Source organism: Mycobacterium sherrisii (assembly GCF_002102355.1).
Lineage (GTDB): Bacteria > Actinomycetota > Actinomycetes > Mycobacteriales > Mycobacteriaceae > Mycobacterium > Mycobacterium sherrisii.
The window spans coordinates 56,529-113,625 of sequence record NZ_LQPT01000076.1 but is presented as its reverse complement, the minus strand read 5'-3'; the positions used below and the strand labels follow the sequence as shown (position 1 = coordinate 113,625).

General features: G+C 66.3%; 51 protein-coding genes and 1 pseudogene (2 of these 52 only partly in view). 21 read left to right on the top strand and 31 right to left on the bottom strand.

Translation table 11 applies throughout. The features are described 5' to 3' along the window. Nucleotides 1-864: the 3' portion of an NAD(P)-dependent alcohol dehydrogenase gene (locus tag AWC25_RS13810; RefSeq protein WP_069399752.1), read on the top strand. It extends 177 nt beyond the left edge of the window; only the last 864 of its 1,041 coding nucleotides appear in the window; its start codon lies off the left edge, out of view; its stop codon occupies nucleotides 862-864. Here AWC25_RS13810 and AWC25_RS13805 read toward each other — a convergent pair. The 4 genes from AWC25_RS13805 to AWC25_RS13790 all read right to left on the bottom strand — a co-directional run bounded on the left by AWC25_RS13805 (nucleotide 853) and on the right by AWC25_RS13790 (nucleotide 4,387). Further along, a complete protein-coding gene (locus AWC25_RS13805) occupies nucleotides 853-1,278 on the bottom strand; it encodes a DUF3349 domain-containing protein (protein WP_069399751.1) in 426 nt (141 codons plus the stop codon). The two genes, AWC25_RS13810 and AWC25_RS13805, sit on opposite strands and share 12 nt — an antisense overlap. A gap of 340 nt (nucleotides 1,279-1,618) precedes the next feature. After that, a complete protein-coding gene (locus AWC25_RS13800) occupies nucleotides 1,619-2,107 on the bottom strand; it encodes a hypothetical protein (protein WP_142278830.1) in 489 nt (162 codons plus the stop codon). A gap of 116 nt (nucleotides 2,108-2,223) precedes the next feature. Further along, nucleotides 2,224-3,198, bottom strand: a complete 975-nt coding sequence (gene nrdF, locus AWC25_RS13795; RefSeq protein ID WP_198166620.1) for a class 1b ribonucleoside-diphosphate reductase subunit beta — start codon at nucleotides 3,196-3,198, stop codon at nucleotides 2,224-2,226. 166 nt (nucleotides 3,199-3,364) lie between these two features. Further along, the gene (locus AWC25_RS13790; RefSeq protein WP_069399780.1) at nucleotides 3,365-4,387 is read right to left on the bottom strand and encodes a YeiH family protein; all 1,023 of its coding nucleotides are present in this window, start codon (nucleotides 4,385-4,387) and stop codon (nucleotides 3,365-3,367) included. A gap of 132 nt (nucleotides 4,388-4,519) precedes the next feature. Between AWC25_RS13790 and AWC25_RS13785 the strand changes: the two genes are divergently transcribed. After that, a complete protein-coding gene (locus tag AWC25_RS13785) occupies nucleotides 4,520-5,419 on the top strand; it encodes a LysR substrate-binding domain-containing protein (RefSeq protein WP_069399749.1) in 900 nt (299 codons plus the stop codon). A gap of 8 nt (nucleotides 5,420-5,427) precedes the next feature. Here the strand turns inward: AWC25_RS13785 and AWC25_RS13780 are convergent, their stop codons facing one another. The 4 genes from AWC25_RS13780 to AWC25_RS13765 are packed head-to-tail and all read right to left on the bottom strand — an operon-like array spanning nucleotide 5,428 to nucleotide 10,010. Then, nucleotides 5,428-6,342 carry a succinate--CoA ligase subunit alpha gene (locus AWC25_RS13780; protein WP_084229245.1) on the bottom strand — a complete coding sequence of 305 codons (915 nt, stop codon included), beginning with the start codon at nucleotides 6,340-6,342 and terminating at the stop codon, nucleotides 5,428-5,430. Between the two features lie 2 nt (nucleotides 6,343-6,344). Further along, complete coding sequence (locus AWC25_RS13775; RefSeq protein WP_069399748.1) at nucleotides 6,345-7,499, bottom strand: succinate--CoA ligase subunit beta; 1,155 nt, start codon at nucleotides 7,497-7,499, stop codon at nucleotides 6,345-6,347. 2 nt (nucleotides 7,500-7,501) lie between these two features. Next, nucleotides 7,502-8,923 (bottom strand): acylating sulfoacetaldehyde dehydrogenase, encoded by a 1,422-nt coding sequence (gene sauS, locus AWC25_RS13770; protein ID WP_069399747.1) that lies wholly within the window; start codon nucleotides 8,921-8,923, stop codon nucleotides 7,502-7,504. Between the two features lie 16 nt (nucleotides 8,924-8,939). After that, a complete protein-coding gene (locus AWC25_RS13765; protein ID WP_084229244.1) occupies nucleotides 8,940-10,010 on the bottom strand; it encodes a phosphotransacetylase in 1,071 nt (356 codons plus the stop codon). A 334-nt stretch (nucleotides 10,011-10,344) separates the two neighbouring features. Between AWC25_RS13765 and AWC25_RS13760 the strand changes: the two genes are divergently transcribed. Next, nucleotides 10,345-11,673, top strand: a complete 1,329-nt coding sequence (locus AWC25_RS13760; RefSeq protein WP_084229243.1) for an MFS transporter — start codon at nucleotides 10,345-10,347, stop codon at nucleotides 11,671-11,673. 331 nt (nucleotides 11,674-12,004) lie between these two features. Here AWC25_RS13760 and AWC25_RS13750 read toward each other — a convergent pair whose 3' ends face one another. The 3 genes from AWC25_RS13750 to AWC25_RS13740 are packed head-to-tail and all read right to left on the bottom strand — an operon-like array spanning nucleotide 12,005 to nucleotide 17,524. Beyond that, nucleotides 12,005-13,129: an Mrp/NBP35 family ATP-binding protein gene (locus tag AWC25_RS13750; RefSeq protein WP_069399745.1), complete on the bottom strand. Its 1,125-nt coding sequence runs from the start codon at nucleotides 13,127-13,129 to the stop codon at nucleotides 12,005-12,007. Between the two features lie 7 nt (nucleotides 13,130-13,136). Next, nucleotides 13,137-15,965, bottom strand: a complete 2,829-nt coding sequence (locus tag AWC25_RS13745) for a molybdopterin-dependent oxidoreductase (RefSeq protein WP_069399744.1) — start codon at nucleotides 15,963-15,965, stop codon at nucleotides 13,137-13,139. Between the two features lie 14 nt (nucleotides 15,966-15,979). Further along, entirely contained in the window at nucleotides 15,980-17,524 is a 1,545-nt protein-coding gene (locus tag AWC25_RS13740) for a 4Fe-4S dicluster domain-containing protein (protein ID WP_085166947.1), read from the bottom strand. 116 nt (nucleotides 17,525-17,640) lie between these two features. Between AWC25_RS13740 and AWC25_RS13735 the strand changes: the two genes are divergently transcribed. The 5 genes from AWC25_RS13735 (at nucleotide 17,641) to AWC25_RS13715 (ending at nucleotide 23,096) form a co-directional block, all read left to right on the top strand. Then, the gene (locus tag AWC25_RS13735) at nucleotides 17,641-18,567 is read left to right on the top strand and encodes a LysR family transcriptional regulator (protein WP_069399742.1); all 927 of its coding nucleotides are present in this window, start codon (nucleotides 17,641-17,643) and stop codon (nucleotides 18,565-18,567) included. Between the two features lie 30 nt (nucleotides 18,568-18,597). After that, entirely contained in the window at nucleotides 18,598-19,407 is an 810-nt protein-coding gene (locus AWC25_RS13730) for an IclR family transcriptional regulator (RefSeq protein ID WP_084229242.1), read from the top strand. Further along, nucleotides 19,408-20,241, top strand: a complete 834-nt coding sequence (locus AWC25_RS13725) for an IclR family transcriptional regulator (RefSeq protein ID WP_084229241.1) — start codon at nucleotides 19,408-19,410, stop codon at nucleotides 20,239-20,241. It abuts the gene before it with no gap. 186 nt (nucleotides 20,242-20,427) lie between these two features. After that, complete coding sequence (locus AWC25_RS13720) at nucleotides 20,428-21,735, top strand: hydroxyacid-oxoacid transhydrogenase (RefSeq protein ID WP_232326950.1); 1,308 nt, start codon at nucleotides 20,428-20,430, stop codon at nucleotides 21,733-21,735. Continuing rightward, the gene (locus AWC25_RS13715; RefSeq protein WP_069399740.1) at nucleotides 21,732-23,096 is read left to right on the top strand and encodes an MFS transporter; all 1,365 of its coding nucleotides are present in this window, start codon (nucleotides 21,732-21,734) and stop codon (nucleotides 23,094-23,096) included. Before AWC25_RS13720 ends, AWC25_RS13715 begins: the two co-directional genes overlap by 4 nt. A gap of 27 nt (nucleotides 23,097-23,123) precedes the next feature. Here the strand turns inward: AWC25_RS13715 and AWC25_RS13710 are convergent, their stop codons facing one another. The 4 genes from AWC25_RS13710 to AWC25_RS13695 are packed head-to-tail and all read right to left on the bottom strand — an operon-like array spanning nucleotide 23,124 to nucleotide 27,260. After that, a complete protein-coding gene (locus tag AWC25_RS13710) occupies nucleotides 23,124-23,798 on the bottom strand; it encodes a phosphonatase-like hydrolase (protein ID WP_264033760.1) in 675 nt (224 codons plus the stop codon). 17 nt (nucleotides 23,799-23,815) lie between these two features. Next, complete coding sequence (locus AWC25_RS13705) at nucleotides 23,816-25,492, bottom strand: cobaltochelatase CobT-related protein (RefSeq protein ID WP_069399738.1); 1,677 nt, start codon at nucleotides 25,490-25,492, stop codon at nucleotides 23,816-23,818. Next, a complete protein-coding gene (locus tag AWC25_RS13700; protein ID WP_069399737.1) occupies nucleotides 25,489-26,424 on the bottom strand; it encodes an AAA family ATPase in 936 nt (311 codons plus the stop codon). The genes AWC25_RS13705 and AWC25_RS13700 overlap by 4 nt, the downstream gene beginning before the upstream one ends. Next, nucleotides 26,421-27,260, bottom strand: coding sequence for an IclR family transcriptional regulator (locus AWC25_RS13695; RefSeq protein WP_244899513.1), 840 nt, complete (start codon nucleotides 27,258-27,260; stop codon nucleotides 26,421-26,423). Before AWC25_RS13695 ends, AWC25_RS13700 begins: the two co-directional genes overlap by 4 nt. Before the next feature lie 203 nt (nucleotides 27,261-27,463). Here AWC25_RS13695 and xsc point away from each other — a divergent pair, with 203 nt between their 5' ends. The 5 genes from xsc (at nucleotide 27,464) to AWC25_RS13670 (ending at nucleotide 31,007) form a co-directional block, all read left to right on the top strand. Next, entirely contained in the window at nucleotides 27,464-29,218 is a 1,755-nt protein-coding gene (gene xsc / locus AWC25_RS13690; protein WP_232326948.1) for a sulfoacetaldehyde acetyltransferase, read from the top strand. A 74-nt stretch (nucleotides 29,219-29,292) separates the two neighbouring features. After that, the gene (locus AWC25_RS13685) at nucleotides 29,293-29,664 is read left to right on the top strand and encodes a YidH family protein (protein ID WP_069399734.1); all 372 of its coding nucleotides are present in this window, start codon (nucleotides 29,293-29,295) and stop codon (nucleotides 29,662-29,664) included. Then, nucleotides 29,661-29,993, top strand: a complete 333-nt coding sequence (locus tag AWC25_RS13680; protein ID WP_085166945.1) for a DUF202 domain-containing protein — start codon at nucleotides 29,661-29,663, stop codon at nucleotides 29,991-29,993. The genes AWC25_RS13685 and AWC25_RS13680 overlap by 4 nt, the downstream gene beginning before the upstream one ends. Before the next feature lie 44 nt (nucleotides 29,994-30,037). Continuing rightward, nucleotides 30,038-30,484: an SRPBCC family protein gene (locus AWC25_RS13675; protein ID WP_069399732.1), complete on the top strand. Its 447-nt coding sequence runs from the start codon at nucleotides 30,038-30,040 to the stop codon at nucleotides 30,482-30,484. Further along, entirely contained in the window at nucleotides 30,468-31,007 is a 540-nt protein-coding gene (locus tag AWC25_RS13670; RefSeq protein ID WP_069399731.1) for a TetR/AcrR family transcriptional regulator, read from the top strand. The genes AWC25_RS13675 and AWC25_RS13670 overlap by 17 nt, the downstream gene beginning before the upstream one ends. A gap of 1 nt (nucleotide 31,008) precedes the next feature. Here the strand turns inward: AWC25_RS13670 and AWC25_RS13665 are convergent, their stop codons facing one another. Then, nucleotides 31,009-31,581, bottom strand: coding sequence for a TetR/AcrR family transcriptional regulator (locus AWC25_RS13665; RefSeq protein WP_069399730.1), 573 nt, complete (start codon nucleotides 31,579-31,581; stop codon nucleotides 31,009-31,011). 102 nt (nucleotides 31,582-31,683) lie between these two features. Between AWC25_RS13665 and AWC25_RS13660 the strand changes: the two genes are divergently transcribed. Next, complete coding sequence (locus AWC25_RS13660; RefSeq protein ID WP_085166944.1) at nucleotides 31,684-32,604, top strand: SDR family NAD(P)-dependent oxidoreductase; 921 nt, start codon at nucleotides 31,684-31,686, stop codon at nucleotides 32,602-32,604. Between the two features lie 10 nt (nucleotides 32,605-32,614). Here AWC25_RS13660 and AWC25_RS13655 read toward each other — a convergent pair whose 3' ends face one another. The 7 genes from AWC25_RS13655 to AWC25_RS13625 all read right to left on the bottom strand — a co-directional run bounded on the left by AWC25_RS13655 (nucleotide 32,615) and on the right by AWC25_RS13625 (nucleotide 39,884). Beyond that, entirely contained in the window at nucleotides 32,615-33,073 is a 459-nt protein-coding gene (locus AWC25_RS13655; RefSeq protein WP_069399728.1) for a universal stress protein, read from the bottom strand. An 85-nt stretch (nucleotides 33,074-33,158) separates the two neighbouring features. Beyond that, on the bottom strand, nucleotides 33,159-34,712 hold the full coding sequence (locus AWC25_RS13650) for a flavin-containing monooxygenase (RefSeq protein WP_232326954.1): 1,554 nt from the start codon (nucleotides 34,710-34,712) through the stop codon (nucleotides 33,159-33,161). A gap of 150 nt (nucleotides 34,713-34,862) precedes the next feature. Next, on the bottom strand, nucleotides 34,863-35,603 hold the full coding sequence (locus AWC25_RS13645) for a TetR/AcrR family transcriptional regulator (protein ID WP_069399726.1): 741 nt from the start codon (nucleotides 35,601-35,603) through the stop codon (nucleotides 34,863-34,865). A gap of 184 nt (nucleotides 35,604-35,787) precedes the next feature. Continuing rightward, on the bottom strand, nucleotides 35,788-37,953 hold the full coding sequence (gene nrdE / locus AWC25_RS13640) for a class 1b ribonucleoside-diphosphate reductase subunit alpha (RefSeq protein ID WP_084229240.1): 2,166 nt from the start codon (nucleotides 37,951-37,953) through the stop codon (nucleotides 35,788-35,790). Then, on the bottom strand, nucleotides 37,923-38,405 hold the full coding sequence (gene nrdI, locus AWC25_RS13635) for a class Ib ribonucleoside-diphosphate reductase assembly flavoprotein NrdI (protein WP_069399774.1): 483 nt from the start codon (nucleotides 38,403-38,405) through the stop codon (nucleotides 37,923-37,925). The genes nrdE and nrdI overlap by 31 nt, the downstream gene beginning before the upstream one ends. 117 nt (nucleotides 38,406-38,522) lie before the next feature. Continuing rightward, nucleotides 38,523-38,762 (bottom strand): redoxin NrdH, encoded by a 240-nt coding sequence (locus AWC25_RS13630; protein ID WP_044510476.1) that lies wholly within the window; start codon nucleotides 38,760-38,762, stop codon nucleotides 38,523-38,525. A 534-nt stretch (nucleotides 38,763-39,296) separates the two neighbouring features. After that, nucleotides 39,297-39,884: an NAD(P)H-dependent oxidoreductase gene (locus AWC25_RS13625; RefSeq protein ID WP_372513405.1), complete on the bottom strand. Its 588-nt coding sequence runs from the start codon at nucleotides 39,882-39,884 to the stop codon at nucleotides 39,297-39,299. Between the two features lie 61 nt (nucleotides 39,885-39,945). On the opposite strand from AWC25_RS13625, the gene AWC25_RS13620 reads away from it, so the two are divergent. Together AWC25_RS13620 and AWC25_RS13615 are read left to right on the top strand one after the other, a co-directional pair. Beyond that, nucleotides 39,946-40,557, top strand: coding sequence for a TetR/AcrR family transcriptional regulator (locus tag AWC25_RS13620; protein ID WP_069399725.1), 612 nt, complete (start codon nucleotides 39,946-39,948; stop codon nucleotides 40,555-40,557). 9 nt (nucleotides 40,558-40,566) lie between these two features. Further along, nucleotides 40,567-41,619, top strand: coding sequence for a DNA polymerase IV (locus tag AWC25_RS13615; RefSeq protein WP_069399724.1), 1,053 nt, complete (start codon nucleotides 40,567-40,569; stop codon nucleotides 41,617-41,619). On the opposite strand, the gene AWC25_RS13610 is transcribed toward AWC25_RS13615, so the two are convergent. Together AWC25_RS13610 and AWC25_RS13605 are read right to left on the bottom strand one after the other, a co-directional pair. Beyond that, nucleotides 41,581-42,486, bottom strand: a complete 906-nt coding sequence (locus AWC25_RS13610; RefSeq protein WP_069399723.1) for an SDR family oxidoreductase — start codon at nucleotides 42,484-42,486, stop codon at nucleotides 41,581-41,583. The genes AWC25_RS13615 and AWC25_RS13610 overlap by 39 nt on opposite strands. A gap of 27 nt (nucleotides 42,487-42,513) precedes the next feature. Next, nucleotides 42,514-43,155, bottom strand: a complete 642-nt coding sequence (locus tag AWC25_RS13605) for a TetR/AcrR family transcriptional regulator (RefSeq protein WP_069399722.1) — start codon at nucleotides 43,153-43,155, stop codon at nucleotides 42,514-42,516. Nucleotides 43,156-43,302: 147 nt separating this feature from the next. Here AWC25_RS13605 and AWC25_RS13600 point away from each other — a divergent pair, with 147 nt between their 5' ends. Then, nucleotides 43,303-44,784: a cytochrome P450 gene (locus AWC25_RS13600; RefSeq protein ID WP_069399721.1), complete on the top strand. Its 1,482-nt coding sequence runs from the start codon at nucleotides 43,303-43,305 to the stop codon at nucleotides 44,782-44,784. Between the two features lie 21 nt (nucleotides 44,785-44,805). On the opposite strand, the gene AWC25_RS13595 is transcribed toward AWC25_RS13600, so the two are convergent. Further along, nucleotides 44,806-45,228, bottom strand: a complete 423-nt coding sequence (locus AWC25_RS13595; RefSeq protein ID WP_232326953.1) for a 2-isopropylmalate synthase — start codon at nucleotides 45,226-45,228, stop codon at nucleotides 44,806-44,808. Between the two features lie 422 nt (nucleotides 45,229-45,650). Here AWC25_RS13595 and AWC25_RS26805 point away from each other — a divergent pair, with 422 nt between their 5' ends. Continuing rightward, complete coding sequence (locus AWC25_RS26805) at nucleotides 45,651-45,803, top strand: hypothetical protein (RefSeq protein WP_157118273.1); 153 nt, start codon at nucleotides 45,651-45,653, stop codon at nucleotides 45,801-45,803. A 707-nt stretch (nucleotides 45,804-46,510) separates the two neighbouring features. Here AWC25_RS26805 and AWC25_RS13590 read toward each other — a convergent pair. From AWC25_RS13590 to AWC25_RS13580, 3 genes are all read right to left on the bottom strand, one after another. Continuing rightward, nucleotides 46,511-47,500 (bottom strand): sensor histidine kinase, encoded by a 990-nt coding sequence (locus AWC25_RS13590; RefSeq protein ID WP_069399720.1) that lies wholly within the window; start codon nucleotides 47,498-47,500, stop codon nucleotides 46,511-46,513. A gap of 136 nt (nucleotides 47,501-47,636) precedes the next feature. Continuing rightward, nucleotides 47,637-49,091 carry a FadR/GntR family transcriptional regulator gene (locus AWC25_RS13585; protein WP_069399719.1) on the bottom strand — a complete coding sequence of 485 codons (1,455 nt, stop codon included), beginning with the start codon at nucleotides 49,089-49,091 and terminating at the stop codon, nucleotides 47,637-47,639. Nucleotides 49,092-49,124: 33 nt separating this feature from the next. Further along, entirely contained in the window at nucleotides 49,125-50,318 is a 1,194-nt protein-coding gene (locus tag AWC25_RS13580; RefSeq protein WP_069399770.1) for a thiolase family protein, read from the bottom strand. A 74-nt stretch (nucleotides 50,319-50,392) separates the two neighbouring features. Between AWC25_RS13580 and AWC25_RS13575 the strand changes: the two genes are divergently transcribed. Continuing rightward, nucleotides 50,393-50,740: a Zn-ribbon domain-containing OB-fold protein gene (locus AWC25_RS13575; protein WP_069399718.1), complete on the top strand. Its 348-nt coding sequence runs from the start codon at nucleotides 50,393-50,395 to the stop codon at nucleotides 50,738-50,740. On the opposite strand, the gene AWC25_RS13570 is transcribed toward AWC25_RS13575, so the two are convergent. Beyond that, on the bottom strand, nucleotides 50,733-52,898 hold the full coding sequence (locus AWC25_RS13570; protein ID WP_085166943.1) for an acyl-CoA dehydrogenase family protein: 2,166 nt from the start codon (nucleotides 52,896-52,898) through the stop codon (nucleotides 50,733-50,735). The genes AWC25_RS13575 and AWC25_RS13570 overlap by 8 nt on opposite strands. A 132-nt stretch (nucleotides 52,899-53,030) precedes the next feature. Beyond that, the gene (locus AWC25_RS13565; RefSeq protein WP_069399717.1) at nucleotides 53,031-53,798 is read right to left on the bottom strand and encodes an SDR family NAD(P)-dependent oxidoreductase; all 768 of its coding nucleotides are present in this window, start codon (nucleotides 53,796-53,798) and stop codon (nucleotides 53,031-53,033) included. Nucleotides 53,799-53,906: 108 nt separating this feature from the next. On the opposite strand from AWC25_RS13565, the pseudogene AWC25_RS13560 reads away from it, so the two are divergent. After that, nucleotides 53,907-55,437 (top strand): annotated as a pseudogene (locus AWC25_RS13560) (ATP-dependent DNA ligase). 42 nt (nucleotides 55,438-55,479) lie between these two features. After that, nucleotides 55,480-57,097 carry the 5' portion of a carbon starvation CstA family protein gene (locus tag AWC25_RS13555; protein WP_085166942.1) on the top strand. It continues 647 nt past the right edge of the window, so 1,618 of the gene's 2,265 nt are visible here — the first part of the coding sequence; the start codon lies at nucleotides 55,480-55,482; the stop codon falls past the right edge of the window.

Here is a 57,097-nt window from a genome sequence, read left to right as displayed (position 1 = left end):
GTGGTGGGCCACGAGATCGCCGGCGTGGTCAGCGAGGTGGGCGCCGACGTGACCAAGTACCAGGTGGGCGACCACGTCGGTGTGGGCTGCTTCGTCGATTCCTGCCGCGAGTGCCGCAGCTGCAAGACCGGCAACGACCAGTACTGCCAGCGTGGTGCCACCTTCACCTACAACTCCGTCGACAAATACGGCCAGCCGACGCACGGCGGGTACAGCGAGGCGATCGTCGTCGACGAAAACTACGTGCTACGCATCCCGGACTCGCTACCGCTGGACAAGGCCGCGCCGCTGCTGTGCGCCGGCGTCACCCTCTACTCCCCGCTGCGCCACTGGAAAGCCGGCAAGGACACCCGCCTGGCGATCATCGGGCTCGGCGGCCTGGGCCACATGGGCGTCAAGCTCGGTGCGGCGCTGGGTGCCGAGGTGACCGTTTTGTCGCAGTCGTTGAAGAAGATGGAGGACGGGCTACGGCTGGGCGCCAAGCACTACTACGCGACCGCGGACCGCGACACCTTCCGCACGCTGCGCGGCAGCTTCGACCTGATCCTCAACACCGTCTCGGCCAACCTGCCGCTCGACGAATACGTGAACCTGCTCGATGTTGACGGCACCCTTGTCGAATTGGGCATCCCCGAGCACCCCATGCAGGTCGGCGCGTTCCCGCTGGCCCTGATGCGGCGCAGCCTGTCGGGCTCGAACATCGGCAGCATCGCGGAGACCCAGGAGGTGCTCGACTTCTGCGCCGAGCACGACGTGACCCCCGAAATCGAGGTCGTCGCCGCGGATTACATCAACGAGGCCTACGAGCGGGTGCTCGCCAGCGACGTGCGATACCGCTTCGTCATCGACATCTCAACTCTGTGACGCGCCCTCGGGCAGGTGGTCGCGGCGGCAGGCGATCTCCTCGGCCGCCTCGCCATGTTCGTCCCCGGGGATCACTTCGCTGACGTCGATGCCGGCCAAAGGCCAGCCCGCGGCGGCCAGCGTGGCGGCGACGCGCTGAATGTTCTCCCGGCCGGGGTCGTGTCGGGTGACCTTGGTGATGAACTCGGCGATCTCGTCGCGGCTGACCACCCCGTCGGCCCCGGGCTGCGATTCGTTGACGGCGATCTTGTGGGCGATCTCTTCGAGTTGATCCTGAGTCAGCGGGGTGCTGCGGAGCAGGGCGAACAGGGCCACCTGGTCCGGGCCGGGCACACCCTGGGGGTAGCCGACGTCGAGCCAGCGAATTACCGACTGCAGAAATTTGGCGCGCTTGGGCGAGTGTTGTTCCGGCACTCCCCTAGTTTCACGGCAGGGACGCGGCCCGCGTGTCGTGGCAGAGTCACTATTCATATGCCGTTCACGACCTCAACATCTGGCTCCGGCAATCCGCCGGATGGCGCGGGCTGATTCGGCGGGCAGTCCCTGGGCTAAACCGGCCCCCTTTGCTGCTCACCGATTTACGATGAGCGGGCGAAAACGGCCCGGGCCTGCCCGAAGGACGGAGTGGTCATGTCTGGTCTCCTGAGCAAACTCATCGTCGCCCTGGTTCTGGCGTGCGCGACCGCCACGACCGCGGGTTGCACCATCGACTGCACACCCGGCGGGATCTGCAGCATCACCTGAGCCCAGCGGATCAGCTGTTTTCCTCCCGCAGCGCCTGCATCGCCAGGTTGTTGAGCAGCTTGCGGCCGGGGTCGGTGCGCAACTGGGGCAGCATCGCCGAGACGACACCGGCGGCGGTGAGGGCCAGTCGCACCAATCCGTCGGGTGCGCTCGCGGCATCGCGCAGTACCTCGTACTCGACGCCGGCATCTCCCGAATGCTGTGCCATCGCCATCCGGGCAACCAGCCGGTTGTCGCGATCCAGATACAGCTCGTCGGCGGTGGACGCCGAGATCAGCGTGTCGCCGATTTCGGCGATTTCGTATGGTTCGCATAGCTGCGCAACCAGCTGCCACAGGATCGATACCGTGGCGCGGATCAGCTGGGCGAGGCGATCGGCCGGAATCACCTCATCATGGACGATGACGCGCATGCCCGCTTCGTCGCCGCGCTCGCCATGCTGGATTAGCGCCAGCGCGCGACGAAAATCCGCTGCGCCGACCGGGTCCTCATTGCTCACCCCGCCCATCTTGCCCGCGGCACCGACCCACGTCGCGCCAACGAGAACCGGCGGTTCAGTAATCCGCCATCCATTTCCGGCTCACACTGCGTCCCCGCGCCGGAGCCGACCAGCGTTCAGAAGTCCCAGTCCTCGTCCTCGGTGTTGACGGCCTTGCCGATCACGTACGACGAGCCGGACCCGGAGAAGAAGTCGTGGTTCTCGTCGGCGTTGGGCGAGAGGGCGGACAGGATCGCGGGGTTGACGTCGGTCTCGTCGCGCGGGAACAGGGCCTCGTAGCCCAGGTTCATCAGCGCCTTGTTTGCGTTGTAGCGCAAGAACTTTTTGACGTCCTCGGTCAACCCGACCTCGTCGTAGAGGTCCTGGGTGTACTCCACCTCGTTGTCGTAGAGCTCGAAGAGCAACTCGTAGGTGTAGTCCTTGAGTTCGGTGCGCTTGGCCTCGTCGACCAGCGCCAGGCCGCGCTGGAATTTGTAGCCGATGTAGTAGCCGTGTACGGCCTCGTCGCGGATGATCAGCCGAATCATGTCGGCGGTGTTGGTCAGCTTGGCCCGGCTCGACCAGTACATCGGCAGGTAGAAGCCCGAGTAGAACAGGAAGCTTTCCAGCAACGTGGAGGCCACCTTGCGCTTGAGCGGCTCGTCACCCCGGTAGTACTCCATGACGATCTCGGCCTTGCGCTGCAGGTTGGGGTTCTCCTCCGACCAGCGGAACGCGTCGTCGATCTCGGCGGTCGAGCACAGCGTGGAGAAAATCGAGCTGTAGCTCTTGGCGTGCACCGACTCCATGAACGCGATGTTGGTGTAGACGGCCTGTTCGTGCGGGGTCAGCGCGTCGGGAATCAGGCTGACCGCCCCGACCGTGCCCTGGATGGTGTCCAGCAGCGTCAGCCCGGTGAACACGCGCATCGTGAGCTGCTTCTCGACCGCGGTCAGCGTCCCCCAGGACGGGATGTCGTTGGATACCGGCACCTTTTCCGGCAGCCAGAAGTTGCCGGTCAGCCGGTCCCAGACCTCGGCGTCCTTGTCGTCTTGCACTCGGTTCCAGTTGATCGCCGAAGCACGGTCGATCAGCTTCATGTTCTCGGTCACCAGAACCCCACTTCACCTGCCGATTTGCCTGCATTGGCGTCAGGCTCCAGACACTACCCCTGGTGTCCGACAACCCGACGCAACACAACAAGTTGTGTTTGCGTGTCGCGGGCCGGGGTCGGCGTCTTATGTCGATTGTCCCACCGTTTGCCCGTCCGGCGGCGGGTCAGCGGGACGCCAGCACCACCCCGGTCAGGGCGACGCTTGCGATCCACCCGGTGGACACGATCGCCAAGACGAACGGGCGGGGACCGACCTTCTTGAGGACCGACGCGTGCACGCCGGTGCCGAGCGCGAACATGGCCGCACTGAGCAGGGCGACCTGCACGACCTTGGCGTACTGCAGCGCGTGGGTGGGGACGACGCCGGCGGAACGCAGTGCGACGCAGACCATGAAGGCGACGACGAACAGCGGCACCAGCGGCGGACGTTTGATGTCCGTTCCGGTCCCGGCGATCCTGCGCTGTCGAACGCTGAGCACCGCCATCACCGGCGCGAGCATCAGCACCCGCGCCAACTTCACCACCACGGCCACCCCCAACGCGCCGCCTCCCATCGTGGCGGCGGCAGCAACCACCTGGGCGACCTCGTGAATCGACCCGCCCGCCCAGGCGCCGGCGGCGAGGTCCGACAGCCGCAGCGCATGCGCGAGTGCGGGAACCAGCGGGATCATCAGCGTCCCGCAGATCACCACCAGCGCAATCGCGGTGGGGACGTCTTCGTCGTCCTCGGCCTGGATCACCCCGTCGACGGCGGCGACGGCGGCGGCGCCGCAAATCGAGAAGCCGCACGCAATCAACAGGCGCTGTGTCCAACTCAGACCGAGCAACCTGCCCACGAACATGGTGCCGCCGATGCCCAGGCCCACGATGGCGACGACGACGATGATGACGCCGTAGCCCAGGCGCAGGATGTCGCCCAGGACCAGCTGCAGGCCCAGCATCGCGACCCCGATGCGCAGCAGTCGTTTCGCGGAGAACTGCAGTCCGGGTCGCAACCAGCGCGGCAAGGGTGCGACGTTGGCCGCCACCGCGCCAAGCACGATCGCGATCAACAGTGGACTCACCGTGGGCAACCAGTGATTGATTGCCAAGGTGCCGGCGGTCGCGATGGCGCAGAGGGCGACTCCGGGACCGACCGCGACCGGGTTGGGTGCCCGCCGCAACGGCCTGGCCGTCCCCTCGCGCATGTGCTCCTGGCCCAGTGAACTGATCATTCCTCAACGTTGGGCCACGACCAGGGACGCCGGTAGCCACCAAATGGGTATCTGGTCATATCAAGGATGCATACCCAACGGGCAGGCTGGTCATATAGTTCGGGTATGTCGCTGCGGCTACCGCCTTTTGAGGCGCTCAGACTGCTCGTCGGTGTCGACGATCACGGAAGTCTCAGTGCCGCTGCGCGTTCGGTCCAGATGTCGCAGCCGAACGCCAGCCGCGCGATCAGGGGACTGGAGCGACGCTTCGCCCTGCCGCTCGTCGAACGCAGTCCCAACGGTTCGACGCTGACGGCGCAAGGCACCGTCCTGGCGCATTGGGCGCGTCAGATTCTGGCCGACATCGACAAGCTATTGATCGTCGCGGAGGGACTCAAGGCCGAACGCGGCGCGCAGTTGACCGTCACGGCCAGCATCACCGTCGCGGAGCACCTGATGCCGGTGTGGCTGGCCAGGTTTCGCGCGCAGTATCCCGGCGTGACAATTTATCTTCAGGCCCGCAACTCGACCCAGGTGATCGAAGAGGTCCGCAGCGGCTCGTGCGACGTCGGGTTCATCGAGTCGCCGAATCCGGTTCGGGGCCTGCACAGCACCGAGGTCGCACGCGACGAACTGGTCGTCGTGGTCCATCCACAGCACCCTTGGGCGCGTCGCCGCGCACCGCTGACGGCGGCCGAGTTGGCCGCGACGCCGCTGCTCGTTCGCGAGGCCGGGTCCGGCACCCGAACCACCCTTGAATTGGCCCTGCGAGATTACGAAATCGCCGCCCCGCTGCTGGAACTCGGCAGCGCGTCGGCAATCCGCACGTCGGCGCTCAACGGCGTCGGACCGGCCGTGCTCAGCACACTCGCCATCGCCGAGGACGTCCGGACCGGTCACCTGAATGTCGTTGCCGTCCAAGATCTGCACATGCCAAGGTCGCTGCGGGCGGTCTGGCGCGGTGCACGACGGCTCGACGGCACCGCGGCCATGTTGTTGAAGCTGATCTTTTCGGAACCGGCCTAGCCTCGGCGTTATGCGGATCCGCTGCGCGCGGGCTCGGCCGGCGCCGCCGTGGCTTCGACGCCCGCGGCGCGCAGCGCTTCACCCACCGCGCTGGGCACGTCAACGACCACCGCACCGGCCTCGGTGAGCGCGCGCACCTTCGACTCGCCGCTACCGCGGCCGCCGGTCACGATGGCGCCGGCGTGGCCCATCCGCTGCCCCGGGGGCGCGGTGCGACCGGCGATGAAGGCGACGACGGGCTTGGTCATCGACGCGATGTACGCCGCAGCCTCCTCCTCCATCGCACCGCCGATTTCACCGACGACGACGACGGCCGACGTCCGCTCGTCGGCGTCGAGAAGGCGCACCGCGTCCAGCGTGGTCGTGCCCAAGATCGGGTCGCCACCGATCCCGATGAAGGCGCTCTGGCCGAAACCGGCAGTGATCAGTTCCATCGACACCAAGGTGCCCAGGCTGCCGCTGCGCGAGATGACCCCGATCGGGCCCGGTTGAAAGATGTTGCGCGCGAAGCCCGGCATGATGCCGACCGACGTTTCGCCCGGCACGACCAGGCCCGCGGTGTTTGGACCGAGCACCGTGGTTCCGGCCGCCGCGGCGCGGGCAAGAATCTCCATGACGTCCTGGGCGGGCACGTGTTCGGTGAGCAGCACCAGCTTGCGAACACCCGCCTCGATCGCATCGAGGGCGGCGGCCCTGGCGTGCATCGGTGGGACGAACAGCACGGAGGCGTCCAGCCGGTGTTGGGCCGCCGCCTGCACCACGCTGTCATAAACGGGAATGGAATTGACCGTCCGGCCCCCGCGCCCGGGACTCGCACCCGCCACGACTCGGGTGCCGCATTCGACCATGCGCTCGGTCCAATACGACCCTTGCCTACCGGTAATCCCTTGGACGACGACCGTTTCCCCGCTGCGAATCAACATCGTCACACCTCCACCGTGGTCGCCGCGGCCGCGACTGCGGCCTGGACGGCATCGTCCATGAGTTCGTACGGCGTCACCGAAAGCCGCTCTTGCACCAGGCGGATCGCCTCTTGTTCGCCGGTGCCGTGAATGGTGAAGAAGTACGGAATGTCCGGTCGCAGTTCTTCGATGGCGGCGACAACACCTTCGGCCATGACATCGGTGCGGGCGAAGGCACCACAGAAATTGATCAGCAGGCTGCGGACCCGCGGATTGTCCAAGACCAGCTTCAGAGCCGGGGTGGCCTTCGTGTAGGCGTCGCCGCCGATCTCCAAGAAATTGGCCGGTTTGCCGCCGTAGTGGTTGACCACGTCCAGGCTCGTCATGGTCAGTCCCGCGCCGTTGGCCAGAATTCCGATGTCGCCGTCGAGCTCGATGAATTGCAGGCCCAGTTCGCGACCGCGGCGTTCGAGATCCGTCCCTACCTCCAGCTGATCTGTGCGCAGCTCGGCGACGAACGACGAATGACGCGACAGCGCACCGGGATCCAGCGATACCTTGCTGTCCAGGGCCACAAGCTCGCCAGCGGCCGTGACGGCCAGCGGGTTGACCTCGACCAGGTCGGCGTCGGCCGCCCGGTAGGTCTGATAGAGCGCTGCCAGCGCATGGGCCACGGCACCCCGCGACTTCTCGGGCAGGTCGGTACCGGCCAGCATGTCACCGGCGAGGTCCTCGTCCAGGCCCCACAAGATGTCTACGGGCAACCGGTGCACGCGATGCGGCGATTCGGCGTTGATCTCTTCGATGTCCATACCGCCCGCGGTGGAAAACAGCAACAGCGGCCCCTTGGTCCGGGCGTCGTTGAGGATGGCGGCGTAAAGCTCCTGCTCGATGTCCACGCATTGCTCGAGCAGGACCTGCTGCACGCGATATCCACCCATCTCGGCGCCGAGCAGCTCGCGGGCCGCGGCGGCGGCCTGCTCCGGCGAGTCGGCGAACAAGACCCCGCCCGACTTGCCGCGTTTGCCCGCCGGCACCTGGGCCTTGAGCACCACCCGACCGCCGAGTACCGCGGCCGCCCGCGTCGCCTCCTCGGGCGAGTCGACGACCCGCCCCTCCGGAATGCGTACGCCGGCGTCGGCCAGCAGTCGCTTGCCTTGGTATTCAAGAAGTTTCATGCTCACCGTCCGTAAGTTTCGAAGTAGGAGCCCCACAGGTCCGCTTCGGTGGGTTCACAAGCCGGGATGACCCGCGCGAGCCGGGTGATGTTGAGGAAGTCCCGGTAGGACAGGTTGTGGGAGATGCTGTTGCCGGCCCAGGTGCCCGCACCCATCGTGAGGGTGAATCCGAGCCCGTTGTCGAATCCGCCTCCCGTGCCGAAGCAATGCGCCTGGTTGACCAGTACCCGAGCCACCTTCAGCCGCTCCGCGACGTGGCGGGCCCGATCGTCGTTTTTGGTGTGTATGCCGCACGAATGACCCGCGCCCTGGAAATCCAGGATCCCCTGGATCCGGTCGAGGGCCTCGTCAAGGTCGGTGAAGCGGTACACGGTGAGCACGACGGAGAGCTTCTCGCCGCTGAACGGGTGGTCGGGGCCGTAGCCGTCCTCCTCGACCAGGAAGAAGTCGGCGTCGTGTGCGCCCTGCTCGTTGAACCCGGCCAGCGCCGCGATCTTGCCCGGCGGCTGCGCGGTGATCTCGGCGCTGAGTTTGCCGTCCGGCCACATCACCTGCTGCAGGCGGCGCTTCTCCTGGGCGCTCACCAGATACGCGCCTTGACGCCGCAGCGCGTCGATCGCGGCGTCGTAGACGTCGGTGTGGATGTGCACCGAGTTCTCCGAGGAACAGCTGGTGGCGTAATCAAATGTCTTGCTGGCGTGAATCTTTGCCGCCGCATCGTCGAGATCCGCGTCGGCGTCGATGATGACCGGCGCGTTGCCCACACCGACGCCGATGGCGGGGGTTCCACTGCTGTACGCGGCGCGCACGTTCTTCTGCGACCCCGTCACGACGACGAAGTCGGCCTGCCGCATCAACTCGTAGGTAACCGCTTTGGACGGAACCGCGGTGTACTGCACCAGATCTCGCGGCACACCCAGCCGGTCGAACTGTTCGTGAATGTGCCGCACCAGAAGAGCGCAGGTGGATGCTCCCTTGGGAGACGGGGACAAAATGACCGCGTTGCCGCCCTTGAGCACCATCATTGCCTTGTTGGCGGGGGTGGCGGCGGGATTGGTGGAGGGACAGACTGCCGCGACGACGCCCATCGGCTTTGCATATTCTGTGATGCCGGTTTTGGGGTCGTCGCTGATGATGCCCACCGACTTTGCACCCGTCAAATCGCGCAGCGTGCCCATGGTCTTGCGTCGGTTCTTCAACGTCTTGTCCTCGACATTGCCCAGCCCGGTGTCGCGCACCGCCAGCTCGGCGAGCTCGAGCGCCCTGGTCGGCTCGGCGATCGCCCATGCGACCGCCGCGACAACATGATCGACGCGCTCCTGGGAATATCCCGCGAACTCGGCTTGGGCCGTGCGGGCACGTCGCACCATCTCGGCGACCACCTGTTCGGCGGTCTCGGCTGCGTGCGGGGGTGACGTCGTCATGATGGATTCTCTTCTCCTACTTGGGCAATGGTGCCGTCGCGGTGACGGCTTGGACGGCGCTTGCCAGCGCCACGAATTCGATGTCGTCGACGCTGCACCCGCGGGACAGGTCGTTGATGGGCTTGGCGAAGCCTTGCAGGATCGGGCCGAGTGCGGCCGCACCGCCGATCCTTTGGGTGATCTTGTATCCGATGTTGCCCGCGTCGAGGTTGGGAAAGATCATCACGTTGGCCTGGCCGGCAACGACGGACCCCGGTGCCTTCCTGGCGCCAATGTCGGCGACGAACGCGGCGTCGAACTGCAGCTCCCCCTCGATCGGCAGCCCGGGGCGGAGTCGACGGGCCATCTCGGCGGCCCGGCGGACCTTGTCGACCTCGGCGTGTGCCGCGCTGCCCATGGTGCTGAACGAGAGCATCGCGACCACGGGGGCCGCCCCGGTCAGCGAACGGTACGTCATCGCCGTCGCCACCGCGATCTCGGCGAGCTGTCGGTCGTCGGGCATCGGGACGACCGCACAGTCGCCGTAGGCGATCAACTGTCCAGATGGCAGCGCCATGACGAAGCAGCTCGACAGCGTGTGCGTGCCGGTAGCAGTCCCGATCACCCGAAGCCCGGCCCGCAGCACCTCCGCGGTCGGGCGAGACGCACCCCCCACGCAGGCTTCGACCGAGCCCATGCGCAGCAGGGCGGCCGCCGCGTACAACGGATCCGACTGCAGCTCAAGGATTTCTGCACACTCCAAGCGGGGCGACAGCGCGTCCCGCAACACCGCGGCCACGCGCTCGGCCTCGTCGGGGCAGGCGACGTCTACGATCGACACCCCCCGTAGCGGCCGGATTCCGTTGCGATCCGCGACCTCTTGGATCACCGTGCGCCGGCCGACGAGATGAGGCGCGACCGTCCCGGCTTCGCTCAGCCGCACCGATGCGGCGATCACGCGTGGGTCTTCGCCGTCGGCCAGAGCCACGCGGACCCTTCGGCCTGCCAGGACGCTGCGCCAGGACGCCCGCAGGGCGTGCAGACCGCCATGGCCGGCGCGCGGATCCACGGCGGCCATCGGGGCAGGGGCGATGTCGCTGACGGTCATCGATCCTCGCAGTCGGCGTCGGGCGTATTTCAACTTATGAAATCATTTCCCAACCTTCCATGGTGGCTGGCGGCTGTCAAGGCCGGACGGGGAACACCGGACACCGCCCGGCGGAATCGAGCACAGTCGCCAAACACGTGTATCACGTTGTCCTACAACGCCTTTTCCGGGACGACGGCCGCCTCCGGCGTAACTTGCCGCCCGCGCGTCATTGACATCACACCGCCTTGTGGCTAGCGTCACAACACACCAGATCTGGGATGCGCTTTCACATAATGGGATGAGCCCCGGTGCCGCGTTGCCGCCCGAGGCCATAGCTAGGTGGTGACCGTTGATGCTCAAACCTGCATTCCGTCTCGACGCCCCGCACGGGCAACCGACAGCAAAGGCCAGACCGTCGCTGCGCACCGCATTCGTGGGGCGGGTGCGTGGCAAGGTGCTGCTGCTGCTCTGCATGCTGTACTTCGTCACCTACGTGGATCGGGTGAACATCGCGACGGCCGCGCCGTTCATCAAAGGTGAACTCGGATTGACGAATACCCAACTGGGACTGACGCTTTCGGCTTTCGCACTGCCGTACGCGTTCTTCCAGATCTTCGGCGGGATGATCGGCGACCGCTTCGGGCCCCGGATCGTGCTCGGCATCGTCGGCGTCGTCTGGGCGGTGTCGACGGCGGCGACCGGGTTTGCTGTCGGATTGGTGTCGCTGTTCGCGGCCCGGCTGGCACTCGGCTTCGGCGAAGGAGCCTCCTTCCCGACCGCGACACACGCGATGGCGAAATGGATGCCACCAGACCAGCGCGGGCTGGCGCAAGGCGTGACGCATGCCGCCGCCCGGCTCGGGAACGCCATCACCCCGCTGGTGGCCGGGGCGCTGATCGCCCTGTACGGTTGGCGACTTTCGTTCTGGGTCTTCGCCGCGGTGAGCTTTCTGTGGGTCGTTGCGTGGGTGTGGTCGTTTACCGACTCCCCGGCCGATCACCCGAAAATGACGCCGGCGGAGCTCGCCGAGCTACCGCAAGATCAGCAAACCGAACAACACACCCCCACCCCGTGGGGCCCGCTGTTGCGACGCATTCTTCCGGTGACCCTGGTCGACTTCTGCTACGGCTGGACGCTGTGGGTGTTCCTCACCTGGCTGCCATCGTTCTTCAAGGGCAGCTACGGCTTGGATCTCAAGGACTTCGCAATGTTCAGCACATTGGTGCTGCTGGCCGGGGTCGTCGGCGACACGATGGGTGGAGTAATCTCCGACGCGCTGCTGCGGCGAACGGGCAATCCCAAGATCGCTCGGCGCGCCACGCTCGTGGTGGGCCTGATGGGATCGTTCCTCTTCGTAATTCCCACCCTGGTGACGCACCGGCTGTTACTCGACGCGACGTTTCTTGCGCTGTCGTTTTTCTTTTTGGAGTTGACCAATGCGGTGCTCTGGGCGATCCCCATGGACATCGCACCCCAGCATGCCGGCACCGCGGGCGGGCTGATGAACACCGGCTTCGGGGTCGCGGGCATCCTCTCCCCGCTGGTGTTCGGCATGCTGCTGGACGCGACCGGCAGCTGGCAGGTCCCCTTTGCCGTCTCCGCCGCACTCCTGTTCATCGGGGCCATCGCGGCGCTGCGCATCGATCCGCAGCCGCTGCCCGATGAGGCGGCCGTGCTATGAGTGCGGCATCCGAGCGCATGTATCACGAACTGAATGCGATTGCCGTCGAACTGAATTCGAACACGATCAACGGGCTCTGCGGCGAGAAGCGGTGGGGTCACCGCCGCGCAGTCCGACACGGCGTGCCGGTGGACGGTGGCACCGATGGTGATCGCTACTCGTCGCGGCGCACCGGCACCGGCGGTGCCGGTCAACCGGAGTCGAGTTCTTTTAATCCGCCCGGCGCACGCTGTCCGCGGTGCGGACGGTGATGGCCGCCACCGCGGCCAGGACGGCGCGGGCGGGCAAGCCATCTCGCGCTGCGCAGCCGTGGTCCTGAATTCGTGGCCGCTCAGGAGGTGACGGTCAGGGGCAGCGGAATCCCGGCCAACGGCCGACGGACGGTGAGCAACTGCGTGGCAAGGTCGGCGAAAGCGACGGCCGACGGCGCCAGCGGCTGCTGGATGAGCACCGGTATCCCCTCATCGCCGGCCGCGCGGAGTTCGACGTCCAGCGGCACGCTGCCCAGCAATTGGGTACCAAGTTCGTCGGCCAATCGGGTTCCGCCACCGGAGCCGAAGAGTGCGGTGCGCCCGCCGCAGCAGCCACACACCAGGGTGCTCATGTTCTCCACCACACCCGCGACCGGCATCCGCATGTCGGTGGCCATCCGGCCGACCCGGGAAGCCACCGTCTGCGCCGCGGGTTGTGGCGTGGTGACCGCCACCAGTGCGGCCTGCGGGACGAGCTCCAGCAGCGAAAGCGTCACGTCGCCGGTGCCCGGGGGAAGGTCGATGAGCAGGACGTCGACCTCACCCCAATGGACGTCGAACAGGAACTGTTGCAGCGCCTTGTGCAACATCGGGCCGCGCCACACGACGGGCTCGGCATCGTCGACGAAGAAGCCGACGGACATCAGCCGCACCCCGTGCGCCTCGACCGGCAGCATCAGGCCGTGCAGCGCCACCGGGTTTCGGCGGACCCCGAACAGCTGGGGAACCGAATAGCCCCACACGTCGGCATCCAGCACGGCAACCCTCTTGCCCGCGGCGGCCAGGGCCACCGCCACGTTGGCCGCCACGGTGGATTTGCCGACGCCGCCCTTTCCGCTGGCGACCGCGAACACCTGCGTCCGCCCGTCCAGCCCTTTCCCATCGGCGCGACGCAGCCGGCCGGCGAGGGCCACGCGCTCCCGCTCCGTCAACGCCGAGAAGGTCACCTCGACACCGACAACCCCGTCAACCGTCGCTGCCGCGGCGGCGACCTCGGCACGCAGCCGATCGCGCATCGGGCAGGTTGGGGTGGTGAGCGCAACCTCGATGTGGGCTACCCCGTCGCGTCCCGCCGCGACCTGCCTGACCATGCCCAATTCGCCTAGTGCACGGTGTATTTCAGGGTCTTCGACGGCTTCGGCGGCCCGGCGCAGCGCGTTCTCGTCGACCAGCGGCCGTCGCCGGGGCCGGGCCATCATCACCATGTCGCCGTCATCCTTCGACCCGGTAGCCGCGCCGCGTGGGCGCGAGCGGCCGCATCATGAACTCCGGACGGCGTTGACCGCCCGGTCCCAAGGTGGCCCTGGTGCGGGACAACCACTCTCGGTAGACGGCCGCGGATCGCCGCGTGTCGACATAGACATCGCCATACCGGTCTTCGGGATGGGCGGGCTCCATCCGGATCTTCTGCAACCAGCAATGCATGCCCGAGTGCGGGTCGGGATGGACGGCGAACGCGAGATTCTGATGCACGCCGGGGTCGTCCCACGAAATGCGGGACGAGTCGGGATCGCCGGAGGCGAACGGCGCAACCCCGCCCTTGTGGCGCAGGAACCATGTGTGTTCCCCACCGGGATGGGAGATTTCGACCATCCCGGACACCCAGCGACTGCCCTCACCCGGATGAAGTCGCCAGCGGCCCATGTGGTGGGACAGCGCACACACGCCCGGGCGGATGCCCTCGGTGACCCAGACTCGGGCGACGAAATAACCGATTTCGGTGCTGATGCGCACCAGGTCGTCGGTGTCCACCTGATGGCGTGCCGCATCGCGGGAGTTCAGCCACAGCGGGTGCGTGTTGGAGATCTCGTTGAGGTACTTGGCGTTTCCGGACCGGGTGTGAATCAGCGTGGGCAGCCGGAAGGTGGGCACCAGTACCAGCTCGCCGGCGTCCAAATCGATCTCGCCGGCCGCGACATGCGACCGGATGTATCCCGGTGTCGCATGCTCGGGCCAACCCCAGTCCCGCATTGCCGACGAGAACACCTCGAGCTTGCGTGACGGTGTCGGCCATCCGAAAGTCACCGTTCCGTCGTCGTGACGCACGCCCACCGCGCCGGCTTCGCCAACGATCGGTGCCACGGAGTCCAGCGTCACCGGTTTGCGCACCACTCCCAGCCCGTCGACGGTGGTATCAAAGAGCTCCGTGTCGTCGATGACGCGTTCGTCGCGGCGATACACCGCCTGTTCGACCTCGACCACGCCGTAGCGTCGCATGTATTGCATCGGTGTCATGTCTTGCGCCGCAGCCTTTTCCGGCAGACCGGGGACGCTGTGCTCGAACATCCACTGGTAATAGTCATCGACGGTGATCTTCTCGCCGGGACGGTATGGGGACTCGAAGTATTTTCTGATCCCCAGCGCCCCTTCGGGGTCGATGCGCCAGGACAGCTCAAACCAGAACTCGTTCTCCTCCCACACCTCGCCGGGGTTGGCGTCGCGGGTGTCGGTGACGTCGTGCCCGAGCTTCGACATCGCGACGCGGCGCACCGGTTGCCGGAAGCCGAGCCAGCGCCCGGCGTGCGTCTCATAGGAGTGCGTGTCGTGGCGTTCGCTCGAGTGGCCCATGGGCAGCACGTAGTCGGCGAATTCGGCCGTCTCCGACCAGGTCGGGGTCAGCGCCACGTGCAGGCCCACCTTGTCCGGATTCGACAGTTGCTCGATCCAGGTGAAGCCGTCCGGATTTGTCCACACTGGGTTGTAGACCCGGGAGAAGTACACCTCCAGCCTGCCGCGTCCCTCGGCCAAGAAGTGCGGCAACAGGATTGACATCTCGTTGGTACACAGCGGGAACTCACGCGGGAAGGTGAGTTCGTTCCACCGCTCGTGGTGGTTCGGCTTGTTGGGCGGCTCCGGGATGAACTTGTGCCAACCGTTGGGGCTGGTCCCACCGCGGGTTCCGATGCTGCCGGTCAGGGCGAGCACGAACCACAGTGATCGGGCGACCTGCCAACCGCCCAAGTTGCCGGCCGCAGCCGCGCGCCAAATGTGAGACGACAGCCGGTGGTCGCAGTCGGCGACGAGGTGCGCGATCTCCGCGACCTTCTCGGCAGGCACTTGGGCTTCACGCGCCGCGAATTCGAAGGTGTACTGGGCATAGTCGTCGGTGATGCGATCCAGGAATGTCTCGAAATCCTCGCGGGCATCGGGGTGTAGCTCCTGCAGATAGGTGCGCCAGTTGAGCCAGCGGCGCAGGAACGGCTCGTCGATGCGCCGGGTGCGTAGCAGATACGATGCCACCGCGAGCAGAATCGCGGCCTCACTGCCCGGCCACGGTGCCAGCCAGACATCGGCATGCGAGGCGGTGTTCGACATCCGGGGGTCGAGGACGATCAGTTTGGCACCGGATTGTTTGGCCTCCATGATCCGCTGCGCGTGCGGGTTGAAGTAGTGCCCGGTCTCGAGGTGGCTGGACAGCAGCAGCATGACTTTGGCGTTCGCGTAGTCCGCGGACGGACGGTCGAAGCCCGCCCACAGCGACATACCCAGCCGGGCGCCGGCTGAGCAGATGTTGGTATGGGTGTTGTGCCCGTCCACCCCCCAGGTGTTCAGCATCCGCTCGGTGAACCCGTCCTCCCCCGGTCTGCCGACGTGGTACATGATCTCGTCGTGCCGGCCTTCGGTCAGCGCCGTGCGGATCCGCTCCCCGATGTCGTCGAGCGCCTCGTCCCAGCTCACCCTCTCCCAGCTGCCGGCGCCCCGCTCGCCGGCACGGCGCAACGGATAGAGAATCCGTTCCGGATCGTTGAGCTGGTTGACCGTCGCGGGACCTTTCGCGCAATTGCGCCCGCGCGAACCCGGGTGCGCGGGATTGCCTTCCAGCTTCTTGACCGACAGGTCGTCTTTGTCCACGTACGCCAGCAGTCCGCAGGCACTTTCGCAGTTGAAGCACGTGGTCGGGATCAACATGTAGGAATGCGGCACCTTGCGCGGATGCGCCTTGGCGTCGTATTCGATGTGGTTGTCCCACTCCGAAACTGGCGGGAAGTTGTGCAGATGTTCGTGACAGCGCAAGCCGGGCAGGGGCGGTTCGACGGGCATGGATGCTCCTTTACTCACGACAGGGGGACGTCTTGGCCGGCCCGGACGAACACGCTCTCGTAGGCGATCAACGCCCCTTGGGCGACCAGGCCGCCGAGGGCCGCGAACGCCAAAGGTGCAGCAGCCCAGCTCATCCCGGAAAGAACAGCGGCCAGCACCGCCAGCGCCACGCCGCCTACCCAGAACTCGCGGGCGTAACGGCCCTTGACGACCATGTGCGCGGCCGCGGCCGCCTGACCACTCGGATGGCGCCCGAGGAATTCCAGCAGCACCATCACGACATGTCCGGCCGTGGCGACGGTCAGGGTGAACAGCAACAACTTCCAGCCGGCGGGCCCGGGATCGATGACCGTGGCGGCCACCGACAGTGCGCCGGCGCCGACCATGAACGCCTGCACGATGAGGTGCCAGAACAGCAGCGGCGATTGCCACAGGTCCCGGCCTTCGGCCTGCCCGAACAGGAAGCCGGTGTAGCCGGTGGTCATCGCCGCGGCGAGGATCGTCGGAACCGAGAGCACCGAGCGCACCAGGTTACTCGTGTCGGTGCTCAGAACGCTTGCGTGGTCGAGCAGTCCCAGCGCCAGCCACGCGGTGAACAGTGCACCGGCCGCCCCCAGGACCACCGCTCCCCAGAACAGCCACGAGCGGGGGTTGGGCTTGAGCAGGATGTAGAGGAACCGCTCGGGCCGCTTGAGATCCCACACGAGCAGCACTGCGGTGAGACCGACGCCGGCGACCGCGATGGCCGGGGCGGCGACCGAGCCCAGCACGCCGAGATCGATTCCCGCCACGTAGGCGAGCGCGGTGATCAGCATGGTGCCCGCGGCGACCGCCTTCGTCCACAGGTAGGCCGTCACCCGCCATCCCCACGGGCGCGCATGCGCCGTGTTCAGGGTGGTCCGCGCCTTGCTTACCGGGTCGGTGGGAAGGTCGGTGGACACCTGCCTGCGGTGTTCGTCGGGCCGTGCCCACAGGTAGGACTTACCGGTTGGCGCGGCCAACGGGTCGAGGACCGCCCGGTCTGCACCGAGATAGAACACGTTGGGGCCGGTGTTCTGCTCCGGAGCGCGGACCTGTACGGGGTTGCAGTTGACCAGGCGGGCGATGCCGCTGGCCGGATCTTCAAGGTCGCCAACCCAGATGGAATGCGTCGGGCAAACCACGACGCACGCCGGCTCCAGTCCTTCGTCGACCCGGTGGGCACAGAAGTTGCACTTGGCGGCGGTGTGGGTTTCCTCGTCGATATAGATGGCGTCGTACGGGCAGCCCTGCATGCACGCCTTGCATCCGATGCAGCGTTCGTTGTCGAAGTCCACGATGCCGTCGTCGCGCTTGAACAACGCTTGTGTCGGACAGATTTTGACGCAGGGCGCATCGGTGCAGTGGTTGCATCGCATCACCCCGAAGTCCCGTGTGGTCGCCGGGAACTCGCCCGACTCAACGTATTTCACCCACGTTCGGAATTGACCGAGGGGGACCTCGTGCTCGGTTTTGCAGGCGACGGTGCAAGCGTGGCAACCGATGCAGGTGCGCTGGTCGATGGCAAATCCGTACCGCATGGCACCTCCGATTCCGTTGTGCCAGCGACGTTAACGGCGTCGTCAAAGGACCGGTAGCGTTCTCAAACTTTAAAGCCCCCAAGGCGAACTTTGATCCCAAGCAGTACGGTTGACGAGTGCCGTTGTCGCCACGGGTGCCGGAAATCGGTTCGCTTGACTTGCTACTCAGCGTTGCCAGGCTGGGCAGCCTCGCGAAGGCGGCCCGGGAACATGGCGTGTCGCAGCCCGCCGCGGCGTCGCGCATCCGGAACATGGAGCGGCTGATCGGCGTGCCCCTGATCGTGCGGTCGACGGCCGGATCACGGCTGACCGATCATGGCGCGATGATCGCGAATTGGGCGCGTCGAGTGGTCGACGCCGCGAGCGATCTGGACGCCGGCATCACCGCGCTTCGTGGCCACCAGGCGAGCCGGATTCGTGTTGCCTGCAGCATGACCGTCGCGGAGTATCTTCTCCCCCGCTGGCTGTCCGAACTGCGCACGCGGGTACCCACCGCAACCATCGGCCTACAGGTGATCAATTCCGCGAAGGTCGCAGAGCTGGTGCTCGGCGGTGCCGCCGACGTCGGTTTCGTCGAAGGCGCGGCGGTCAGCGACGGATTGGATTCGGTTGTGGTCGCCCGTGACGAGCTGGTGCTGGTGGTCGGCCACGGCCATCCCTGGGCGCACCGCCGAGTCCCGGTGAATGCCGCGGAGCTCAGCCGCACCGCCTTGATCAGCCGGGAACCCGGGTCGGGCACTCGATATGTGCTCGAGCACGAGCTCCACCGTCTCGGCTGCCCGCTCACCGTTGATCCGATGATGGAGCTATCGTCGACGACCGCGATCAAGTCCGCGGTGGAAGCCGGGATCGGTGCCGCGGTGCTGAGTTCGCTGGCACTGGCCGAGGAGATCGCTCAGCACCGACTGATCATCGTGCCCACCGAGGGGCTGGATTTGCGGCGCAGCCTGCGGCTGGTGCTGCGTTCCGGCGAGCAGTTGCCGGCGGTGCTGCGCGACGTCGTCGGGGCGACCAGAGTGATCGCAAACTCCGACATCAGTTAACTCCCAGCTCGGTGTCGTTATCCTTGTCGCATGGCACGGGGATCAAATGTGGTCGGCGACCTGGCGGTGCAGGACGAACCGCTGATGGGCACCCAGACGATCAGCCGCGCCCTGAAGGTCCTCGGCATACTTCGGCAGTCCCCCAGCGACTTGGGCGTCACCGAGTTGGCCCGCACGCTGTCGCTGAACACCAGCACCACCCACCGGATCCTGCGCGCGCTCGTCGCGGCCGGGTACGTCGCACAAAGCAGCCGAACCGAGCGGTATCAACTGGGACGCGAGGCCTATTTGCTGGGTCGTGCGGCCGAGCGCAGCTTGGGGTTCGACAGCGTCTCCCCGGTGCTGGAGCGGCTCAGCGAGGAGTCGGGCGAGTCGTCCAATCTCGTTGTCCGGGACGCCGACCACGGCCTCGTCGTGGTGCGCGTGGAGTCGAAACATCCGCTGCGTTTCATCCAGCCCGTGGGCACCAGGATCCCGCTGCATTGCACCAGCAGTGGCAAGGTGTTTTTGGCGTTCGCACCCGATATCGCGGCCGAGGTGGCTCGGCTCGGGGAACTTCGCCAGCTAACCCCGACCACCATCACGTCGAACCGGGATCTGTTGCAGGATCTGCAGGAGACCCGGACCCGTGGGTACGCCGTCAACCGGGGCGAGCGACTCGAGGGCGTCCGGGGTGTGGCCGCTCCGGCCTTCGATGCGCAGGGCGCCGTGGTGGCGGCAGTTGCGGTGCAAGGTCCCGAGGTGCGGCTGCGCGACGAGCGGCTCGACGAACTGGGGCACCTGGTGGTCACTGCCGCCAACGAGATTGCCGCCCTGCTGCCGGGGGGCTATCAGATCTGAATGAGACAATCGGTGGCCCATCCCGACGTGCCGAAGACTCCGCTGGGTGCGGTGAGTGAGGTCCTGCCCGCGGGCACCCAATCGGTGGGCCGGGCACTCGCCGTACTGAAGTTGCTCGCCGGGTCGCCGAATGAGCTGAGCGGCAACGCAATCGCGAACTCGCTCCAGCTTTCCTCGGGTACCGCGAATCGATTGATCAGGGCGCTGATCGCGGAAGGTCTCGTCGCGCGCAATCCGGTATCGGACTGCTATTACCTGGGCAGCGCAGCGGTGCTGCTCGGTCAGGCCGCGCAACGCGGGTTCGGCATCGACAAGGCGCTGCCCATCCTCGAACGCCTTAACCGCGACACCGAAGAGGCGATCAACCTGTCGATCCGTCAGGGCCCGGAGTCGGTGGTGATGATGCGGGTGCCTTGCCGGCTTCCACTACGGTTCGAGCAACACACCGGGGCACGCTTTCCCTTGTACAGCACGGCTTCCGGCAAGGCCATCCTCGCCTTCTCGCCCGACGCCGGGCAGTATTTGGATTCGTTGCCGTCCAAGCTGCACAAGGTCACCCCGCACAGCCTCGGCACTCCCGCGGCTCTTGCCGATCAGCTCGCGGCCATCCGCCGGCGCGGTTACAGCATCGACGAACAGGAAAACATCGAGGGTCTACGCTGCGTCGGCGCTCCGGTGCTCGACCCCGAGGGAAATGCGCAAGCCGCCTTGGTGATCCAGGCCCCGACGGTGCGGATGTCGAGAAACCGCATGCGAACTTTGGGTAAACAAGTCGTCCAGGCCGCACGGGACGTGTCGCAATTCGTGCCGGTCAACCGTGCCATGTCGTTCTGAGTACTCCTCAATTTGCTTTTGCCGAAACGTCTTTGACGCCTCGGTTGCGTCCGCAAAGCGGTAGGTAGCCGGGCCGGCCCGCCTGCCTCACCCCGGGTTCCAGGGCTTAGCTGGAGCTCGCCGCCGGCTGTGATGCACTTCTCATCGCGGCCGCCGAGGCGTACCGTCTCACACAATGTGGGGACTATGCCTACATTGTGGCGGATCAAGGGAGCACCGAGAATGCTCGAGTTGGGGCAGAACGAAGCCGTATTTACCTGGGCAGCAACGCCATTGAAGTTTGGGCTGGGCGCCCTGGACGAGATAGGGCCGGAACTGTTGGCGTTGGGCATCGAATCATGCTTGGTGATTACCGACCCCGGCGTACGTGCCGCGGGCATCCCCGATCGAGTTTTGGACCAACTGATCGCCGCGGGAATCAAATCGGAAGTGTTCGACAAAGTCGTCGTCGAACCCACCGACGACAGCATCGACGAGGCCGTGTGCTACGGCAAACAGCAAGACTGGCAGTGCTTCGTCGCGGTGGGGGGTGGCTCGGCGATTGACACCGCCAAAGCAGTCAACCTGCTGACAACCCATCCCGGTGAACTGCTGGACTTTGTGACGGCGCCGATCGGCGCCGGCCGGGCACCGTGGCTGCCGCTGAAACCCCTGATCGCGGTGCCGACCACCGCGGGCACCGGTTCGGAGTCCACCACCATCTGCGTGGTCGATTTGCTGGGGCTGCGCCTGAAGGCCGGAATCAGCCATCCGAAGCTACGCCCGACGTTGGCCGTCGTCGACCCGCTCACGACCGTCTCGCTGCCGCCGCAGCCAACCGCGGCCGGCGGGATGGATGTCTTGTCGCACGCGCTGGAGAGCTATACCGCTGTCCGATTCGACGCAAAGGCTGCGCCCGCCGACCCGATGACGCGCCCCGCCTTCTGCGGGTCGAATCCGATCAGCGACTTGTGGTGTGAGCAAGCGCTGCAACTGGTGGGCAGGTATCTGCGGCGGGCGGTCATGAACGGTCATGACCTCGAAGCGCGCTACCAGATGGCGCTGGCCTCCACCTCGGCGGGTTCCGGCTTCGGCAACGCCGGCACCCATTTGCCGCACGCCAACGCCTATCCCGTCGCCGCAGCGGTGGAGAACTACCGGGCGCAGGGTTACCCACCGATGCCGATGGTTCCGCATGGGCAGGCCGTGGCCGCAACCGCCGCAGCGGTTTTCCGTTGGACCTACCCCAGCAACCCGGAGCGCCATCTGCACGCGGCGGAACTCCTGTCCGGGCAACGGTTCACCCCGACCGACGGAGCCGACGCACTACCTCACGTGCTGGGTGAGCTGATGTCCGACATCGACATGCCGGCGGGGTTGCGGGTCTTCGGCTACGGCGAACAGCATCTGCCCACCCTCGTCGCGGGCACGATGAAGCAGACCCGGCAACTGGCCGTCGTGCCGCGACCGGTGACGAGTGCCGCCCTGACCGACATCTTCCGGCAGTCGCTATGACCGACACGGTCGTCCCAGCGCCGACGCGGGCCGAGATTCGTACGGTCGTTGCGTCCAGCATTTTGGGAACGACCGTGGAGTGGTACGACTTCTTCCTCTACGGGATCGCGGCCGGGTTGGTGTTCCGCCGGTTGTTCTTTCCCAGTACCGATCCCCTCGTCGGCACGCTGCTCGCGTTCGCGACTTTCGCGATCGGATTTGTCGCTCGCCCGGTCGGCGGCCTGCTCTTCGGTCATATCGGCGACCGCGTCGGCCGAAAGAAAACATTGATCGCAACAATGCTCATCATGGGCCTGGCGACGTTTCTGATCGGCCTGATCCCCAGCTACGCCACGATCGGGATCAGTGCACCGATCCTGCTGGTATTGCTGCGCCTGGCGCAGGGCGCCGCGATCGGCGGCGAGTGGGGCGGCGCCGTGCTGATGGCCGTCGAGTACGCCCCGCGCGATAAGCGCGGCTACTACGGCAGCCTTCCCCAATTGGGTCTTGCGCTTGGATTGATGTTGGGCACAGGGGTTTTCGCGGCCCTCAACTCGGTGATGTCAAGCGAACAATTCCTGGCATTCGGTTGGCGAATCGCTTTCATGCTCAGTCTGGCGCTGGTTGCGGTGGGGACGTTCGTCCGGCTCAAGGTGATGGAAACCCCGGCCTTCCGCGCGCTCGAGAAGCTGGAAGCCAGAGCGTCCCTGCCGGCGCTGGAAATGGTCTCAGACGCGCGGATGAGACGAAACCTGTTGCTGGGTATGGGAAGCCGCTGGGCCGAGGGTGTCGCGTTCAACACCTGGGCGATGTTCGTCATCACCTACGGCGCCAATACCTTGGGAATAGGCCGGCAGACCATGCTGATGTCGGTGATGGCCGCGGCGGCCGCAATGGTCTTCTTTATCCCGAAGTACGGGAAGCTGGCGGACCGTTACGACAACAGAAAGCTTTTCGCGTTGGGCGTGGTGCTCAGCACCGCGGCAACCTATCCGGCGTTCCATCTGTTGGGCAACCGGCCCGCCGGCGCCGCGGTCGTCACGATCATCATCATGCTCGGGTTCCTCTACCCGATGATGTACGGACCTCAGCCGTCGCTCTACGCGGACCTGTTTCCCACCCGGGTTCGCTACAGCGGCGTCTCGGTGGTCTATCAACTCTCCGGAATCTTCGCCTCGGGTCTGACGCCGCTGCTTCTGACGTACCTCCTCAGCGCCGCCAACGGCAGGACGTCGCTGATCATGGTGTACATCTTCGTCGTCGGCGCGGTCAGCGCCGGGACAACCCTGGCGATTCGCCGCCGGGACACCTACCCCGGTTCGGATGAAACAGCCTTGGTCACAGTCGAATTCAGAAGCACCGGTTCGCGCTCGCCGGCCTGACACCCCGTCGGCTGCTGCCCGATCCATTCAGAATTGGGTGGCCACCTCGCGCAGTTTGAGCACCTCGGGAATGGTCGCGGCGCTGGCCAGGATGTGGGTGTGCGGGGCCGATCGGAGGCTGGCCGCGTCGTGAGCACCAGTGAGAACCCCGGCCACATATCGCGCACCGGCATTCGTTCCGGCGCGCAGATCGTTCGGGGTATCGCCGGCGACTAGGACCTCCGCGACGCTCTGGACACCGACCGCCTCCATCGCGCGGAAGATCAGGTACGGTGCGGGACGGCTGATCGGCACCTGGTCGCTGGTGATCACGGCATCGATGTCGCGTCCGATGCGCCAGCCCACCTGATCGAGCAGCGGTCCCGCGATCTCGCGCGAATAACCGGTCTGCAGAACGATCTTGATTTTTTGCTCGTGCAAGAGGGCGAAGGCGTCCACGATCCCCGGCAACGGCACCGGCGGCACCGACCGGTACGCGTCGAGCAGCGAATCGGTGAACCTGCTTTCGACCGCATCGACCTCGTCGACTGTCGCCTCACCCAGCAGTCCGATGATCGCGTCGCGCTTACCCGTGCCCTTCCACCGATCGAATTGGTCGTCCCCGATGGGCTTGCCGGTGTGCGACTCCACCGCCTTGCGCAACGCCACGTACACCGCCCCGCCCTCGTCAATGCTGGTACCGGCGATATCTAACGCAACCATCCCAATTCGCTGCTCTGTCACCGGAAATTCCCTCCTCTGGCTGCCAATGCGATGGTGTCGGCCACTTCGGACAGCACCCGACGGGTCGTGCCTTGGGCGAGGTCCACTGACGTGAAGCGGTCGTAGTAGATGCTGAGGTCCAGTCCCACGCCGACGGCACAGATCTCGACGCCCGAGCTTGCGGCAAGCACGTCGCGCAGGTGTCGGTCCAGGTAGTTGTGGCCGTTGGCCAGGACGGTGGCGGCGTCCATCGGACCGCCGTCTGAGATCACGACGAGTATCCGTCGTTGTTCCTCGCGCGCGTGCAGCCGCCGACAGGCCCACTGCACCGCCTCGCCGTCGATACCCTCGCGGTAGAGGTCGGCCTTCAGCAACCCGGCAATCGCCGTGCGGGCAGATCGGTACGGGGTCTCGGCACTCTTGATCACGAGATGGCGGACTTCATTGAGCCGACCGGGATTTCGCGGCCGCCCGGCACGGATCCAGTCGCGCCGAGCCCGGCCGCCATCCCAGGCGGCGGTCGTGAAGCCGAGGATTTCGCAGCCGACCCCGGCAAGCTCCAGGGCGCGCGCGAACGCGTCGACCAGCACGGTGACAGGCTCGCTCAACGCCTTCATCGATCCCGAGCAGTCCACCAAGAACGACACGATCGCGTCCGGTTGGAAAACCACGGCCTCGGCGCAAAAGACGTTGCGTTCGTTCGGTAGCGCGATCAGCCGCGCTAACCGGCGGCCGTCGACGAGCCCGGAATCGCGGCCGCCCTCCCATCTGTCGTCGCGTGGTTCGGCCAGCAGCATCCTGAGCCGGCGGCTTAGGACGGATGCGCCCACCGCGCTGGCGTCGATCAGCCGATCAAGGTGCTCGCGGTACTCACGCAGCTCGGCCGGCCGCGCCAGCGACCGGACGTCGCGTGTCTGGTCGTAAGCCGCGGTGAACACTCGATAATGCGCGTTCGGGCGCTCGGGCGGCCGGTATCGACCGCCGGCCGCGGGTATGCCGGCGTGGTCCTCGGATCCGCTGTCGAACAGCCACGCGAACACCTCGCCGTCGGTATCCGGCTCGCCGGGCGGTGCGTGCAGCGCGGGCAGGTCGGCGACCAATTCCGCAATGCGACGGGCATGCTGCCCGAAACCACGTTGGCAGTGACGATTTCGGCGAAGCGCTAAGAGTTCCCGGCCGACCACCCGGGTCAACACGATCCTGGTTTGTTCGATCAGATCTTGCGTCCGCTCGGCGACGGGTTCCGCGGTGATCCACGAACGGGCGACCTGCGCGAGGGCGTAGAGCAGCAGACCGGACTCCGTCTCGGCCGAACGCGAGGACTCGAACGCCGCCGACCACTCGCGGAATCGGGCGGTGAGATTGCTCCGCACCCCCGGCCACGACGCGGGGACCAGCGACTCCACCCGAAACTGTTCCAGCATCTCGCAAATCAGCCTGCTCGCCGCGTGCTCGGGCAGCAGCGCGGCGTGTACGTGCGGGTCGTGGTGTCGCAGCCGAAGCGCCATCCCATCGGCTGCTCCGCGATCCGCGGGGGGATGCAGATGCGGCGCCGGCATCGGCACCGGTCGCCGGCCGCGATACAGTGCGGTGCCGCGAAAGTGGAGGTCGTGCTGGTCGCTCAGCGCGCGAATGGATGCGGCACGCAGCTCACGGGCGGGTAGCTCGCGCGGGATGAGCGCCGGGTCGCTCACGCGACGCGCACCGCGGGCTCATCGAGCTCGTGATCGAAACAGCGCTGGAAGTACTCGGCGATGATCGGTCGTTCGGCGTCGTCGCACTTGTTAACGAACGACAACCGGAACGCCAGCCCGACGTCGCCGAAAATCGTGACGTTTTCCGCCCACGTGATCACGGTGCGCGGCGACATCAGGGTCGAAAGATCGCCGACGCGGAACCCGGTGCGGGTCAGGTTGGCCACCGCGACCATGGCGGCAATGAGAGTGCCGTCGACCTCGGGGACCCTGGCGGCGACAATGTCGATCTCTGCTTGTGGCAGTGGGTGATTGAGCGACGCGACGATGTTCCATCGATCGATCTGGGCATGGTTGAGCCGCTGCGCGCCGTGGTAGAGCCCGTTGAGGTTGCCGAGTCCGACGGTGTTGGCGGTCGCGAACAGCCGGAACCACGGGTGGGGTGTGATCACCCGGTTCTGGTCCAGCAGCGTGAGCTTCCCGTCGTGTTCGAGGATGCGCTGGATCACGAACATCACTTCCGGTCGACCCGCGTCGTACTCGTCGAGGACCAGTGCGACGGGCCGTTGGATCGCCCACGGCAGGATGCCCTCTTGAAACTCGGTGACTTGTCGGCCATCTCGCAGCGTCACCGCATCGCGCCCGATCAAGTCCATCCGGCTGAGCTGGCCGTCGAGGTTCACTCGCACACAGGGCCAATCCAGCCGGGCGGCGACCTGTTCGATGTGTGTCGATTTGCCGGTGCCGTGCAGCCCTTGCAGCAAGACGCGCCGGTTGTGTGCGAAACCGGCGAGCAGAGCCAGCGTGGCCGATTCGTCGAATCGATACCCGGGGTCGATGTCGGGCACGTGTTCGTCCGGTTCGGGGCAGGCGGGGACCTGCAGATCCGAATCGATGCCGAATGTGTCTCGGACGGATACCAGGTGCGTCATGAGCTTGCTCGCGACGACTCGCCGGCCGCCTCGCCCTCGATCTGGCCGATCGCCTCGGCCGCCCGCCGCAACGCGGGCAGGACCCGCAGAGCTTTGTCGGGTGTCAGGCGCATCACCGGCGCCTGAACCGCGATGCCGAGGTTGGAGATTCCGGACGGCGACGGCACCAGAACCGCGGCGCAGACGAGGCCGGGCAGGAACTCCTGGTCGTCAATCGCGTATCCGTCCCGCCGAACCTGCTTGAGCTCCTCCTCGATCTGATCCACGTCGGTGATGGTGTTGGGGGTGTATTGCTTGAGCGGGGCCGCCTCCAACAGCCGGCGCCGTTGCACGGGGGCGAGTTGCGACAGGATCATCTTTCCGCTCGCCGAACAGTGCACCGGCACGCGGGACCCGGGTTGCAGCGTGAAGCGCAGGGGCTCAAGCGTTTCCACACGATCGACATACAGGATCTCGTCGCCCGACAACGCGGTCAGGTTGCAGCTCTCACCAAGTTCCTCCACCAGGTTGCGCAGTACGAAGTGACGCGCGCCGTGGTGGCTGTCGTTGAGCAGCAGGGTTTCGGCCATTCGTCGCAGCCGTGCCCCGACCGCGTAATGGCGGCCGTTGTTCTCCCGGATCAGCAGGCCGGCGCCTTCGAGCTGCTGCAGCATGCGATGCAGAGTCGGCTTGGGCGTGCCGGTCAGCTCTACCAGGCCCTGCAGGGTAAACAGCTGGTTCTTCGTCGCAATCAGCTCCAGCAACGAGAACAACCGCAGCGTCGGGGTATCGCCGGTGAGCGCCGCCTCGTCGATGCTGTGTATGTCGCCCATGCCCCTCCCGTCGTCGGCCTCCATAGAACCGCGAATGCCGCGAAAAAACAAGACGCCGTATACCGAATCTTGAAATATTCATTGACTCCAGCCGCCGGCGGACCCTAGTCTGCTCCTGAGCCACGAAATTAGAACCTTGCGTTCCAATAATTGCGGAGACCCCGGATCGAGAGGACAAGCCGATGACCCATGCAACCACTCGTACTGCCGTACCAGGTGTGCAGCGAATGACACCGTCCGAGGCGTTCGTTGAGACGATGGCGGCCAACGGCGTCACCGACATCTTCGGCATCATGGGCTCGGCCTTCATGGATGCGATGGACATCTTCGCCCCGGCCGGTATCCGGCTCATTCCGGTGGTACACGAGCAAGGTGCGGCGCACATGGCCGACGGCTACGCCCGCGTCAGCGGTCGACACGGCGTGGTCATCGGCCAAAACGGTCCCGGAATCAGCAACTGCGTCACCGCGATCGCCGCCGCCTTCTGGGCGCACAGCCCCGTGGTCATCGTGACCCCCGAGGCCGGCACCATGGGCATCGGCCTCGGCGGATTCCAGGAGGCCAACCAGCTTCCGATGTTCCAGGAATTCACCAAATACCAAGGGCACGTGAACAATCCACGTCGCATGGCGGAGCTCACCGGACGCTGCTTTGACCGCGCCATCACCGAGATGGGGCCCACCCAGCTGAACGTCCCCCGCGACTTCTTCTATGGGGAGATCGAGACCGAGATCCCGCAGCCGCGCAGACTCGATCGCGGTCCGGGCGGCGCGCAAAGCCTCGACGAGGCCGCGCAGTTGATCGCCGAAGCGGAGTTCCCGGTGATCATCTCCGGTGGCGGCGTGGTGATGGGCGACGCCGTCGAGGAGTGCAAGGCCTTCGCGGAACGCCTTGGGGCTCCGGTGGTCAACAGCTACCTGCACAATGACTCCTTCCCCGCCAGCCATCCGTTGTGGACCGGTCCGCTCGGCTATCAAGGCTCCAAGGCGGCGATGAAACTGATATCGAGGGCCGATGTGGTGATCGCGCTCGGCACCCGGCTCGGGCCCTTTGGCACGTTGCCGCAGCACGGCATGGACTACTGGCCGAAAGACGCCAAGATCATCCAGATCGACGCCGACCAAAAGATGCTCGGTCTGGTCAAAAAGATCAGCGTCGGCATTTGCGGCGACGCGAAGGCGGCGACGATTGCCTTGCTGGAACGGATCCGGAACCGGACATTGGCCAGCGACGCCACCCGGGAGCAGCGCGCCGCCACCATCCAAGCCGAAAAGGACTCCTGGGAAACCGAACTCAGCGAGTGGATCCACGAGCGCGACCCGTTCAGCCTCGACATGATCGCCGAACAGGAGCAGGAGGAAGGCAACTGGCTGCATCCGCGGCAGGTGCTGCGCGAGTTGGAGAAGGCGATGCCGGCCGACGTTATGGTGTCCACCGACATCGGAAACATCAACTCGGTGGCCAACAGCTATCTGCGATTCGAACGGCCGCGCAGTTTCCTGGCCCCGATGAGTTACGGCAACTGCGGTTACGCGCTGCCGACGATCATCGGAGCGAAGGTCGCCGCTCCCGAGCGGCCGGCCATCGCGTATGCCGGTGACGGCGCGTGGGCCATGAGCATGGGTGAGATCATGACCGCCGTTCGACACGACATACCGGTCACCGGAGTCGTTTTCCACAACCGGCAATGGGGTGCGGAAAAGAAGAACCAGGTGGATTTCTACAACCGTCGGTTCGTCGCCGCCGAACTGGAAAGCGAGTCGTTCGCGGGCATCGCCGAGGCGATGGGCGCGGAGGGAATCGTCGTCGAAAAGCTTGACGAGGTCGGGCCGGCGTTGCAGCGCGCCGTGGCCGCCCAGATGAAAGGGGGCAAGACAACGGTCGTCGAGATCATGTGCACCCGGGAGCTGGGCGACCCGTTCCGTCGCGACGCGCTGTCCAAGCCGGTCCGGCTGCTCGACAAGTACAAGGACTACGTCTAGGCCACAGCGGTGGCGGTGCCGTTACCAATAGCGTTGCGGCACCGCCTCGTTCCGCTTAATAGCAGGAGTTTTCGATGTTCCCGCGCAAGCCGCCGCTGCAATCGGTCGGGACCGATCCCGATTATCGGTTCACCTTTGCCAACGAACGAACGTTTCTGGCTTGGCTGCGCACCGGCCTGGCGCTGCTGGCCGGCGCGGTCGCACTGGCCAGCCTGGTGCACGACTTTGGTCCGCGGTCACTGCGTATCGCGATTACGGTGTTCCTGTTGATCCTGGCGCTGGTGGTCACGGCCGGCGCCTATGGGCGGTGGGATCGCGCCGAGCGGGCGTTGCGGGAGAGCCGCTCGTTGCCGAGTGACCCGCTGCCCCGGCTCGTAGCGGCGGGCGCGGGCGTGATCGTCGTCGCGGCGGCGATCCTGGTATTCCTCGCCGAGACCACCAAATGACACAGCAGCAACTGATCGATGTCGGCGCACAGGCCGAGCGGACGGCACTTGCCTGGCAGCGCACAGCGATTGGTGGCGTCGCCGTCGCCGCGTTGGTGTTGCGCTGGGACGCACTCGATCAGCTGCCGATGTGGCCGGGCATCGTGCTCGCCGTCGCGGCCGGCGCCACGGTGGTGTCCTTGGCATCGCGCCGCTACCGCTGCATGCTGCACGCCATGGCGGACCGCCGCACCCCGGTGTCTCGCCGGATGGTGCCGGCCGCGACGGTCGCGATGGCCGTGGTGATCCTGGGCGTCGGCGCCGAGCTGGCGGCCGCCGACCTCGGCTGACGCCCCTGTTGCCGGCCGCCGACCGCGTGTGTACCATTTGGTACATGTTTACCGAAGACCGTATCGCCATCGATGCGCCCCCGCAGTTGGTATGGAACGTCTTCACCGACGTCGAGCACTGGCCGGATTGGACCGCCTCGGTGACGTCGTTGGTCGGCCTGGACGGGCCGGAGCTCGGCGTGGGCAAGCGGTTTGGCATCAAACAGCCCGGCATGCGGCAGCTGGTGTGGCAGGTCACCGAGATCGACCCCGGCACGTCCTGGACGTGGGTGCAACGCTCCCCCGGCGTGCTGGTCAGCGCCCGCCACGACGTCACCCCCGGCCCGGCCGGCGGTACCGTGGTGCGCCAGCAGCTGGACCAGGGCGGCATTCTCGGGGCGTTGGTGGGACGGTTGATGGCCAGGAAGACCAAGCGTTTTCTCGAGCTGGAGGCCCAAGGACTCAAGGCTCAGTCGGAGCAGCTGCGCCGCGCCGATGGTTCGCACCCCTGACGTCGCGCGGCGCGGGCAACTCCTTGACGCACTGATCGAGGAATTCGCCGACGGGGGCATCGGCGACCGCTCACTGCGCGAGGTGGCCGCCGCCATCGGAACCAGTCACCGAATGTTGTTGCACCACTTCGTATCTCGCGAAAGCCTTCTGCTCGCCGTGGTCGAGGAGGTCGAGCGCCGCCAGCTGGGTGTGCTGGCGGAGCTGCCCGCCGACGCCGCCGGCGGCTTTGCCGCCATGTGGGCCGACGTGCGGCGTCCCGAACTGCGCCGCTTGGAGCGCCTGTTCTTCGAGTGCTATGCCCGCGCTGCCCAGGGCGAAAAGCCGTTTGCCCGAATGGTTCCCAACGCCGTCGAGGGCTGGCTGCGTGCGGTCGAGGCCGCGGCCGGGGATTCGCCAGATCCCGCGCTGGTGCGCCTTGGGCTGGCGGTCACGCGCGGGCTACTGCTGGATCTGGTAGCCACCAACGACGACGCCGGTGTGGACGCGGCCGCGGCGGCCTTCGCCAGTCTGCTCAGCCGCTGAGCTACTTGGCTTTCGGCAACACCGAGATGAGTGTGTCGACGAGTTCCTCGGCGTTGGTGTGCCACTTGTCCAGATCCATATGGCCGCTCAAATCCAACCCGGTGATGCCATGCGCGCTGGTCAACAGCAGCGCCCCGTAGCGCCGCGCCTGCTCGGGGCCGGTGATGCGACCGACCAGATCGAGGAACAGGTCCTGCGCCCGCTCGGCCACCCGCATCGCTTCCCCCGGATCCCCCGCCGGCGGGGTGAACATCAGCCGGTACAGGTGCGGGCGGGTACGGCCGAGATCTATCAGCGACAGCAGACCCGAGCGCAGGGATTCCTCGGCCGAGTCGTCGCTGTCGACCAACGCCTGCAGTAGGTCGGCCAGGTCCCGCAATGCGTCGGTGGCCAGCACCGCCAGCAGCGCTTCCTTGTCGGCGAAGTGGCGGTAGGCCGCCGAGTGCGAGACACCGGCGCGCGCGCCCACCTCGCGCAACGTGACGGCCTCGACTCCGCCCCGGTCGAGCAGTACACCCGCGGCCTCGAGCAGCGAGCGGCGTGTTGCCGCGGCACTCTCCGCACGTGTCGTCACCCGGCGAGCATAGGCCAGCGCATCAGTTGACAACGTCAACTCAAACGCCTAGCTTCAGTTAACAATGTCAACTCAAAGTTCCCGTCGCCGAAGGAGACCGTCATGAATTCCTCGCATCCCCCCGCCCGTGCGGAGCTGATCGTCGTGACCGGTGCTTCCACCGGGATGGGCGCCGCGACGGCAAAGGAATTGGCCCGCAGGGGATTTCACGTGCTCGCCGGGGTACGCCGCGACGCCGATGCCGACGCGTTGCGCGCCGACGGGATCGAGCCGGTCATCCTGGACATCACGATGGAATCGGACGTGGCCGCCATTGCGAACCGCGTCGCGCACGACGCACTGCGCCGGCCGCTGCGGGCACTGATCAACAACGCGGGCATCGCGGTCAACGCGCCGGTCGAAGCCTTGCCGATAGCGCAGTGGCGCAAGCAGTTCGAGGTCAACCTGTTCGGCCATGTCGCCATGACCCAGGCGTTGTTACCGGCCCTGCTGCTCAGCCGCGGCACCGTGGTGAACATCAGCTCCGTCGGCGGGAAGGTGGTGTTGCCGACATACGGCGCCTACGCCGGGTCCAAGTTCGCGCTCGAGGCCGTCAGCGACGCCCTGCGGCGGGAGGTTTCCCACCTCGGCATCAAGGTCGTTGTCGTCGAACCCGGCGCGGTCAAGACCGCGATGGTCGATCGCGGCATCGCCACCGCCTCGGAACTGCTCGCGAAAATGACCGCCCCGCAACTCACCCGCTACGGCGATCTGGCAGCGGCCGTCACGGCACAAGCCCAGTCGTTCGGTGAGGACGGTGTGTCGGCCGAGCAGGCCGCGAAGGTGATCGCCAAAGCGGCCACCGCAGTTCGGCCGCGAACCCGCTACACGATCGGGCGCGATGCCGCGCTCCTGCTGCGAGTCAACCGGCTGGTATCCGACCGGGTCCTGGACCGCATCGTGCGGCTGAATCTTCGGTCCTTTGCCAAAACTTCGCGGCCGAGCGAAAAGCCCGGCGCCGCAATGGCTTCGGCCGAGGCCTAAGTCGCCGGCGTCAGTCGGCGGTGTGAACGATCAGCACGTCGGTCTTGGATCTGCGGGAGACTTCGGATGGCACCGAGCCCAGCAGTCGCCCGGCAACGCTGCTGAGGCCGACGTTGCCGACGACCAGCAGGTCAGCACCGACGTCCTCGGCAAGCTGCACCAGCGCGTTGATGGGCGCGCCGACGACCGCCTTCTCTTCGACGTTCTTGGCCCCGGCCTGGTGCGCCCGCTCCCGAGCGTCGTGCAGGATCGCGTAGTAGGGGGCCTCGCCCACCGTCCGATAGTCCGCGCCGTGGTCGCTGCCCGGCGGGATGGCGTAGCGACCTTTTTCCTCGGCGACGGGGGGATGTGCGGTCGCAACGATCAACTTCGCGCCGTGATCCGCGGCGACCGCGGCGGCGCGGTCAACCGCGCGCAGCGATGAGTCCGAGCCATCGGTGCCGACCACAACGGTCTGATAGGCGCTCATATCCCAGGGAGTGTAGAGGCCAAAGGCCGCTCAGCACCGCAAATGACGGTGAATTCGCCCGACGAATCCCGATCTCGCCACGACTTCAGGCCTGCGCGGTCGCGGTCGCGCGCGCGGTGCGCTTGCCGTTGCCGACACCGAAGAACTGGTATTCGCCGGGTTTGACCGAGCGAGTCGCCCGCCAGTACTGCCAGGTGTAGCCACCCCAGAGCACCGTGTTCTTGCCGTGCTCGTCGAGATACCAGCTGCTGCAGCCGCCGGTGTTCCACACCGAGCCCTTCAGCTGTTCCTGCAGCTCGTCGTTGAACTTGTCCTGTGCCGCGCGGGTCGGTGCCAGCGCCTGGGCACCGTATTTTTCGCAGGTCTTGATCGCGTCGGCCACGTAGTGGATCTGCGACTCGATCATGAACACCACCGAGTTGTGGCCCAGCCCGGTGTTGGGCCCCAGCAGGAAGAACAGGTTCGGCATTTCGGCGACGGTGATTCCGCGATGCGCCCCGATACCCTCCCGGTTCCATCGGTCGACCAGGTCCTCGCCGCGCAGACCTTTGATGCCGACGTAGGTGTAGGAATCGGTGACGTGGAATCCCGTCGCGTAGACGATCACGTCGACCTCGTGCTGCGTGCCGTCGGCGGTGACGATCCCGTCGCGGGTGATCCGCGCGATGCCGTCGGTGATGAGCTTGGTCTTGGGGTTCGCCACGGCCGGGTAGTACGTAGACGAGTTCAGGATGCGCTTGCACCCGATGCGGTAATTCGGGATCAGCTTGCGGCGCAGCTCGCGGTCTTTGACCGAGCGGCGGATGTTGTATTTGCAATACGCCTCAATGAATTTCAGCGTGTTGGGCCGTTTGGTCATGCCGAACGCCAGTGCTTCCTGCCCCCAGTAGATGGCCAGCCGCACCAGTGCCCGTAGCCCCGGAACGTTCGCCATGGCCTTGCGCAGCGCCGGGGAAAGATCGGGGTTGGACCGCGGCACCACCCACGGCGGCGTGCGCTGGTAGAGCTGCAACTCGCCAACCTGATCGACGATCTCGGGCACGATCTGGATGGCGCTGGCGCCGGTGCCGATGATGGCCACCCGCTTGCCGGTCAGGTCGACACTGTGGTCCCACTCGGCGGAATGGAAAGCGGGACCGGCGAATTCGTCGCGCCCCTCGATTTCGGGCAACTTCGAGATGTGTAGCGCACCGGCTCCAGAGATCAGGAACTGGGCGACGTATTCGCGACCGTCCTTGGTGAACACGTGCCAGCGGTACTCGTCTTCGTCCCAGTAGCCGCGGTCCACATGGGCCTTGAACTCGATGTAGCGACGCAGCCCGTACTTCTCGGTCACACCCTTGAGGTAGTCCCAGATTTCGGGCTGATAGGAGAACGGGTTCTTCCAGTCCGGCTTGGGCTCGAAGGAGAACGAGTACAGGTGCGACGGGATGTCGCAGGCGCATCCGGGGTAACCGTTGTCCCGCCAGGTGCCACCGATGTCGTCGGCCTTCTCCAGGATGACGAAGTCCACCCCCTGCTGCTGGAGCTTGATCGCCATGCCCAGACCGGAGAATCCGGTCCCGATGATCAGGGCGCGAGTTCGCACCGGCGTCGGGGCTGCGGGATCCGGGACGGGTTTGTCCTGGGCTTCTATCAATGAATCGGTCACTGCGGATCGGTCTTCCTATGGCTGTCGGCTCGCTTCGGTGGGTACCCCGGCGGGCTGCGGCAAATACCCAGTACCCCCGGTAGCGGGTAGGACAGAGTCTCGACGAAAGCCCGGATGATGTCAATGGGCCTTTGGTCCTCAGCTGGCGGCGGGGCTCCTACGCACGGCGCTGTGGACTGGCTGGTCGGGGTCGACCGAGATGCCCAGCGCCTCGGCGGTGCCGACGATGACCCCCATCATGATGGTGGTCAGGTGGGCGATGAATTGGTCGCGGGGCATGCGCCGGGGGCTACCGGGTTCGGGCCCCAGCCACCACTCGGTCGACGAGGCGGCCGACCCGAACGCGGCGTGCGCGGCCAGCTCGAAGGCGGCATGGTCGAGCTTGAAGTCCTTGAGCTCGTTGTCGAACATGTCGGCCATGGTCAGGGTGATCTGACGACCCTCGTTGAGGGTGCGAACCGTCGACTCGGCGGTCGCGCCGGACCGCGCCGAAATGAACACCCGCAGCACGTTGGGATGCAGGTCGACCAGGTTGACGTACTCCTCGACACTGCGCCGGACGATTTCCCGCGCGGAGTCGGCGGCTAGGTCGATCGACGGGAAGATCGCCGCCCACAACATGTCCCGCAGCCGCTCACCGATCGCCTGAAACAGGTCGGACTTGTCATGGAAGTGGCGGTAGATCTTGGGCTTGGCGGTACCGGCCTCTTCCGCGATTTCCCGCACGCTGAGCTCGGGCCCCAATCGGTCGATGGCGCGAAACGCCGCCTCGACGATTTCACCGCGCACCTTCTTGCGGTGTTCCCGCCAGCGCTCGCTGCGCGCGTCGACTTTCGCGCCCGGCTTGACGCTGGGATGGGGCCGCGGCGCCCGGGGCATTCTCACCACATCAAGAACCATACCCCGCGGAGTCGCTGACCTGGGCAGACTGCGCGAATGGGCGGTAGCGCGTCATCACGTCGCGCGCAGCACCTCGCTCGGCGAGCGGCAGAATTCGCGCCGGCAGGTACGCGCGGGGAGGTGCTAGTCCGCGATCGGACTCCGTATGCGAAGCCCGTATGCGCTATAGCATGCAGGACACGCAGCCCTCGACCTCGGTTCCTTCCAGTGCCATCTGCCGCAAGCGGATGTAGTACAGCGTCTTGATTCCCTTGCGCCAGGCGTAGATCTGCGCCTTGTTGACGTCGCGAGTGGTGGCGGTGTCCTTGAAGAACAACGTCAGGCTCAACCCCTGGTCCACGTGCTGGGTGGCCGCGGCGTAGGTGTCGATGATCTTCTCGTAGCCGATCTCGTAGGCGTCCTGGTAGTACTCCAGGTTGTCGTTGGTCATATACGGCGCCGGGTAATAGACCCGCCCGATCTTGCCTTCCTTGCGGATCTCGATCTTGGACGCCACCGGGTGGATCGAGCTCGTCGAGTGGTTGATGTAGGAGATCGACCCCGTCGGCGGGACGGCCTGCAGGTTCTGGTTGTAGATGCCGTGCGCCTGCACCGACTCCTTCAACCGCTTCCAGTCGTCCTGGGTGGGAATGCGGATTCCCGCCTCGGCGAAAAGCTGACGCACCTTGTCGGTCGACGGTTCCCACACCTGCTCGGTGTACTTGTCGAAGAACTCCCCCGAGGCGTACTTGGACCGCTCGAAACCACCGAAGGCCCTACCCCGTTCGATCGCGATGCGGTTCGACGCCCGCAACGCGTGATACAGCACGCAGTAGAAGTAGATGTTGGTGAAGTCGATGCCTTCTTCGGAGCCGTAGAAGATGCGCTCGCGGGCCAGGTAGCCGTGCAGGTTCATCTGCCCGAGCCCGATCGCGTGAGATTCGTTGTTGCCCTGCTCGATCGACGGCACCGACTTGATCGACGTCTGATCACTGACGGCGGTCAACGCGCGGATCGCCACCTCGATGGTCTGCGCGAAATCCGGTGAGTCCATCGCTTTGGCGATGTTCAGCGAGCCGAGGTTGCACGAAATGTCCTTGCCCACTTTGGCATACGACAGATCGTCGTTGAACGCCGACGGCGTCGACACCTGCAGGATCTCCGAGCACAGGTTCGAGTGGGTGATCTTGCCCTCGATCGGGTTGGCCCGGTTCACCGTGTCCTCAAACATGATGTACGGGTAGCCGGACTCGAACTGCAGCTCGGCCAGCGTTTGGAAGAACTCCCGCGCCTTGATCTTGGTCTTGCGGATGCGCGCGTCGTCGACCATCTCGTAGTACTTCTCGGTCACCGAGATGTCGGCGAAGGCAACGCCGTACACCCGCTCGACGTCGTATGGCGAGAACAGGTACATGTCCTCGTTCTTCTTCGCCAGCTCGAAGGTGATGTCGGGAATCACCACGCCCAGGCTCAGCGTCTTGATGCGGATCTTCTCGTCGGCGTTCTCCCGCTTGGTGTCCAGGAAGCGGTAGATGTCGGGGTGGTGCGCGTGCAGGTACACCGCGCCGGCGCCCTGGCGCGCGCCCAGCTGGTTGGCGTAGGAGAAGGAGTCCTCGAGCAGCTTCATAATCGGAATGACACCCGATGACTGGTTCTCGATGTTTTTGATCGGTGCACCCTGCTCGCGAATGTTGCTCAGCAGCAACGCAACTCCCCCGCCGCGCTTGGACAGCTGCAGGGCGGAGTTGATCGACCGCCCGATCGACTCCATGTTGTCCTCGATGCGTAGCAAAAAGCAGCTCACCGGTTCGCCGCGCTGTTTTTTGCCCGAGTTCAAAAACGTCGGGGTGGCCGGCTGGAACCGCCCGTCGATGATCTCGTCGACGAGCTTTTCGGCGAGAGTGGTGTCGCCGGCCGCCAGGGTGAGCGCGACCATGACGACGCGGTCCTCGAAGCGCTCCAGGTAGCGCTTCCCGTCGAAGGTCTTCAGCGTGTAGGAGGTGTAGTACTTGAACGCACCTAAAAACGTCGGGAACCGGAACTTCTTGGCGTACGCGCGGTCCAGCAGCGTCTTGACGAAGTTACGCGAGTACTGGTCGAGAACTTCACGCTCGTAGTAGTTCTCGCGGATCAGGTAGTCGAGCTTTTCGTCCTGGTTGTGGAAGAAGACGGTGTTCTGGTTGACGTGCTCGAGGAAGTACTGCCGCGCCGCCAGCACATCTTTGTCGAACTGAATCTTGCCGTCCTTGTCGTACAGATTCAGCATCGCGTTCAGCGCGTGATAGTCCGTTTCTTCGGGCAACACGTGCGTGCCGGCGGTTACAGGCTCTGCAGCGACGGTTGGTGGCACGTCTGTTCCTTCCAGAAGTCGATCAGCCCCGCCCGGACGGCGTCCACGTCGTCGGGGGTGCCCATGAGTTCAAACCGGTAGAGATACGGGACGCCGCACTTGCGGGAGACCACGTTGCCCGCGTATGCGAATTCGGCGCCGAAATTGTTGTTGCCCGCGGCGATGACGCCGCGGATCAACGACCTGTTGTGCTCGTTGTTCAAGAACGCGATGACTTGCTTGGGCACATAGCCGCCGTGGTTGATGTCCGGTGTGGCCCTGCCGCCGCCATACGTCGGCAAGATCAACACGTACGGATCGTCGACCTCGATACGGCCATGCAGCGGGATCCGCGTGGCGGGAACACCCAGCTTCTGGACGAAGCGGTGGGTGTTCTCCGACACGGAGGAGAAGTAGACCAGTGACGATCGCGAGCCCGGCGTTGCCGGGCGCGGCGGGTCGTCACCCGTCAGATTCCGTGACGATCGCGAGCCCGGCGTTGCCGGGCGCGGCGGGTCGTCACCCGTCAGACTTAGGTTGCGTCCGGTGACCTCCATCGCACCGCAACCCCCTTACTTGCTCATCTACTGCTAGGCGCTCAGCGCGGCTCCAGCGAGCGCCTTGATGCGATCGGGCCGGAAACCCGACCAGTGTTCGTTGCCCGCCACGACGACGGGGGCCTGCAGGTAACCCAGCGCCATCACGTAGTCGCGCGCCTCGGTGTCCAGGCTGATGTCGACCGTCTCGTAGGCGAGGCCCTGCTTGTCGAGCGCCTTGTAGGTGGCGCTGCACTGCACACATGCCGGCTTGGTGTACACGGTGATGGTCATGGAAGCCGCTCCTCTGCGGAAAGAAGGTCGAGACGTTTGCTATGGACTGGCAACTGCTTGGGGCACCGCATTTCCGCTATCTTCAGCGATCCGCCAAGGCCCAGGATTCCCGTCTTGCGGCCCTGCGGACCGAAGCGCTCGGCTTCGCACCTTCGAGTCGATTCCGGGAGGTTCTCTGGGCCCTGACTGGCGTCGCTGGCTTGCTGAACCTGGGATCTGTCGGCCCTCGAAACACTACACCTAGTGGCTGACAAGATCTCGAGATACAAGATGTTCTGAATAACAATTTTGAAATTCCCAGGTCGTAAGCCCTGTCGCGTGTCGTCGCCCCGGCGTGTCGCAGATCACAAACATGGTTCGGGACGTTCATAGGTACGGGTATAGCAGTGGCCACCGACAACCCCGGCGCGGCCCGGGCCGGACACCACCCACACCGGCGCTAGCAAAGCCGCCAGCACAAGCTGGCGGCTTTAGCTATTCACTTGCGAGAACGCTGCTGGTCATCCGGTGACCGGCTTGTTGGATACGGCCAAATCAGCCGACTTCCGCGGTGAGCTTGCCAAGCGCGTCGCGCACGTTGGCGACCAGTTCGGCGTGCTCGGCCGGCGCCTTGCCCTCCAAACTGCCAAACGGAACCGACAGTTTGATCGACTCCACGACCCGCGCCCCGGCGATGCCGAAGGACTTGCGGGTCTCGTCGTGCGCCCAGACCCCGCCGTACCGGCCGAAGGCCCCGCCGATCACGGCCAGCGGCTTGTCCTTCAGCGCGCCGTTGCCAAACGGGCGGGACAGCCAGTCGATCGCGTTCTTGACGACTGCCGGGATGCTCCCGTTGTATTCGGGGGTGACTACCAGGGCCGCATCCGTCCCGGCCGCCGCTTCACGGAGCGCCACCACCGGCGGCGGCGTCGTGGCCTGGGCGTTCATCGCCTCGTCGATCTCTTCGTTGTAGAACGGGAGCTCGCCCAGACCCTCGAACACGGTCACGGCGACGTCGTCGGGAGCGACATCAACCGCCAACTCGGCGATCTTGCGGTTGATCGACGCCGCCCGCAGACTCCCCACCAACGCCAAGACCTTGATCTGTGCCACTGTTCCATCTTCCCTTCGGTTGTTCGTCACGATCCTCTACGGTTAAACCGGACTATAGTCCGTTTTATTCGATCGGCATTACAGTGCAGTGATGAGCGATGTCCAACCGGTAGGCGAGTTGTCCCTGCCGGCGCGCGTGCTGCCCCAAGAACGGGGCGACGCGGCACGCAACCGGGAGTTGCTGCTGCGAGCCGCCCGGCGGCTGGTTGCCCAATACGGGGCGGATTCCGTCACGATGGACGACGTCGCGGCCGCCGCCGGCGTCGGCAAGGGCACGCTGTTTCGCCGGTTCGGCAGCCGCGCCGGGCTGATGATGGTCTTGCTCGACGAGGACGAACGGGCCAGCCAGCAGGCCTTCCTGTTCGGTCCCCCGCCGCTGGGGCCCGACGCGCCGCCGATGGACCGGCTGGTCGCCTTCGGCCGGGCTCGCCTGTGCTTCGTGCACACCCACCACGCTCTGCTGTCGGCAAGCAAGGGCGATCCGCTCAACCGCCACGTCGGGGCGGCCGCGGTGCAGCGCACCCACGTGCGGTTGCTGTTGCAGGCCGCGCACAGCAGCGGCGATCTGGAGGTGCAGGCCGATGCGCTGCTGGCCCTGCTTGACGTGGATTACGTTGAGCACCAATTGAATTACGGCGGGCACACCCTCGACAGCCTCGGCGACGCCTGGGAAAGCTTGGCACGCAAGCTATGTGGGCGGTGACCTGATCGCATGGACGCACCGGCATCGAGATGGGTTCTGCATGTCGACCTCGATCAGTTTCTCGCGTCGGTGGAGTTGCGCCGCCATCCGGAGTTGGCCGGGTTGCCCGTCATCGTCGGTGGCAGCGGCGATCCCACCGAGCCGCGCAAGGTCGTGACGTGCGCCTCCTACGAGGCCCGCGAGTTCGGGGTGCGCGCGGGCATGCCGCTGCGCACCGCGGCCCGGCGCTGCCCTCCTGATTCGGGCGTCACCTTCCTGCCGTCCGATCCGGCCGCCTACGACGAGGCGTCAAATCAGGTGATGGGGCTGTTGCGGGATTTAGGGCACCCGGTCGAGGTGTGGGGCTGGGATGAGGCCTACGTGTCGGTGACGGCGGCAGATCCCGTCGAAGTCGCCGAACAGATTCGCGCCGTTATCTTTTCAGAAACCGGGCTGTCGTGTTCGGTCGGCATCAGCGACAACAAGCAGCGCGCCAAGGTCGCCACCGGGTTCGCGAAGCCGGACGGTGTCTTCGTGCTCACCGACACCAACTGGATGGACGTGATGGCAGAGCGCCCGGTCGACGCGCTGTGGGGGGTGGGCCCAAAGACTGCGAAAAGGCTTGCAACGCTGGATATCACCACGGTCCAAGAGCTTGCCCGCAGCGACGCCGAATTGCTGACGTCCACCTTCGGACCGCGCACCGGGCTGTGGCTGCTGCTGCTCGCCAAGGGCGGGGGTGACGCGCAGGTCAGTGCCGAACCGTGGGTCCCCCGCTCCCGCAGCCATGTCGTCACGTTCCCCCGCGATCTCATCGATCGATCTGAAATGTATTGTGCGGTCACAGATTTGGCGAGACGAGCACTGGACGAAGTCGTGGCTGCGGGCCGCGTCGTCACCCGGGTGGCCGTCACCGTGCGCACCGCCACGTTCTTCACCCGCACCAAGATTCGCAAGTTGCCCGGGCCCAGCACCGATCCCGCCGTCATCCTGGCCGCGGCGCGCAACGTCCTGGATCTGTTCGAACTCGACCGTCCGGTCCGGTTACTCGGGGTTCGACTCGAGTTGGTGATGCCGGCTTAGCCTGGCCGGCGCGGGCCGCAGAGCGCGGGTGAAGACGATGTTGACCCGGCGCATCGCCACGCTGTAGGGCCACCATGCCAGCCGCTTGAACGCGTAGAGCGCCCGGATGTCCTGGGAGGTGTAGATGAGGTATCGGTTCTTCGCGACGCCGGCGAGGATTTTTTCGGCCGCTCGTTCCGGCGAGACTGCGTGGCCGCTGAACCGGTCGACCCACCGGGCGACCTTGGGGTCCTCCCGGTTGACGCCGGCGATCTCGACGGTGTTGACCAACGGCGTCTTCACCGCACCGGGCACCACCAACGACACGCCGATGCGGTGTCGGGCCAGGTCGAAGCGAAGCACCTCGGACACGCCGCGCAACCCGTACTTACTGGCGCTGTAGGCGGCATGCCAGGGCAGCGCGATCAGCCCGGCCGCCGACGAGACGTTGACCAGGTGCCCGCCGCGACCGGCCGCGATCATCGGCGGGACGAACGACTCGATGACGTGGATCGGGCCCATCAGGTTGATCGAGACCATCTTGGTCCACTGCTCGTGGCTGAGCCGGTCCACGGTTCCCCACGCCGACACCCCGGCGATGTTCATCACCACGTCCATGCTCGGGTGCGCGGCGTGGACATCGCCGGCAAAGGCGGCGACCGAGTCGTAGTCGGCGATGTCCAGCGCCCGGTGTACCGGCACCCGGGCACCCAGCGCCCGGGCGTCGGCCACCGTTTGTGTCAAGCCGTCGGCGTCGCGATCGGTGAGGAATAGCTCGGCGCCCTGGGCCGCCAGCCGCAGCGCCGTGGCCCGGCCGATGCCGCTGGCCGCGCCGGTGACCAGACTGCGCTTGCCCGCGAAGTAACGCGTGGATCCCCGCTGCGCCATGACGGTGACGATACCGGCGGTACCGCGCTACCTTCGGCCGCCACCCCACAGCGAGTTCAGCCACAGCTGCTCGAGAAGCCGGACGCGACGGTCGATGTCGTCGTCGCCGCGGCCGATGAAGGCCGGGTCGCCGGTCAACATCATCGCGGTGGTGCCGGTGAGGGTGCGCACCAGGGTGGGGATGTCGTCGCTGATCGGACTCGCGGTCCCGGCCTGCATCTCCGCCTCGACGATCGCGACGATCTCGTTCACCACGACCTCGAACTGCTGCTCGAGCATGCCCTGGATCTCGACATCGGTGTAGCGGGCGGCGTTACAGGCCGCCATCACCGGGTCGTTGTGTGCGTAAACCGCGGCGGCGCTGCCGACCATCCGCTTCGCGAACTGTTCGGGCGACTCGTCGGACCGGCGGGGGGCGAAAAACTGGGTGAGTTCCTCCAGCTCCTGGGTGGCCTCGGCGACGATCTGCGCGAGCACCGCGTATTTGGAGTCGAAGTAGAAGTAGAACCCGGACCGGCCCACCCCGGCCCGCAGACTGATGGTGCTGACCGACAGCTCGGAAAACGGGCGTTCCTGCAGTAGTTCCCGCACCGCCTGCATGATCGCTTGCCGGTGCTTGTCGCCGCGGCGCCGCGTGGCCGGCTCGCCGCGCTCCGCCTGACCGCTCATCCGGCGACCTTGCGCCATGGCGTCCGAAACATTCCCTGACCTTGCACCACGACGCGTGAAAAGCAAACTTGACAGCCGTCAACTTTTTACCGAAGGTTAGTGTCAAGTGACGGATATCACCGGTTCAGGGTCCGCAAAGGAGCGTCCATGCCCGCCACCATCAGCACCCCGCACTACCTGCTCGATCAGGCACGGCGCCGGTTTACGCCGTCGATCAACAACTTCCCCGGCATGGGCATCGTGGAGCGCAGGCTGCTGAACACGGAGTTCCCCGAGCGCAAGCTGGCCGAGCCGCCGCCGGGCAGCGGGCTCCAAGCCGCGGTCGGCGACGCGGGCCTGCCGGTACTCGGGCACATCATCGAGATGCTCCGCGGCGGTCCCGACTACCTGCTGCACCTGTACCAGACGAAGGGCCCCGTCGTGTTCGGCGACTCCCCGGTGCTGCCGGGCATCGCGGCCCTGGGCCCAGACGCCGCCCAGGTCATCTACTCCAACCGCAACAAGGACTACTCGCAGCAGGGCTGGGTTCCGGTGATCGGGCCGTTCTTCAATCGCGGCCTGATGCTGCTCGACTTCGAAGAGCACATGTTCCACCGCCGGATCATGCAGGAGGCTTTCGTCCGATCGCGGCTGGTCAGCTACGTCGAGCAGATGGATCAGGTGGTCTCCCAGACGATCGCCGACGACTGGGTGCCCGACGACGCACGCTTCCTGCTCTACCCGGCGATGAAGGAGCTGACCCTCGACATCGCGTCCATGGTGTTCATGGGCCACGAGCCGGGCACCGACCACGAACTGGTGACCAAGGTGAACAAGGCCTTCGCGATCACCACTCGCGCGGGTAACGCGATCATCCGCAAGCCGGTTCCGCCCTTCACCTGGTGGCGCGGCCTCAAGGCGCGCGAGTTACTGGAGGACTACTTCCGCGAGCGGGTCAAGGAACAACGCGCCAATCCCGGAACCGACCTGCTGTCGGTGTTGTGCGAAACCGCAGACGAGGACGGCAACAAGTTCTCTGACGACGACATCGTCAACCACATGATCTTTTTGATGATGGCCGCCCACGACACCTCGACGTCGACGGTCACGACGATGGCTTACAACCTGGCGCAGCACCCGCAGTGGCAGCAACGCTGCCGCGAGGAATCCGACCGGCTCGGCGACGGACCGCTGGACATCGATGCGCTGGACAAGCTGGAGACGCTCGACTTGGTGATGAACGAGTCGATCCGGCTGGTCACGCCGGTGCAGTGGGCCATGCGCCAGACGGTGCGCGACACCGAGCTGTTGGGCTACTACATCCCGAAGGGCACCAACGTCATCGCCTACCCCGGCATGAATCACCGACTGCCCGAACTGTGGACCGACCCACTGAAATTCGACCCCGAGCGGTTCACCGAACCGCGCAACGAACACAAGCGGCACCGCTACGCGTTCACGCCTTTTGGCGGCGGCGCCCACAAGTGCATCGGAATGACGTTCGGGCAGTTGGAGATCAAGACGATTCTGCACCGGCTGCTGCGCCGGTACCGGCTGGAGCCGCCGCGCCCAGGCTACAAATGCGAGTGGGATTACGGCGGCATGCCGGTGCCGAAAGACGGCATGCCAATCGTGTTGCGCCCGCTCTGATCTCGCCTAGACGCCGCCGACTCAATCCATCAACCGATTGCCGCACGCGATCAGCGCGGACAGCGCCGACTGGGTCGGGTCGTCGGCCAGGCCCATCGCCCACTCGGCACGAGTGCCGTTGCTGCCCCAGATGAACGTGGCTGTGCATTCGCTCGACGTCATCTGATGGAACTTGAGTGTCTCGATGGTGATGCCGCGCTCGTGCAACATCGCGGTGAGTGCGGCGATCGGCCCGCTGGCGACCGCGGTCGAGGTGCTGACGGACTCGTCGACGGAGATCATCGCGCGATAATTGCGGGCCTGGACACCCAGACGTGCCGCGGGCCGCTCCGCATCGGCGCACTTCCAGTGCCGTAACCGCAGTCGGCCGGCCGTCTGGCCGTAGGCGTCGACGAAGCCTTCCCAGCTCATCGCATCGGCCTGGTGTCGAAGGCCGCGCGGCATCGGGACCCCGAAGTGGTCGCCGAACCACGTGTTGGCGTCGCGTGGTGGCCGGACGACGCAGGACGGGTCCAGCCCAGCGAGGGCGAGCGGTTCGGAAAGGGGCTGCGTGAGAGGCATGATGTCGGTCTTCTCTGGTCAGGGGGAGCGACCGACGGGAGTAGCTTCCGACCCACAGCGGGGGGTCGGTCTGGATCAGACCCCGCTGCGGGTGCTGGCTACTACGGCACTCTTGAGAAGACGCACGAGAGCGACAGTAGACCTCCCACCGCCGATTGCGCAAATCGTTTTTCGGGAGGTTTACATGTGTCGAATAGTGGTTAACCGGTTCGTCGCCTTGGTCGCATGACTACGCATCCCCCCTCAGATGAAAGGCATCGACAATGACGTCGACAACACTTGAGAGATTTCGTGAAGCGGCAGCCGTGGCTGTCGGGTTGATCCAGGTGCTGCTGGCGCCGGCACGTTTCGCATCGCCGTGGCGGCGAATCGCAGCGGCCGAGGAGGACATACCACCACCGACACCGGGCCGACGAGTACCGCCGCCCGGCACCGCACCGCGGCAACCCGCGGCGTGAGCTCGTCAAATGTGCTGGTAATCAACGGAAGTCAGGCCGGATTAGCCCGCGTCATAGCCAGCACCGCCGCAGTCATCTGAATTAGGTTGCGCCAGTGCAAATATGACAAAACTCGCCCTAAACCTTTCATGACTAAAATCACGGAAAATAGTTTGCGCGCGTGTAACAGTGGGTACCTCCCGGTCGCAATACCGTTGTCCCCTCCTCGGAAAGGCAAGACAATGAAGTCTTCGAAACGCAGTACGAAAACCCTGAGAGCAATCGCTGCAGCGACCGGTGTGGTCGCTGTATTGCTGGTACCCACAGGATGCTCCACCGCCGCTGGCGGCACCGGCTGCTCCCTGATCTGCCTCTAGCGAACAGGCGCCGACGCGGGATCATCCGCGACCATTCACCAGTAACCCGCCGCGATAACGGCCGCTAATTAGGCCTTGTCGTTTCTTGTTCTACATATGTGTATTAGTGCATGAAAGGGATTTCACCATGAAGGGATCTGGCACCAAGAAAAGCGTTAAAGCCCTCGCGGCTGCCGCAGGCATGGCCGCGGTGCTGCTCCTACCGGGCTGCTCGACGGCCGCCGGTGGCACCGGCGCGCCTGTGGTTGGGGGCGGCCTGTGTGTGCCGATTCCGTTGTTGGGCATTACCTGCTGACCGACTCGGAAAGACGGCCCGCCGGGAACTTGGTTCCTGGCGGGCCGTCTTTTTGTTCAGCCCGTGGGGCCCGACGAGGGACTCATCCGCAGGTAGGCCTGGATCGTGGTCCCGGTGCTCGCGGTATGGGTGCGCACCAGATCCGAAATCGCGTTCACCAGATACAGCCCGCGGCTGGCCGGACCGGCCGGGCCGGGGTCTAGCCGCCCCACCAACGGGTCGTCGAGCCGTCCGCTGTCGCGGGCCTCGCAGACCAGATGATCGGCGTCGCGCCAAAACGCCAGCCGGCACGCCCCATCGGTGTACATCAGGCTGTTGGTGGCCAACTCGGTGGCGACCAGTTGCAAATCTTCGATGCCGTCCTGGGACAAGCCCACCCAGCCCGCGTAGTTGACGGCGAACGACCGCGCGGGTTTGAGGTCGTCCGACTTCCGGACCATGTAGGTCACGGCTCCCGGGTTCGCGGGCAGCGGTTGATTGCACTGCGCGAGCACCTCATCGGGGGCATAGTCGGGGCTGACGTGTAACGATCCGCCTTCGCACAGCATCGGGTGCGCCGCGCGCGCACCAGCGAGCACCTCGTCGCCTAGCCGCTGGGCATCGAACGGACACAACACCGTCAACGGGCGTCCCTGAAACGCGGTGTTGACCAGCGCCTCGTGTTGCATGCACGCCACGAATTCGTCCGAGGTGCGGCCGGGCCAGCACACCTGGCTGACGATCCGCGCGCGACGATCGGGACTCTCCTCGGCGAAGGAACCCTCCAGCGCCAGGAACCGGCTCGGGTTGCGGGCCACCTCCGCGATGTCGAGCAGCTGCAATCCGGCACGCGACCCCTGCCCGCCCAATGCCGCACTCAGCAACGCCACGTATTCGCCGGGAACGGCAACCAGCACCCGCTCATCGGTCGCCAGGCCTTCGAGAACGAAGGGCAGGACGGTCTCTAAGTACTCCGCTTGGGACCGAAAGAGAAACGCTGAGTGGACGAAGGGGCGATGTTCGTCTTCCGTGCCCGTCGTCACCTCGGCGCTCCCGCTTTCCATCATCACCAATGCCAACCCCCTGCCGGACCGGCCGTCTTACCTTGTATCCCGCGCCCCATTAACCATCCCAGTACCCCGCGCACGCCCTCCCTACGCAGGAAACACATCACAGACTGGCCTCAATGGATGGGCACCACGATCACAGCCACCAGGAGGCAGCGGCGTCGAGGTGACGACGCATGCGGTAGCGCGCCAAGCTGTCGTCGCCGACCTCGATCGCCTCGATGATCCGCAGGTGGGCATGCTCGACGGCGACGACGTCGGTGCGGGCGGGCGGCTCCTGACCGGTGCTGGACCAGTGCCGGCGAAACAGCTCGACGATGATCCGCAGAAACAGGTCCAGCAAGGCGTTGCCGGCCAGCTGGGCCAGTCCGATGTGGAACCTGCCCTCCTCGGAGGTCGCCTGGCGCGCGTCATCACCACCGTGCGCGCCGTGCTCGAGCGCGGCGCGATGCAACTGCAGGAAACCGGCCACCTCAGCTTCGGAACGCCTTGCGACGACGGTGGCGACGTTATCGATCTCGATCGCGTCCCGCACGCATCGCAGGTCGTCGCGACTCGGTTTGCGGAACTGCAGGTACAACGCGATCGTGTCGATGCTGGCCCGCGCATGGGGGGTGGTGACGATCAGTCCACCGCCGGGCCCGCGCCGCATCTGCGCGACGGAGTGGTATTCCAGCAACCGCACCGCCTCCCGCAGCACCGCGCGACTCACCCGATAACGCTCCAGCAGCCCGGTCTCGGTGCCGAAGACCTCACCCTCGCGCCAGTTGCCGGAGCCGATCTCGTCACCGATCGCGGCGGCCAGGACCTCAGCGCGCTTGCCGTGCGGGACGTCCCCGTCGGCCGATCGGCGCCTGCGGACGAACGGGTGCGCCGACTCGCCCTGATGCTGCTGCAACCACTCGGTCACGGCCTCGACGTGACGCTGCGAGAGCGTCTTGGCGCGGGCCGCATCGCCGGCCGTCACCGCCGCCACGATCTCGGAGTGCTCGCTGTGCATGTAGTCGAGGGCTTCGATGGCTTCACTGTCCGAGTCGGTCCGCGACCGCAACGCGTACCGCGTCGTCAGCCGCATCAACACGTCGATAAACAGTTGCAACACCGGGTTTTTCGACTGCTCGGCGAGGGCGACGTGGAACTCGTCGCGTGGCGTGGGCAAACCCGGCCGCCAGCGCTCCATGGTGCGCAGCACCGCGCGAAGCCGCTCGATGCCGACCTCGTCGATTCGCTCCGCCGCCAGCGCGGCCGCCAGCGGCTCGAGCACCAGACGCGCGTTCAGCAGATCCTTGAGCGTGGTGCCCAGGTACTCGAGATAGATGACCACCGCCCGGGTCGCCGGTCCGGCGTCGGGCTCGGTGATCAACAGTCCGCCACCCGGTCCGCGGCGCATCCGCGCGACCCGATGGTGCTCGACGAGCCGGACGGCCTCGCGCAGCACCGAGCGACTCACCGCGTAACGCTGTTGCAGCGCGGGTTCCGAACCCAGCGATTCCCCGACCGGCCACCCACGGCGAACGATGTCCGCCTCGATCTCGCGGGCAATCGTCGCGGCCAGCTTCTTTGTCTCGCCCGCGCGCGGCGCGGCGCTCATCTGGAGCTCAATGGTGTACTCCCACAGCAGCTTTCAACACGTGAGCAGCATGCAGCCGGCGACCGGGCCCCCACCCACGGATACCACACCGACTTCGGGACGTTGGGCCACCTGCCGCTCCCCCGCGTCGCCGCGCAGCTGCAGACACCCTTCATGCAGCGCCCAGTAGCCGTGCATCCGCCCGGCCGACAGCTGGCCACCGTAGGTGTTCAGCGGCAGCGGGCCGTCCCTGGCGATCCGGGCGCCGCCCTCGACGAACGGCCCGGCCTCGCCGTCATCGCAGATTCCCAGCGCCTCCAGCCACGCCAGGGTCAGATAGGTGAAGCCGTCGTACAGCTCGGCGACGGTGAGGTCGGCGGGCGTCAACTCGGTGCGCGACCACATCTGCGCCGCGGCGTCCGACATCGCCATCTTCGGGTAGTCGTCGCGGTGGAACCAGCCGCCGGCGCCGTCGGATCCGCCGACGGCCTCCACCCGCACCGGCCGGTGCGGGCAATCGGGGCCGTACTCGACGTTCGACACCACCACCGCGATCGAGCCGTCGATCGGCACGTCGCAGTCCAACAGCCCGAACGGGGTCGACACCAGCCGCGCGGTCAGGTAGTCGGACATGGTCATCGGGTCGCGGTACACCGCAAGCGGATTCAGCGCGGCATTGCGCCTGCCGTTCAGCGCCACCCACCCCAGCTGTTCCTTGGTGGTCCCGTACAGCTCCATGTGGCGGCGACAGTTCAGCGCCAGCCAGTTGGCCGCCGAATATGCTTGGGCCGCAACGAGATCGTTGACGTCGTCCATCGCGCCGACGGCCGGGCGCTCCTCCCCTTCGCGCGTCTCGAACATCCGCGCCAGCGGCGGGGCGGGCGCGTTCTCTTCCTGCTTGACCGGCACCGTGCCGCCGAGCATCTGAATGGTTCGGTACACCACCACGTGCCGAGCCCGGCTCTCCGACACCGCGCGACATGCCGACATGACCGGGCTCAGCAGCCCGCCGGTGCCGAAACCGCTGCCGCAGTCGGCCGCGTCGATCTGCAATTCGGCGTTGACCTCGGTGGCCGGTGTATCGCCCAGCGTCGCGATGCCGTCGATGTCGGCGGGCGCCAGGCCGGCATCGGCGATCGCGGCGCGCACCGCCTCCATCGTCAGGTCCCGGCCCGGGATGCCGGTACGGCGGCCGATGCGGGAAATGCCGAGACCGGACACGATCGCGTTCTTTTCGAAATACGTCACCTGCACCGCCCGCCAGAGGAAACCGCCGTACGCACCTGTACGCCCGCCGAACAATAGAGTGTACTGTATTGGCCGTGTCAGCCGATTCGACCTCAACGCTGCTGATCGAGCATTGTGACGACTGCTCCCGCTGGGTGCATCCCGCAGCCGGCGTGTGCCGGCAATGCGGCGCCACACTGGTCGCGCGGGCGGTGTCGGGACACGGCACGGTGTTCACCTACACGGTGAACCATCATCGCTACAACCCGGAGATTCCGGTGCCGTACGTGATCGCCATCGTCGAGCTCGCCGAGCAAAGCGGACTGCGCGTGGCCGCGAACATCGTTGACTGCGAACCGGATTCGGTGACGTGCGGGATGGCAGTGCAGCTTCGTGCCGAACGGGGCGCCGGCGGGGCGCCGCGGTTCGCACCGGCTAGTTGATCAGCGGGTCGCGTGGCATGCCGAGAATCCGCTCGGCGATCTGGTTTCGGGTGACCTCCGAGGTGCCGCCGGCGATCGCCATGCCGCGGGCGCCCATGATCAGCCGGCCCGGTGCCGCGCCGGCCCCGTCCACCAGTGCCGCCTCGGGACCGGTCAGGGCGGCCATGATCGCGGCCCCCTCCACCATGTGCTCGGCGAGTTTGAGTTTGGTCACGTTGCCCTCCGGGCCCGGACCCGACCCTTCGACGCTGCGCGCCACCCGGCGCAGGTTGAGCAGCCGCAGCGCCGACTCGTTGGCGAGGTAGGAGCCGACCCGAACATCCGCACCCGCCAACCGGTCCGGGTGCTGGCGGGCCAGCTCGACCAGCGCGGTCGCCAGCCCCTCGTAGAACGATCCGCTGCCGCCGATACTGACCCGCTCGTTGCCCAGCGTCGCGCGCGCGACCGTCCACCCCGAGTTGGGTGTCCCCACGACGTCCTCGTCGGGCACGAACAAGTCGTTGAAGAACACCTCGTTGAAATCCGAGCCGCCGGTGATCTGCCGCAACGGGCGCACCTGCACCTCGGGCGCCTTCATGTCGACGATGACCGTGGTGATACCGGCGTGCTTGGGCGCATCCGGGTCGGTGCGCACGGTGGCCAGGCCCCGGGCGCAGTAATGCGCCCCGCTGGTCCACACCTTTTGGCCGTTGATCTTCCAGCCGCCGTCGACCCGGGTGGCGTTGGTCCTGATGGACGCGGCGTCCGATCCCGCCTCGGGTTCGGAGAACAGCTGGCACCAGATCTCGTCCTTGCGCAACGCCTTTTCGACGAATCTTTCGATCTGCCAATCAGTTCCGTGCTGGATGAGGGTCAGGATCACCCACCCGGTGATGCCGTAATCGGGCCGCTTGATGCCGGCCGCGCGGAACTCCTCCTCGATGACCAACTGCTCGACGGCGTCCGCGGCCAGACCCCACGGTTTGGGCCAGTGCGGCATGACGTACCCGGTCGCGATGAGCTTGTCCCGCTGCGCCTCCTTGTCCAGTGCCGCGATCGCGGCCGCGTCGGCCCGGATGCGGGCCCGCATCTCCTCGGCCTCGGGCGGCAGGTCCAAACGGTTGTCCCGCACGACGCCCGCGGCGGTGCGTTCGAAGACATCGCGGGCCGGCGCGTCACCACCGAACAGCGCACCGGTCACCAGGGCACGGCGCAAATGCAGATGCGCGTCGTGCTCCCAGGTGAACCCGATGCCGCCGTGCACCTGAATGTTGAGCTCGGCGTTGCGGGCATAAGCCGGAAACGCCAGTGCGGCAGCCACTCCGGCGACCAGCCGGAATTGCGCTTCGTCCTCCGATGCCGCGCGCGAGGCATCCCACACCGCCGCCGTCGCCGACTCGGCGGCCACCAGCATGTTCGCGCAGTGATGCTTGACGGCCTGGAAGGTCGCGATGGTGCGACCGAATTGTTGGCGCACCTTGGCGTAGTCGACGGCGGCGTCGACGCAGTCGGCCGCCCCGCCGACGGCTTCGGCGGCCAGCAGGATCCGCGCCCGGGCCAGCGCGGAATCCCGCCCACCCGGCACGATGTCGTCGGAACCGATGCTGACGTTGCGCAGCCGAACCCGCCCGCAGCGCCGGGTCGGGTCGAGGTTCTCCGGCACCTCGACCGATACCCCGTCGCGGTCGCGATCGATCAACAGGATGTCGTCGCCGGCGGCGATCACCAGCAGATCGGCCAGGCCGGCGCCCAACACGACGCCGGCGTCGCCGTCGGCCGCCCCATCGGTAATTTGCACCTGGCCGGCCAGGCCGATGCCCGCGGTGACGGTGCCGTCGATCAGGCCGGGCAACAACCGCGACTTCTGTTCTGCGCTACCGTCTTTGGCGATCAACGCCGAGGCAATCACCGTGGGGACGAACGGCCCCGGGGCCACCGCGCGGCCGAGCTCCTCGACCACCACCACGAGTTCGGGCAACCCGAACCCGGAGCCGCCGTATTCCTCGTCGATGTGCAGGCCCAGCCAGCCGAGCTCGGCTATGCCGGGCCAGAACGCGGGTCGGGTTTCCTCCGGCGAGTCGAGCAGCGCGCGCGCCGTGGCACGCGCCTTGTGCGAAGTCAGAAAAGACCGAGCAACCTCGGCGAGCTCGCGATGATCGTCGGTCAGTGCGATACCCATGGGGACCTCCTCGCGCCCGCGTTGCCGCCACCCAGGGAATCGGGCCGGGTGGTCAGCCGGCCCCGCTCCGAGGGGAGCGGGGCGGCTGCCTAAAGAGTGTACTTATTGCGAGGAGGCCCCAAACTGGGGTCTCTACTTGGGCGCGAACCGCTGACCCGCGTCCAGTCGCAGGCACTGCCCGTTCAGCATCGGGTTGTCGACGATCGCCAACGCCAGCTTGGCGTATTCCTCGGGCCGGCCCATCCGCTTGGGGAAGGCCGCATCCCGGGTCAGCGTCGCCGCCATCTCGTCGGGGACCATCGACGTGAGGCCGGTGAGGAACAGGCTCGGCGCGATTGCCAGCACCCGGATGCCCAGCGATCCCAGGTCGCGGGCCATGGTCAGGCACATGCCGGCGATGGCCGCCTTGGCAGCGGTGTAGGCGACTTGTCCGATCTGTCCCTCGAACGCGGCGATGGATGCGGTGTTGATGATGACGCCGCGCTCCTCGTCCTCGGGCTCGTTCTTGGACATGTGCGCGGCCGCGAGCCGACTGATGTTGAAGGTGGCGATCAGGTTGAGGTCGATCACCTGTTGGAAAGACTCGAGATCGTGCGGACCCGACTTGGTCAGGGTGCGCTTGGCGATGCCGCCGCCGGCGGTGGTGACGGTGATGTGCAGGCCGCCGAGCTTGTCGACCGCGGTCTGCAGGGCCTGCTCGGTGCCGGTGAAGTCGGTGACGTCGACCGGGTAGAACGCGCCGCCCCCGCCACTGAGGCCCTCGGCGACCGTTTTGCCGTCCGAACCTTCGCGGTCGAAGATCGCGACGTCGGCGCCACGTTCGGCCAGCATTTCGGCGGTGGCGCGGCCCATCCCCGACGCGCCGCCGATGACGACGGCCTTCTTCCCATTGATCTCCATCCGGACTTCTCCTTTGGTTGTCAGATCTTGTGCAATCTGTAACGTTACGTAGGCACGCTAGCGTGTCTGTGTCGCAGGGTTGTCACCGAGCCATGCCAAGCTGGCGACGTGCTCCTTGACGAGGTCGTCGCGACGTCGGCCGACGTCGGCGCCACGTCGTCGCGGCTGACCAAGATCGCGCGCATCGCCGACCTGCTGACCCGCGCCGCACCCGACCCCGCGGTCGCGGCGATCGTCGTCTCCTGGCTCTCGGGTGAGTTGCCGCAACGCCAGATCGGCGTGGGCTGGGCGGCGCTGCGGAGCCGCCCACCCCCCGGCCATCCAGCCCACCCTCACCGTCGCCGGCGTGCACGCCACCTTCAGCGACATCGGGGCGGTCTTCGGGAAAGGGTCACAGGCCCGTCGCGGCGCGCTGCTGGGATCGCTATTGGCCGCCGCGACCGCCGCCGAGCAGACCTTTTTGGTCCGGCTGCTCAGCGGCGAGCTGCGTCAGGGCGCGTTGGCCGGGGTCATGGCCGACGCCGTCGCCAAGGCCGCGGGCATCCCCGCCGCCGCGGTCCAGCGCGCGGCGATGCTCGGCGGGGATCTGCCCGCGGTGGCCGCGGCCGCCCTGACCGGCGGAGCCGCCGCGCTCGATGCGTTCACCCTGCGCGTGGGCCGGCCGGTGGGACCGATGCTGGCCCAGCCGGCGACCAGTGTCGCCGACGCGCTCGAACGCCACGGCGGCACAACAATTTTCGAGGCCAAGCTGGATGGCGCGCGGGTGCAGATCCACCGGGCCGGCGACATGGTCACGGTCTACACGAGAAGCCTCGATGACGTCACCGCTCGGCTGCCCGAGGTGGTGCAGGCGACGCTGGCGTTGCCGGTACGCGACCTCATCGCCGACGGCGAGGCGATCGCGCTGCGGCCCGACAACCGGCCGCATCGCTTCCAGGTCACCGCGTCGCGGTTCGCCCGATCCATCGACGTGGCCGCGAACCAAGCGGCGCAACCGTTGTCGGTGTTCTTCTTCGACATCCTGCACCGCGACGGAGTCGACCTGCTGGACGCGCCGACCACCGAGCGGCTGGCCGTGCTGGACGCCCTGGTCCCGCCGCAACAGCGCGTCGACCGGCTGGCGACGTCCGATGCCGCGGCCGCCACGGCCTTCCTGCATGCCACCCTGGCCGCCGGTCACGAAGGGGTGATGGCCAAAGCCCCGGGCGCGTCGTATCAGGCCGGCCGGCGCGGGGCGGGCTGGCTCAAGGTCAAGCCGGTGCACACCCTCGACCTGGTGGTGCTCGCCGTGGAATGGGGTTCCGGACGCCGCCGCGGCAAGCTGTCCAACATTCATTTGGGCGCCCGCGATCCCACCACCGGCGAATTCCTGATGGTGGGAAAGACTTTCAAAGGGATGACCGACGCCATGCTGGATTGGCAGACGGCCCGGTTCCGCGACCTGGCCGTCGGACCGACCGATGACCAGGTCGTGCGGTTGCGCCCCGAACAGGTCGTCGAGATCGCCCTCGACGGGGTGCAGCGCTCACCGCGCTATCCGGGTGGGGTGGCGCTACGGTTCGCTCGGGTGGTTCGGTATCGCGACGACAAGAGCCCGGCCGAGGCCGACACAATCGACAACGTCCGTTCCCTGTACTGAATCTCACAAGCGCCCGGCCACGCGGCATCGTAGGGTTTCCGGGTGACTTTGCGCGACAAAGACGTCAGCTATATCCGCACCGACGACGATTTGCCGCCCGTGGCGATCATCGACCGCTCCCCCATCTCGGTCGGACACAAGGTCGTCTTCGGGATCATCGCGCTCGTCGGGGCGATCGCCTGGGCGGTCATTGCGTTCGTGCGCGGTGAGACGGTCAACGCCGTCTGGTTCGTGGTGGCCGCGATCTGCACCTACATCATCGGGTTCCGGTTCTATGCCCGGCTGATCGAGCTGAAGGTGGTGCGTCCGCGCGACGACCACGCCACCCCCGCCGAGGTTCTCGACGACGGAACCGACTACGTGCCGACCGACCGGCGGGTGTTGTTCGGCCACCATTTCGCCGCGATCGCCGGCGCCGGACCGCTCGTCGGACCCGTGCTGGCCGCCCAGATGGGCTACTTGCCTTGCAGCATCTGGATCATCGTCGGCGCCGTGTTCGCCGGCGCGGTGCAGGACTATCTGGTGTTGTGGATTTCCACCCGCCGCCGCGGCCGGTCGCTGGGACAGATGGCCCGCGACGAGCTCGGCCCAACCGGTGGAGCCGCCGCGATGGTCGGGGTGCTCGTCATCATGGTGATGATCATCGCGGTGCTGGCGCTGGTGGTGGTTCGCGGACTGGCCAAGAGCCCGTGGGGCGTGTTCTCCATCGCGATGACCATTCCCATCGCCATTTTCATGGGGTGCTACTTGCGGTTCTTGCGGCCAGGCCGGGTGGGCGAGGTGTCGCTGATCGGCTTCGTGTTGCTGATGGCCGCCGTGGCGTCGGGCAACTGGGTCAGTGAAACGTCTTGGGGCGCTTCCTGGTTGAACCTGTCTGCGGTCACCGTCTGCTGGCTGATCATCGGCTACGGGTTCGTCGCGTCGGTGCTGCCGGTGTGGTTGCTGCTCGCGCCGCGCGATTACTTGTCCACCTTCATGAAGGTAGGCGCGATCGCGATGCTGGCCGTCGGCATTTTCGTTGCGCATCCGCTCATCCAGGCGCCCGCGGTTTCCCGGTTCGCCCACACCGGCGACGGGCCGGTGTTTCCCGGTTCACTGTTTCCGTTCCTGTTCATCACCATCGCGTGCGGCGCGCTGTCGGGGTTCCACGCGCTGATTTCCTCGGGCACCACACCGAAGCTGCTGGAGAAGGAAAGCCAGATGCGCTTCATCGGCTATGGCGGCATGCTGACCGAGTCGTTCGTCGCCATCATGGCGTTGATCAGTGCGACCGTCCTCGACCAGCACGTGTACTTCGCCCTCAACGCCCCGGCCGCGCAGACCGGTGGCACTGCGGCCACCGCCGCGCACTACGTCAACGGTCTCGGGTTGTCGGGCGGGCCCATCACCGCCGACGAGCTCACCAACGCCGCCAGCAGCGTCGGCGAGAAGTCGATCGTGTCCCGCACCGGCGGAGCCCCGACGCTTGCGGTGGGCATGTCCGAGGTCCTGCATCGCGCCTTCGGCGGTACCGCGCTCAAGGCGTTCTGGTACCACTTCGCGATCATGTTCGAAGCGCTGTTCATCCTGACCGCCGTCGACGCCGGCACCCGGGTCGCGCGGTTCATGCTGTCCGACACGCTGGGCAACCTGGGGGGTCCGCTGACCAGGCTGCGCAACC

Coding starts and splice junctions, on each gene's coding strand:
- AWC25_RS13610 (WP_069399723.1), bottom strand. CDS start 42,486: ATGGCGCAGCGGGGATCCACGCGTTACTTCGCGGGCAAGCGCAGTCTG.
- AWC25_RS13740 (WP_085166947.1), bottom strand. CDS start 17,524: ATGCGGTACGGATTTGCCATCGACCAGCGCACCTGCATCGGTTGCCAC.
- AWC25_RS13760 (WP_084229243.1), top strand. CDS start 10,345: ATGCTCAAACCTGCATTCCGTCTCGACGCCCCGCACGGGCAACCGACA.
- AWC25_RS13765 (WP_084229244.1), bottom strand. CDS start 10,010: ATGACCGTCAGCGACATCGCCCCTGCCCCGATGGCCGCCGTGGATCCG.
- AWC25_RS13720 (WP_232326950.1), top strand. CDS start 20,428: ATGCCTACATTGTGGCGGATCAAGGGAGCACCGAGAATGCTCGAGTTG.
- AWC25_RS13700 (WP_069399737.1), bottom strand. CDS start 26,424: ATGACGCACCTGGTATCCGTCCGAGACACATTCGGCATCGATTCGGAT.
- AWC25_RS13750 (WP_069399745.1), bottom strand. CDS start 13,129: ATGGTGATGATGGCCCGGCCCCGGCGACGGCCGCTGGTCGACGAGAAC.
- AWC25_RS13710 (WP_264033760.1), bottom strand. CDS start 23,798: ATGGTTGCGTTAGATATCGCCGGTACCAGCATTGACGAGGGCGGGGCG.
- AWC25_RS13660 (WP_085166944.1), top strand. CDS start 31,684: ATGAATTCCTCGCATCCCCCCGCCCGTGCGGAGCTGATCGTCGTGACC.
- AWC25_RS13780 (WP_084229245.1), bottom strand. CDS start 6,342: ATGTTGATTCGCAGCGGGGAAACGGTCGTCGTCCAAGGGATTACCGGT.
- AWC25_RS13695 (WP_244899513.1), bottom strand. CDS start 27,260: ATGGAGGCCGACGACGGGAGGGGCATGGGCGACATACACAGCATCGAC.
- AWC25_RS13565 (WP_069399717.1), bottom strand. CDS start 53,798: ATGGAGATCAATGGGAAGAAGGCCGTCGTCATCGGCGGCGCGTCGGGG.
- sauS (WP_069399747.1), bottom strand. CDS start 8,923: ATGACGACGTCACCCCCGCACGCAGCCGAGACCGCCGAACAGGTGGTC.
- xsc (WP_232326948.1), top strand. CDS start 27,464: ATGACACCGTCCGAGGCGTTCGTTGAGACGATGGCGGCCAACGGCGTC.
- AWC25_RS13715 (WP_069399740.1), top strand. CDS start 21,732: ATGACCGACACGGTCGTCCCAGCGCCGACGCGGGCCGAGATTCGTACG.
- AWC25_RS13785 (WP_069399749.1), top strand. CDS start 4,520: ATGTCGCTGCGGCTACCGCCTTTTGAGGCGCTCAGACTGCTCGTCGGT.
- AWC25_RS13670 (WP_069399731.1), top strand. CDS start 30,468: ATGGTTCGCACCCCTGACGTCGCGCGGCGCGGGCAACTCCTTGACGCA.
- AWC25_RS13630 (WP_044510476.1), bottom strand. CDS start 38,762: ATGACCATCACCGTGTACACCAAGCCGGCATGTGTGCAGTGCAGCGCC.
- AWC25_RS13595 (WP_232326953.1), bottom strand. CDS start 45,228: ATGCCGCGCGGCCTTCGACACCAGGCCGATGCGATGAGCTGGGAAGGC.
- AWC25_RS13570 (WP_085166943.1), bottom strand. CDS start 52,898: ATGGGTATCGCACTGACCGACGATCATCGCGAGCTCGCCGAGGTTGCT.
- AWC25_RS13725 (WP_084229241.1), top strand. CDS start 19,408: ATGAGACAATCGGTGGCCCATCCCGACGTGCCGAAGACTCCGCTGGGT.
- AWC25_RS13615 (WP_069399724.1), top strand. CDS start 40,567: ATGGACGCACCGGCATCGAGATGGGTTCTGCATGTCGACCTCGATCAG.
- AWC25_RS13675 (WP_069399732.1), top strand. CDS start 30,038: ATGTTTACCGAAGACCGTATCGCCATCGATGCGCCCCCGCAGTTGGTA.
- AWC25_RS13745 (WP_069399744.1), bottom strand. CDS start 15,965: ATGCCCGTCGAACCGCCCCTGCCCGGCTTGCGCTGTCACGAACATCTG.
- AWC25_RS13645 (WP_069399726.1), bottom strand. CDS start 35,603: ATGCCCCGGGCGCCGCGGCCCCATCCCAGCGTCAAGCCGGGCGCGAAA.
- AWC25_RS13730 (WP_084229242.1), top strand. CDS start 18,598: ATGGCACGGGGATCAAATGTGGTCGGCGACCTGGCGGTGCAGGACGAA.
- AWC25_RS13590 (WP_069399720.1), bottom strand. CDS start 47,500: ATGATGGAAAGCGGGAGCGCCGAGGTGACGACGGGCACGGAAGACGAA.
- AWC25_RS13600 (WP_069399721.1), top strand. CDS start 43,303: ATGCCCGCCACCATCAGCACCCCGCACTACCTGCTCGATCAGGCACGG.
- AWC25_RS13620 (WP_069399725.1), top strand. CDS start 39,946: ATGAGCGATGTCCAACCGGTAGGCGAGTTGTCCCTGCCGGCGCGCGTG.
- AWC25_RS13605 (WP_069399722.1), bottom strand. CDS start 43,155: ATGAGCGGTCAGGCGGAGCGCGGCGAGCCGGCCACGCGGCGCCGCGGC.
- AWC25_RS13585 (WP_069399719.1), bottom strand. CDS start 49,091: ATGAGCGCCGCGCCGCGCGCGGGCGAGACAAAGAAGCTGGCCGCGACG.
- AWC25_RS13655 (WP_069399728.1), bottom strand. CDS start 33,073: ATGAGCGCCTATCAGACCGTTGTGGTCGGCACCGATGGCTCGGACTCA.
- AWC25_RS13790 (WP_069399780.1), bottom strand. CDS start 4,387: ATGCGCGAGGGGACGGCCAGGCCGTTGCGGCGGGCACCCAACCCGGTC.
- AWC25_RS13775 (WP_069399748.1), bottom strand. CDS start 7,499: ATGAAACTTCTTGAATACCAAGGCAAGCGACTGCTGGCCGACGCCGGC.
- AWC25_RS13680 (WP_085166945.1), top strand. CDS start 29,661: ATGACACAGCAGCAACTGATCGATGTCGGCGCACAGGCCGAGCGGACG.
- AWC25_RS13685 (WP_069399734.1), top strand. CDS start 29,293: ATGTTCCCGCGCAAGCCGCCGCTGCAATCGGTCGGGACCGATCCCGAT.